At 60.1% G+C, this 49,200-nt stretch carries 83 protein-coding genes and 1 tRNA gene (1 of these 84 only partly in view); 55 read left to right on the forward strand and 29 right to left on the reverse strand.

From position 1 onward, the window contains the following. The first annotated feature begins 218 nt into the window (after positions 1–218). The 7 genes from ACF8MI_RS10860 to ACF8MI_RS10890 all read left to right on the forward strand — a co-directional run bounded on the left by ACF8MI_RS10860 (position 219) and on the right by ACF8MI_RS10890 (position 5,833). Complete coding sequence (locus tag ACF8MI_RS10860; protein WP_200928560.1) at positions 219–506, forward strand: hypothetical protein; 288 nt, start codon at positions 219–221, stop codon at positions 504–506. A gap of 198 nt (positions 507–704) precedes the next feature. After that, positions 705–1,106 (forward strand): hypothetical protein, encoded by a 402-nt coding sequence (locus tag ACF8MI_RS10865; RefSeq protein WP_200928559.1) that lies wholly within the window; start codon positions 705–707, stop codon positions 1,104–1,106. Positions 1,107–1,156: 50 nt separating this feature from the next. After that, positions 1,157–2,158: a hypothetical protein gene (locus tag ACF8MI_RS10870; RefSeq protein ID WP_200928558.1), complete on the forward strand. Its 1,002-nt coding sequence runs from the start codon at positions 1,157–1,159 to the stop codon at positions 2,156–2,158. Positions 2,159–2,362: 204 nt separating this feature from the next. After that, on the forward strand, positions 2,363–2,836 hold the full coding sequence (locus tag ACF8MI_RS10875) for a Rha family transcriptional regulator (protein WP_197896615.1): 474 nt from the start codon (positions 2,363–2,365) through the stop codon (positions 2,834–2,836). 633 nt (positions 2,837–3,469) lie between these two features. Next, the gene (gene sohB, locus ACF8MI_RS10880) at positions 3,470–4,489 is read left to right on the forward strand and encodes a protease SohB (RefSeq protein ID WP_060497629.1); all 1,020 of its coding nucleotides are present in this window, start codon (positions 3,470–3,472) and stop codon (positions 4,487–4,489) included. A gap of 154 nt (positions 4,490–4,643) precedes the next feature. Beyond that, positions 4,644–4,717: transfer RNA gene (locus ACF8MI_RS10885), tRNA-Cys, on the forward strand. Between the two features lie 138 nt (positions 4,718–4,855). Then, the gene (locus ACF8MI_RS10890; protein ID WP_392517492.1) at positions 4,856–5,833 is read left to right on the forward strand and encodes a tyrosine-type recombinase/integrase; all 978 of its coding nucleotides are present in this window, start codon (positions 4,856–4,858) and stop codon (positions 5,831–5,833) included. On the opposite strand, the gene ACF8MI_RS10895 is transcribed toward ACF8MI_RS10890, so the two are convergent. The 10 genes from ACF8MI_RS10895 to ACF8MI_RS10940 all read right to left on the reverse strand — a co-directional run bounded on the left by ACF8MI_RS10895 (position 5,830) and on the right by ACF8MI_RS10940 (position 9,809). Then, positions 5,830–6,075: an AlpA family transcriptional regulator gene (locus tag ACF8MI_RS10895; protein WP_064590544.1), complete on the reverse strand. Its 246-nt coding sequence runs from the start codon at positions 6,073–6,075 to the stop codon at positions 5,830–5,832. The two genes, ACF8MI_RS10890 and ACF8MI_RS10895, sit on opposite strands and share 4 nt — an antisense overlap. Positions 6,076–6,102: 27 nt before the next feature. Further along, complete coding sequence (locus tag ACF8MI_RS10900) at positions 6,103–6,345, reverse strand: hypothetical protein (RefSeq protein ID WP_392517494.1); 243 nt, start codon at positions 6,343–6,345, stop codon at positions 6,103–6,105. 9 nt (positions 6,346–6,354) lie between these two features. Beyond that, on the reverse strand, positions 6,355–6,531 hold the full coding sequence (locus tag ACF8MI_RS10905) for a hypothetical protein (RefSeq protein ID WP_195903738.1): 177 nt from the start codon (positions 6,529–6,531) through the stop codon (positions 6,355–6,357). Between the two features lie 14 nt (positions 6,532–6,545). Next, positions 6,546–7,280: a metallophosphoesterase gene (locus ACF8MI_RS10910; RefSeq protein WP_392517495.1), complete on the reverse strand. Its 735-nt coding sequence runs from the start codon at positions 7,278–7,280 to the stop codon at positions 6,546–6,548. A 133-nt stretch (positions 7,281–7,413) separates the two neighbouring features. Further along, positions 7,414–7,896, reverse strand: coding sequence for a hypothetical protein (locus ACF8MI_RS10915; protein ID WP_392517496.1), 483 nt, complete (start codon positions 7,894–7,896; stop codon positions 7,414–7,416). Positions 7,897–7,954: 58 nt separating this feature from the next. After that, the gene (locus ACF8MI_RS10920) at positions 7,955–8,278 is read right to left on the reverse strand and encodes a hypothetical protein (RefSeq protein WP_392517497.1); all 324 of its coding nucleotides are present in this window, start codon (positions 8,276–8,278) and stop codon (positions 7,955–7,957) included. Between the two features lie 56 nt (positions 8,279–8,334). Next, positions 8,335–8,535: a hypothetical protein gene (locus tag ACF8MI_RS10925; protein WP_392517498.1), complete on the reverse strand. Its 201-nt coding sequence runs from the start codon at positions 8,533–8,535 to the stop codon at positions 8,335–8,337. After that, positions 8,532–8,933, reverse strand: coding sequence for a phage protein NinX family protein (locus ACF8MI_RS10930; RefSeq protein ID WP_392517499.1), 402 nt, complete (start codon positions 8,931–8,933; stop codon positions 8,532–8,534). Before ACF8MI_RS10930 ends, ACF8MI_RS10925 begins: the two co-directional genes overlap by 4 nt. 250 nt (positions 8,934–9,183) lie before the next feature. Beyond that, positions 9,184–9,435 carry a hypothetical protein gene (locus ACF8MI_RS10935; RefSeq protein ID WP_392517500.1) on the reverse strand — a complete coding sequence of 84 codons (252 nt, stop codon included), beginning with the start codon at positions 9,433–9,435 and terminating at the stop codon, positions 9,184–9,186. Continuing rightward, the gene (locus ACF8MI_RS10940) at positions 9,432–9,809 is read right to left on the reverse strand and encodes an HNH endonuclease (RefSeq protein WP_038409477.1); all 378 of its coding nucleotides are present in this window, start codon (positions 9,807–9,809) and stop codon (positions 9,432–9,434) included. Before ACF8MI_RS10940 ends, ACF8MI_RS10935 begins: the two co-directional genes overlap by 4 nt. A gap of 181 nt (positions 9,810–9,990) precedes the next feature. Between ACF8MI_RS10940 and ACF8MI_RS10945 the strand changes: the two genes are divergently transcribed. Further along, entirely contained in the window at positions 9,991–10,290 is a 300-nt protein-coding gene (locus ACF8MI_RS10945) for a hypothetical protein (RefSeq protein ID WP_024086940.1), read from the forward strand. Between the two features lie 47 nt (positions 10,291–10,337). On the opposite strand, the gene ACF8MI_RS10950 is transcribed toward ACF8MI_RS10945, so the two are convergent. Further along, entirely contained in the window at positions 10,338–11,321 is a 984-nt protein-coding gene (locus tag ACF8MI_RS10950) for a hypothetical protein (protein WP_392517501.1), read from the reverse strand. 8 nt (positions 11,322–11,329) lie between these two features. Further along, positions 11,330–12,820, reverse strand: a complete 1,491-nt coding sequence (locus tag ACF8MI_RS10955; RefSeq protein WP_392517502.1) for a DNA cytosine methyltransferase — start codon at positions 12,818–12,820, stop codon at positions 11,330–11,332. Positions 12,821–12,941: 121 nt separating this feature from the next. Here ACF8MI_RS10955 and ACF8MI_RS10960 point away from each other — a divergent pair, with 121 nt between their 5' ends. Continuing rightward, complete coding sequence (locus ACF8MI_RS10960) at positions 12,942–13,331, forward strand: hypothetical protein (protein WP_392517503.1); 390 nt, start codon at positions 12,942–12,944, stop codon at positions 13,329–13,331. A gap of 83 nt (positions 13,332–13,414) precedes the next feature. Here the strand turns inward: ACF8MI_RS10960 and ACF8MI_RS10965 are convergent, their stop codons facing one another. Next, on the reverse strand, positions 13,415–13,675 hold the full coding sequence (locus ACF8MI_RS10965) for a hypothetical protein (RefSeq protein WP_253080863.1): 261 nt from the start codon (positions 13,673–13,675) through the stop codon (positions 13,415–13,417). On the opposite strand from ACF8MI_RS10965, the gene ACF8MI_RS10970 reads away from it, so the two are divergent. Continuing rightward, on the forward strand, positions 13,674–14,168 hold the full coding sequence (locus tag ACF8MI_RS10970) for a hypothetical protein (protein WP_256806458.1): 495 nt from the start codon (positions 13,674–13,676) through the stop codon (positions 14,166–14,168). The two genes, ACF8MI_RS10965 and ACF8MI_RS10970, sit on opposite strands and share 2 nt — an antisense overlap. Here ACF8MI_RS10970 and ACF8MI_RS10975 read toward each other — a convergent pair. The 12 genes from ACF8MI_RS10975 to ACF8MI_RS11030 all read right to left on the reverse strand — a co-directional run bounded on the left by ACF8MI_RS10975 (position 14,104) and on the right by ACF8MI_RS11030 (position 20,656). Further along, the gene (locus ACF8MI_RS10975) at positions 14,104–14,667 is read right to left on the reverse strand and encodes a hypothetical protein (RefSeq protein WP_392517504.1); all 564 of its coding nucleotides are present in this window, start codon (positions 14,665–14,667) and stop codon (positions 14,104–14,106) included. The two genes, ACF8MI_RS10970 and ACF8MI_RS10975, sit on opposite strands and share 65 nt — an antisense overlap. Before the next feature lie 41 nt (positions 14,668–14,708). Beyond that, positions 14,709–14,918 (reverse strand): hypothetical protein, encoded by a 210-nt coding sequence (locus tag ACF8MI_RS10980; protein WP_392517505.1) that lies wholly within the window; start codon positions 14,916–14,918, stop codon positions 14,709–14,711. A 25-nt stretch (positions 14,919–14,943) separates the two neighbouring features. Further along, positions 14,944–15,402, reverse strand: a complete 459-nt coding sequence (locus ACF8MI_RS10985) for a hypothetical protein (protein ID WP_392517506.1) — start codon at positions 15,400–15,402, stop codon at positions 14,944–14,946. Next, a complete protein-coding gene (locus tag ACF8MI_RS10990) occupies positions 15,399–15,911 on the reverse strand; it encodes a hypothetical protein (protein ID WP_392517507.1) in 513 nt (170 codons plus the stop codon). Before ACF8MI_RS10990 ends, ACF8MI_RS10985 begins: the two co-directional genes overlap by 4 nt. Beyond that, entirely contained in the window at positions 15,908–17,539 is a 1,632-nt protein-coding gene (locus ACF8MI_RS10995) for a lambda-exonuclease family protein (protein ID WP_392517508.1), read from the reverse strand. The genes ACF8MI_RS10990 and ACF8MI_RS10995 overlap by 4 nt, the downstream gene beginning before the upstream one ends. Continuing rightward, positions 17,536–18,348 (reverse strand): phage recombination protein Bet, encoded by an 813-nt coding sequence (gene bet, locus ACF8MI_RS11000; protein ID WP_103462667.1) that lies wholly within the window; start codon positions 18,346–18,348, stop codon positions 17,536–17,538. Before bet ends, ACF8MI_RS10995 begins: the two co-directional genes overlap by 4 nt. A 299-nt stretch (positions 18,349–18,647) precedes the next feature. Continuing rightward, positions 18,648–18,848, reverse strand: coding sequence for a hypothetical protein (locus ACF8MI_RS11005; RefSeq protein WP_392517509.1), 201 nt, complete (start codon positions 18,846–18,848; stop codon positions 18,648–18,650). Then, complete coding sequence (locus ACF8MI_RS11010; RefSeq protein ID WP_392517510.1) at positions 18,845–19,339, reverse strand: hypothetical protein; 495 nt, start codon at positions 19,337–19,339, stop codon at positions 18,845–18,847. Before ACF8MI_RS11010 ends, ACF8MI_RS11005 begins: the two co-directional genes overlap by 4 nt. After that, on the reverse strand, positions 19,336–19,530 hold the full coding sequence (locus ACF8MI_RS11015; RefSeq protein WP_392517511.1) for a hypothetical protein: 195 nt from the start codon (positions 19,528–19,530) through the stop codon (positions 19,336–19,338). Before ACF8MI_RS11015 ends, ACF8MI_RS11010 begins: the two co-directional genes overlap by 4 nt. Next, positions 19,527–19,943, reverse strand: coding sequence for a hypothetical protein (locus ACF8MI_RS11020; protein ID WP_017147760.1), 417 nt, complete (start codon positions 19,941–19,943; stop codon positions 19,527–19,529). The genes ACF8MI_RS11015 and ACF8MI_RS11020 overlap by 4 nt, the downstream gene beginning before the upstream one ends. Before the next feature lie 210 nt (positions 19,944–20,153). Continuing rightward, a complete protein-coding gene (locus ACF8MI_RS11025) occupies positions 20,154–20,339 on the reverse strand; it encodes a DUF551 domain-containing protein (protein WP_263155416.1) in 186 nt (61 codons plus the stop codon). Continuing rightward, entirely contained in the window at positions 20,336–20,656 is a 321-nt protein-coding gene (locus tag ACF8MI_RS11030) for a hypothetical protein (protein WP_392517549.1), read from the reverse strand. Before ACF8MI_RS11030 ends, ACF8MI_RS11025 begins: the two co-directional genes overlap by 4 nt. Between ACF8MI_RS11030 and ACF8MI_RS11035 the strand changes: the two genes are divergently transcribed. Then, positions 20,655–20,711 (forward strand): hypothetical protein, encoded by a 57-nt coding sequence (locus ACF8MI_RS11035; protein ID WP_186699312.1) that lies wholly within the window; start codon positions 20,655–20,657, stop codon positions 20,709–20,711. The two genes, ACF8MI_RS11030 and ACF8MI_RS11035, sit on opposite strands and share 2 nt — an antisense overlap. Positions 20,712–21,209: 498 nt before the next feature. On the opposite strand, the gene ACF8MI_RS11040 is transcribed toward ACF8MI_RS11035, so the two are convergent. Both ACF8MI_RS11040 and ACF8MI_RS11045 read right to left on the reverse strand, forming a co-directional pair. Further along, positions 21,210–21,674: a hypothetical protein gene (locus tag ACF8MI_RS11040; protein ID WP_274119417.1), complete on the reverse strand. Its 465-nt coding sequence runs from the start codon at positions 21,672–21,674 to the stop codon at positions 21,210–21,212. A 480-nt stretch (positions 21,675–22,154) separates the two neighbouring features. Beyond that, positions 22,155–22,997 carry a S24 family peptidase gene (locus tag ACF8MI_RS11045; protein ID WP_392517512.1) on the reverse strand — a complete coding sequence of 281 codons (843 nt, stop codon included), beginning with the start codon at positions 22,995–22,997 and terminating at the stop codon, positions 22,155–22,157. A 102-nt stretch (positions 22,998–23,099) separates the two neighbouring features. On the opposite strand from ACF8MI_RS11045, the gene ACF8MI_RS11050 reads away from it, so the two are divergent. From ACF8MI_RS11050 to ACF8MI_RS11140, 19 genes are all read left to right on the forward strand, one after another. Further along, entirely contained in the window at positions 23,100–23,321 is a 222-nt protein-coding gene (locus ACF8MI_RS11050) for a hypothetical protein (RefSeq protein WP_028699428.1), read from the forward strand. 29 nt (positions 23,322–23,350) lie between these two features. Next, complete coding sequence (locus ACF8MI_RS11055; protein WP_014859732.1) at positions 23,351–23,560, forward strand: hypothetical protein; 210 nt, start codon at positions 23,351–23,353, stop codon at positions 23,558–23,560. Positions 23,561–23,578: 18 nt separating this feature from the next. Then, positions 23,579–23,791 (forward strand): hypothetical protein, encoded by a 213-nt coding sequence (locus ACF8MI_RS11060; protein ID WP_151325620.1) that lies wholly within the window; start codon positions 23,579–23,581, stop codon positions 23,789–23,791. A 101-nt stretch (positions 23,792–23,892) separates the two neighbouring features. Then, on the forward strand, positions 23,893–24,756 hold the full coding sequence (locus tag ACF8MI_RS11065; protein ID WP_392517513.1) for a Bro-N domain-containing protein: 864 nt from the start codon (positions 23,893–23,895) through the stop codon (positions 24,754–24,756). Further along, positions 24,753–25,163: a hypothetical protein gene (locus tag ACF8MI_RS11070; RefSeq protein ID WP_054883255.1), complete on the forward strand. Its 411-nt coding sequence runs from the start codon at positions 24,753–24,755 to the stop codon at positions 25,161–25,163. Before ACF8MI_RS11065 ends, ACF8MI_RS11070 begins: the two co-directional genes overlap by 4 nt. Next, complete coding sequence (locus ACF8MI_RS11075) at positions 25,160–25,915, forward strand: hypothetical protein (protein ID WP_392517514.1); 756 nt, start codon at positions 25,160–25,162, stop codon at positions 25,913–25,915. The genes ACF8MI_RS11070 and ACF8MI_RS11075 overlap by 4 nt, the downstream gene beginning before the upstream one ends. Further along, on the forward strand, positions 25,912–26,673 hold the full coding sequence (locus ACF8MI_RS11080; RefSeq protein WP_392517515.1) for a replication protein P: 762 nt from the start codon (positions 25,912–25,914) through the stop codon (positions 26,671–26,673). Before ACF8MI_RS11075 ends, ACF8MI_RS11080 begins: the two co-directional genes overlap by 4 nt. Then, complete coding sequence (locus ACF8MI_RS11085; RefSeq protein ID WP_182337185.1) at positions 26,673–26,876, forward strand: hypothetical protein; 204 nt, start codon at positions 26,673–26,675, stop codon at positions 26,874–26,876. The genes ACF8MI_RS11080 and ACF8MI_RS11085 overlap by 1 nt, the downstream gene beginning before the upstream one ends. Further along, positions 26,876–27,151 (forward strand): hypothetical protein, encoded by a 276-nt coding sequence (locus ACF8MI_RS11090; RefSeq protein ID WP_392517516.1) that lies wholly within the window; start codon positions 26,876–26,878, stop codon positions 27,149–27,151. The genes ACF8MI_RS11085 and ACF8MI_RS11090 overlap by 1 nt, the downstream gene beginning before the upstream one ends. After that, positions 27,148–27,432, forward strand: a complete 285-nt coding sequence (locus ACF8MI_RS11095) for a hypothetical protein (protein ID WP_392517517.1) — start codon at positions 27,148–27,150, stop codon at positions 27,430–27,432. The genes ACF8MI_RS11090 and ACF8MI_RS11095 overlap by 4 nt, the downstream gene beginning before the upstream one ends. Further along, on the forward strand, positions 27,429–27,896 hold the full coding sequence (locus tag ACF8MI_RS11100) for a recombination protein NinB (RefSeq protein WP_392517518.1): 468 nt from the start codon (positions 27,429–27,431) through the stop codon (positions 27,894–27,896). The genes ACF8MI_RS11095 and ACF8MI_RS11100 overlap by 4 nt, the downstream gene beginning before the upstream one ends. Then, positions 27,893–28,204, forward strand: a complete 312-nt coding sequence (locus tag ACF8MI_RS11105) for a hypothetical protein (protein WP_392517519.1) — start codon at positions 27,893–27,895, stop codon at positions 28,202–28,204. Before ACF8MI_RS11100 ends, ACF8MI_RS11105 begins: the two co-directional genes overlap by 4 nt. Continuing rightward, positions 28,195–28,497, forward strand: a complete 303-nt coding sequence (locus tag ACF8MI_RS11110; RefSeq protein WP_060709503.1) for a nuclease domain-containing protein — start codon at positions 28,195–28,197, stop codon at positions 28,495–28,497. Before ACF8MI_RS11105 ends, ACF8MI_RS11110 begins: the two co-directional genes overlap by 10 nt. A gap of 79 nt (positions 28,498–28,576) precedes the next feature. Further along, entirely contained in the window at positions 28,577–28,936 is a 360-nt protein-coding gene (locus tag ACF8MI_RS11115; protein ID WP_392517520.1) for an endodeoxyribonuclease RusA, read from the forward strand. After that, positions 28,933–29,055 (forward strand): hypothetical protein, encoded by a 123-nt coding sequence (locus tag ACF8MI_RS11120; RefSeq protein WP_259369842.1) that lies wholly within the window; start codon positions 28,933–28,935, stop codon positions 29,053–29,055. The genes ACF8MI_RS11115 and ACF8MI_RS11120 overlap by 4 nt, the downstream gene beginning before the upstream one ends. After that, a complete protein-coding gene (locus ACF8MI_RS11125) occupies positions 29,052–29,597 on the forward strand; it encodes a hypothetical protein (RefSeq protein WP_182408887.1) in 546 nt (181 codons plus the stop codon). The genes ACF8MI_RS11120 and ACF8MI_RS11125 overlap by 4 nt, the downstream gene beginning before the upstream one ends. Continuing rightward, on the forward strand, positions 29,594–30,130 hold the full coding sequence (locus ACF8MI_RS11130) for an HNH endonuclease (RefSeq protein WP_182337179.1): 537 nt from the start codon (positions 29,594–29,596) through the stop codon (positions 30,128–30,130). The genes ACF8MI_RS11125 and ACF8MI_RS11130 overlap by 4 nt, the downstream gene beginning before the upstream one ends. Positions 30,131–30,342: 212 nt before the next feature. Beyond that, complete coding sequence (locus ACF8MI_RS11135) at positions 30,343–30,852, forward strand: acyloxyacyl hydrolase (RefSeq protein ID WP_023661594.1); 510 nt, start codon at positions 30,343–30,345, stop codon at positions 30,850–30,852. 243 nt (positions 30,853–31,095) lie between these two features. Next, on the forward strand, positions 31,096–31,335 hold the full coding sequence (locus ACF8MI_RS11140; protein WP_023661593.1) for a hypothetical protein: 240 nt from the start codon (positions 31,096–31,098) through the stop codon (positions 31,333–31,335). A 1-nt stretch (position 31,336) separates the two neighbouring features. On the opposite strand, the gene ACF8MI_RS11145 is transcribed toward ACF8MI_RS11140, so the two are convergent. Beyond that, positions 31,337–31,519 carry a hypothetical protein gene (locus tag ACF8MI_RS11145; protein WP_023661592.1) on the reverse strand — a complete coding sequence of 61 codons (183 nt, stop codon included), beginning with the start codon at positions 31,517–31,519 and terminating at the stop codon, positions 31,337–31,339. A 104-nt stretch (positions 31,520–31,623) separates the two neighbouring features. Between ACF8MI_RS11145 and ACF8MI_RS11150 the strand changes: the two genes are divergently transcribed. The 3 genes from ACF8MI_RS11150 to ACF8MI_RS11160 are packed head-to-tail and all read left to right on the forward strand — an operon-like array spanning position 31,624 to position 32,590. Beyond that, positions 31,624–31,947, forward strand: coding sequence for a phage holin, lambda family (locus ACF8MI_RS11150; protein ID WP_023661591.1), 324 nt, complete (start codon positions 31,624–31,626; stop codon positions 31,945–31,947). 50 nt (positions 31,948–31,997) lie between these two features. After that, positions 31,998–32,162, forward strand: coding sequence for a hypothetical protein (locus ACF8MI_RS11155; protein WP_023661590.1), 165 nt, complete (start codon positions 31,998–32,000; stop codon positions 32,160–32,162). Beyond that, entirely contained in the window at positions 32,159–32,590 is a 432-nt protein-coding gene (locus tag ACF8MI_RS11160) for a hypothetical protein (protein WP_060709500.1), read from the forward strand. Before ACF8MI_RS11155 ends, ACF8MI_RS11160 begins: the two co-directional genes overlap by 4 nt. A 17-nt stretch (positions 32,591–32,607) precedes the next feature. Here ACF8MI_RS11160 and ACF8MI_RS11165 read toward each other — a convergent pair whose 3' ends face one another. Continuing rightward, complete coding sequence (locus ACF8MI_RS11165; protein WP_060709499.1) at positions 32,608–32,937, reverse strand: hypothetical protein; 330 nt, start codon at positions 32,935–32,937, stop codon at positions 32,608–32,610. Between the two features lie 86 nt (positions 32,938–33,023). On the opposite strand from ACF8MI_RS11165, the gene ACF8MI_RS11170 reads away from it, so the two are divergent. The 22 genes from ACF8MI_RS11170 to ACF8MI_RS11275 all read left to right on the forward strand — a co-directional run. Continuing rightward, a complete protein-coding gene (locus tag ACF8MI_RS11170; RefSeq protein ID WP_070086168.1) occupies positions 33,024–33,620 on the forward strand; it encodes a putative metallopeptidase in 597 nt (198 codons plus the stop codon). A gap of 30 nt (positions 33,621–33,650) precedes the next feature. Further along, positions 33,651–34,127 (forward strand): DUF2280 domain-containing protein, encoded by a 477-nt coding sequence (locus ACF8MI_RS11175; protein ID WP_060709497.1) that lies wholly within the window; start codon positions 33,651–33,653, stop codon positions 34,125–34,127. Continuing rightward, entirely contained in the window at positions 34,102–35,421 is a 1,320-nt protein-coding gene (locus ACF8MI_RS11180) for a terminase (RefSeq protein WP_392517521.1), read from the forward strand. Before ACF8MI_RS11175 ends, ACF8MI_RS11180 begins: the two co-directional genes overlap by 26 nt. A gap of 2 nt (positions 35,422–35,423) precedes the next feature. Further along, the gene (locus ACF8MI_RS11185; protein WP_054882198.1) at positions 35,424–36,830 is read left to right on the forward strand and encodes a DUF4055 domain-containing protein; all 1,407 of its coding nucleotides are present in this window, start codon (positions 35,424–35,426) and stop codon (positions 36,828–36,830) included. Beyond that, on the forward strand, positions 36,830–37,906 hold the full coding sequence (locus tag ACF8MI_RS11190; RefSeq protein ID WP_392517522.1) for a hypothetical protein: 1,077 nt from the start codon (positions 36,830–36,832) through the stop codon (positions 37,904–37,906). The genes ACF8MI_RS11185 and ACF8MI_RS11190 overlap by 1 nt, the downstream gene beginning before the upstream one ends. 151 nt (positions 37,907–38,057) lie before the next feature. Next, the gene (locus ACF8MI_RS11195) at positions 38,058–38,804 is read left to right on the forward strand and encodes a DUF6651 domain-containing protein (RefSeq protein ID WP_060709493.1); all 747 of its coding nucleotides are present in this window, start codon (positions 38,058–38,060) and stop codon (positions 38,802–38,804) included. A 9-nt stretch (positions 38,805–38,813) separates the two neighbouring features. Next, positions 38,814–39,782, forward strand: coding sequence for a major capsid protein (locus tag ACF8MI_RS11200; protein ID WP_392517523.1), 969 nt, complete (start codon positions 38,814–38,816; stop codon positions 39,780–39,782). A 42-nt stretch (positions 39,783–39,824) separates the two neighbouring features. Next, positions 39,825–40,121 (forward strand): hypothetical protein, encoded by a 297-nt coding sequence (locus tag ACF8MI_RS11205; RefSeq protein WP_054882230.1) that lies wholly within the window; start codon positions 39,825–39,827, stop codon positions 40,119–40,121. Further along, positions 40,121–40,492, forward strand: a complete 372-nt coding sequence (locus ACF8MI_RS11210; protein WP_054882229.1) for a hypothetical protein — start codon at positions 40,121–40,123, stop codon at positions 40,490–40,492. The genes ACF8MI_RS11205 and ACF8MI_RS11210 overlap by 1 nt, the downstream gene beginning before the upstream one ends. A gap of 1 nt (position 40,493) precedes the next feature. Further along, positions 40,494–40,877 (forward strand): glutamate 5-kinase, encoded by a 384-nt coding sequence (locus tag ACF8MI_RS11215; protein ID WP_392517524.1) that lies wholly within the window; start codon positions 40,494–40,496, stop codon positions 40,875–40,877. Positions 40,878–40,879: 2 nt separating this feature from the next. Continuing rightward, positions 40,880–41,269 (forward strand): HK97 gp10 family phage protein, encoded by a 390-nt coding sequence (locus ACF8MI_RS11220; protein WP_235767839.1) that lies wholly within the window; start codon positions 40,880–40,882, stop codon positions 41,267–41,269. After that, positions 41,266–41,673: a phage tail terminator-like protein gene (locus ACF8MI_RS11225; RefSeq protein WP_075044596.1), complete on the forward strand. Its 408-nt coding sequence runs from the start codon at positions 41,266–41,268 to the stop codon at positions 41,671–41,673. Before ACF8MI_RS11220 ends, ACF8MI_RS11225 begins: the two co-directional genes overlap by 4 nt. Positions 41,674–41,798: 125 nt before the next feature. After that, a complete protein-coding gene (locus ACF8MI_RS11230) occupies positions 41,799–42,320 on the forward strand; it encodes a KilA-N domain-containing protein (RefSeq protein ID WP_102084414.1) in 522 nt (173 codons plus the stop codon). A 64-nt stretch (positions 42,321–42,384) separates the two neighbouring features. Next, positions 42,385–43,554, forward strand: coding sequence for a phage tail tube protein (locus ACF8MI_RS11235; RefSeq protein ID WP_392517525.1), 1,170 nt, complete (start codon positions 42,385–42,387; stop codon positions 43,552–43,554). A gap of 57 nt (positions 43,555–43,611) precedes the next feature. Beyond that, positions 43,612–44,097 (forward strand): hypothetical protein, encoded by a 486-nt coding sequence (locus ACF8MI_RS11240; protein ID WP_392517526.1) that lies wholly within the window; start codon positions 43,612–43,614, stop codon positions 44,095–44,097. A 167-nt stretch (positions 44,098–44,264) separates the two neighbouring features. Further along, positions 44,265–44,444 (forward strand): hypothetical protein, encoded by a 180-nt coding sequence (locus tag ACF8MI_RS11245; protein ID WP_220466517.1) that lies wholly within the window; start codon positions 44,265–44,267, stop codon positions 44,442–44,444. Positions 44,445–44,525: 81 nt separating this feature from the next. After that, positions 44,526–44,945, forward strand: a complete 420-nt coding sequence (locus ACF8MI_RS11250) for a superinfection immunity protein (protein WP_220466516.1) — start codon at positions 44,526–44,528, stop codon at positions 44,943–44,945. Between the two features lie 55 nt (positions 44,946–45,000). Then, positions 45,001–47,916 (forward strand): phage tail length tape measure family protein, encoded by a 2,916-nt coding sequence (locus ACF8MI_RS11255; protein ID WP_392517527.1) that lies wholly within the window; start codon positions 45,001–45,003, stop codon positions 47,914–47,916. Between the two features lie 9 nt (positions 47,917–47,925). Further along, positions 47,926–48,069, forward strand: a complete 144-nt coding sequence (locus ACF8MI_RS11260; protein WP_178095712.1) for a hypothetical protein — start codon at positions 47,926–47,928, stop codon at positions 48,067–48,069. A gap of 26 nt (positions 48,070–48,095) precedes the next feature. Beyond that, on the forward strand, positions 48,096–48,548 hold the full coding sequence (locus ACF8MI_RS11265; protein ID WP_392517528.1) for a transposase: 453 nt from the start codon (positions 48,096–48,098) through the stop codon (positions 48,546–48,548). After that, entirely contained in the window at positions 48,545–49,024 is a 480-nt protein-coding gene (locus ACF8MI_RS11270) for a DUF1833 family protein (RefSeq protein WP_060709479.1), read from the forward strand. Before ACF8MI_RS11265 ends, ACF8MI_RS11270 begins: the two co-directional genes overlap by 4 nt. A 2-nt stretch (positions 49,025–49,026) precedes the next feature. After that, positions 49,027–49,200 carry the start of a hypothetical protein gene (locus ACF8MI_RS11275; protein ID WP_392517529.1) on the forward strand. Its footprint extends 234 nt past the window's final position, so the window shows 174 of its 408 coding nt (coding positions 1–174); the start codon lies at positions 49,027–49,029; its stop codon lies off the right edge, out of view.

The following is a 49,200-nucleotide window of genomic DNA, read 5'->3' on the forward strand; positions in this document are numbered from 1 at the left end:
CCGTTGGGTAGACCGTGCATGGAATTGGGGCCGCCATGCATCGCTCAAGTTGTACGGGGGCCTTAACTTAAAGATTACTCTTAGAGCAACTCTATTATTATAATCTTTAAATCAATCTTTAAATAAGACTAAAAGATTTCTAATAGACCCCTCTAAGTTAGGGATTGGTCTTGCGACCATAATATCCCTATTCGATAAGTCATCTCAAAGGAGACCATATGAAATTTCACTTTGTACTTGACGGCATCCCACAAGGACGCCAAGAGACCCTGTTGTCTATTGAGGCAGCCATGCCCACTGGTCGCCACCGTCTCGCTGTCTTCAATCTCAAGAACCTGAACCTTCGGACCAGCAATGGCCCTGGGCGATGTTTTGAGTATGTGTCAGGCAAGCTGGGAGCGTTCCTGCTGGGTCCCCTTGAGGAAACCTTGAAGGCCACCGGCCTCGACCTGATCCGCCTCTACCATGCAATCAATGCCGTGCCTGTGGTCCTCACAGCTCGCTAACAGCCGTCGCCACGGTTGATCCCTTCGATGCCCTTCAGGCTTGCCATGTCCTGAATCAGCGTCATCAAAACCATTTGAAACCCAGAACCTTTTGATCGTCCTTGAAGATGCCCGCGAAGGCTTTCTCCTTGGCCGTCTGGTCGTGCGCGTCTATGGCGCAAGGACGAATCAAAGGGTCCCCAATAGGAGAACCCAACCATGAAAATCACTATCACCAAAGTCCTGAAGAACGAAGTCACCGTGTCGGGCCAGACCCTTAACCGTGAGTACGTCGAGAACATCATGCTGCCCATGCTGGTCGCCCAATGCGGGACCGTTAAGGGCCAGCAATTCGAGATCGTTAAGGCGTTCGATGAGGCCGGTCTGTCGCTCCAAGCGATTCCCGTAGTTGCCCGAGAGTACCGTCAAGACCAGTACCAGAAGGCCCAAGAGAAGTCTCAGAGAGAGGCTGAGGCCCGTTGGCATCAAGAGCGCTGCCGTGAGTACACACCTCGTGAGATCGCCCAAGCGAAGGCCGATAAGGAAGCCCGAGCCGCTGCCATTCGTGAGCATGGTGCCCGTATCCGTGCTGCCTCCCGTGCCAATAGCGCTGGCTGGTAACAGCACCTCGACACACAACCACTTCATTCATCTATTCAGGAGAAACAACCATGACTAAGCCCTTCCAGTACACCAAACCTTCGACCTACACCACCGCCATCACCGATGAGCACACTGGGTCGATTCGATTCAACACTGCTGATGTCCGCTCAGAGACCCAAGCGGCCACCGATGTGTCCGTCTATGTGGAGGCCCTTGTCGAGGCCGCTGAGGACTACTTGAACGGCGATGAGTGGCGAGAGGCTGCCATGGAGGCAACCCCTTGTGAGTTCCGTCCGGCTGGCTCTGAAGCCACTGGGCAACAAATCATCACCATGGCCGACCGCTCTGTAGCCTTCGACCCTCGCAAGAACTGGGATAACGAGACCATCAGCAAGGGTGAAGTCTTGACCGGTTCTGTGATCTTCACCGAGGCCACCGACACGGCATTGGTCATCAGCCATCGTGCCACCATCCTCGACCACAATCTGATGGCAGGCTTCACCGTCCAGTCTATGGAGCAGACCGCCGACAAGATGCTCCGTGACATCGAGCACAGCGCAGCCGGTAAGGTCGCTGCCATCTTGGCAACCGCCCCAAGCACCGAGAGCGTCTCTGAGGCCAAGCCAACGGGCAAACCTGCCGAGATCGCTGAGGACCTCATCGACATCCTCACTACCCACGTTAACCAGACTGTAGGGACCTCGCTGAGCGACTTCGTGATCCTGCTGCCCGTGTCACTGGTGGCCGTCCTTGAGCGTGCTGCTCAACGTGCTGGTCAGGACTCTATTGAGGACCTCATTGGCGCAGGCGTACAGCCGTACACCGGGACCGACCACGGTATCTTCATGTTGCCCAAGCTGTTCACCTCGCTGAGCTACCGTGAGCGCCAAGACGGCAGCGTGTGGCGCATCGAAGCGACCCGCAATCCGAACGCCCAAGGCTGGGACCTTGAGATCATGGCTGTGGTGGACATCATCGCCAGTGGCATGGTCAAGGTGAAGCTCACCACCGATGGTCTTCAGACTGTCCAAGTGCCGTTCCCGCTGGTCACTCGCATTGCCCTGAGCTGATCTAAAAGCGCCCCGTAAGGCCGGACCTACAGAGGGACCGGCAGGGGCACGGCTTCACCTATCCGCATCATCGCCCGTCGCTGGGCATCCATCTAATCGAAAGTCTTTCTGTTTGCTCTCTGTGCCACCCGCAGAACCCTTGTCTGGGGTCTTTCGGCTGCCCGTGGGAGCGAACTCAGAGAGCAAACATAAGGAAAACAGACTATGACCATGACCACCAATACAGCAACCATCTTCGAGAACATCTCCAAGGCCGGAGCGGTATCCTCAACGACTCTCAACGGCTTACCCGGTATGTCGTCCTTGGAGATCGCTGAGATCACCGGTAAGCGCCATGACCATGTACTCAGAGACATCCGAAAGATGCTCAACGAGCTGGAAAGGGAGACCCCAAATCTGGGGGCACCTCAATGGGTCGAGGCCAGCTACCAGTCCAGTCAAAGCAAGTTATTACCGCTGACCATTCTCGACAAAGAGCTGACCTTTACGCTGCTCTCCCGGTATTCCTTCAAGCTGTCCAACATGATCGTCAAGCGCTGGCTTGAACTGGAAGGCTCAGGGTTTGAACGTGTGTCGATACAGGCTGCTGTGGTTCACCTGCTCGAACGAGAGAAGGACAACTATCGAATCGCAATGAGGGACATCAAGGCCGCTGCAAGGCGTCTCAAGGCCCTGTAAGCGCCAAACGACACTTCCATAAACGAAGCGTGACGCGCTAAGCTCTTGGACTAAGTTGCCTACACTAAGGCCCGTCTATGAGTGTCACGCTGTGCTACACATACAAGGGCAAGCGGGTAGTTACTAAAGTGCCTGTCGAGTCTCTGACCCCGCATGCTGCGCTGTGCTTTGCCCTGCTGCAATCAGGCGCTTCTAATGACCAATCTCAAGGGAGTTGGCCGCATACCTATGAGCGCCTCCTTGAGGTAGCCCTGCAATACGAACTCACAGACGTTCGCTTTCACAAGTCACTCTAACCCTTCAAGGAGAACCCCATGGACCACCTACAGGCCCTCTACTGGGTCTGTCTGGCCGTTCAACTGGGGTTCTGGTTGTGGTCGCATAGACCCTCTTGAGAATCTGACAGAAAAATCTGAAAGGTCACCATTACAAGACTTCCCGCGCAGGCTCCCCCGTAGGCCCTCGCATGGGTGCCCGTGGTTAGCTGCTCGCCAGCTCACAGCGGCGCGTTAAGGACCCCGGAAAGGTGCGCCCTTGGGCCTGCCTCAAGTGCTTTGGAATGTCACAAGACCGTACCAAACTGTCACAAGCCATGGTAGCGTAGCCCTTTAATTCCGGGCATTGAGGACTACTGTGGAGTTTCTTGCCGAATACGCAAGCTTTCTCGCCAAAACCGCCACCCTGGTCATCGCCATCCTGGTGGTGCTGTCAGCCATCGCCGGGCTGCGCGGCAAGGGGCGGCGCAAAACGGGTGGGCAATTGCAGGTCACCCGCCTGAACGAGTTCTACAAGGACCTGCGCGAGCGCCTGGAGTCTGGCCTGCTGGACAAGGCCCAGCTCAAGGCCTTGCGCAAGCAGCAGGCCAAGGCGGAAAAACAGCAGAAGAAGGGCAAGGCCGAGGAAAAGGGCCGGGTCTTCGTGCTGGATTTCGATGGCGACATCAAGGCCTCGGCCACTGAAAGCCTGCGTAACGAAATCACCGCGCTACTGACCCTCGCCACCCCGCGTGACGAAGTGGTGCTGCGCCTGGAGAGTGGCGGTGGCCTGGTGCACAGCTACGGCCTGGCAGCGTCGCAGCTGGCGCGCATTCGTCAGGCTGGCATCCCGCTGACCGTGTGCATCGACAAGGTGGCCGCCAGCGGTGGTTACATGATGGCCTGCATCGGCGAGAAGATTGTCAGTGCGCCGTTTGCCGTGCTGGGTTCGATCGGCGTGGTGGCGCAGCTGCCCAACGTCAACCGCCTGTTGAAGAAGCATGACATCGACTTCGAAGTGCTGACGGCTGGCGAGTACAAACGTACCCTCACCGTGTTTGGCGAAAACACCGAGAAGGGCCGGGAAAAGTTCCAGGAAGACCTGGACATCACCCACCAGCTGTTCAAGGACTTCGTTGCACGCTACCGCCCACAGTTGCACATTGATGAAGTGGCCACCGGCGAAGTCTGGCTCGGGGTTGCGGCCCTCAACCGAAAGCTGGTGGACGAACTGCAGACCAGCGACGAATACCTCAGCGAGCGTGCGCGCACTGCCAACCTGTTCCACCTGCACTATGCCGAACGCAAGAGCCTGCAGGAACGCATCGGCATGGCGGCCAGCGGCACGGTGGAGAACACGGTGGTAGGTTTGTGGAGTAAACTCGGGCGTCTTCGCTAACACCTTGAACCCGTTGAAATTTTTTTTCGTTCAGGGGGTTGCAAGGTTAAAGGAATGAAGACATAATGGCGCCCATCGAAACGCAGCAAACTTTGAAAAAGGTTCAGCGTTTCAAGGAGATAGCAAAGCGCAAGCAGCTAGATCCGACCTTTGAGGCCGAGTAGCAAAGTGGTTATGCTCCGGATTGCAAATCCGTCTACGCCGGTTCGATTCCGACCTCGGCCTCCACCATTCGAAAGCCCCGCAGCCATTGAGGTTGCGGGGCTTTTTTAATGCCTGCGGATTTTGTCCCGCGCTCGGTTTGGGACAAATTTGGGACACCGAAGAAAATTGCGTGTCCCAGTTGTCTTCGGCAAAATCCGGTGCATGGCCACTTACGAGCAGCGCCCAGGCGGCGCATGGCGGGCAAAGATCCGCCGGAAAGGATATCCCTCCCTATCTGCGACCTTCGACACCAAGGCCGAAGCCCAGCGCTGGGCGGCCGAGATCGAAGGCGATATGTCGCGCGCCCGATTCGTCGACATGCGAGAAGCGGAGCGCACAACCCTGGCCGAAGCTTTGGACCGGTACTCCCGGGAAGTCAGCTCGACCAAGAAAGGCGCCAAGCAAGAGCAGACCCGGATCAACAAGTGGAAGAAGCACGCATTTGCCGAGAAGGGCATGGCTGCTTTGCGATCAAGCGATTTTGCATCGTACAGGGATGAAGAGCTCAAGGCGGGCAAGTCCACGGCCACGGTCCGTCTCGACCTGGCGATCATCAGCCACCTGTTCACGGTAGCCATCAAGGACTGGGGTATTGAGGGGCTGAGCAACCCGGTGATGAAACTGCGGATGCCAAAGGGGGCAAAGGAGAGGGATCGCCGGCCGAAGAGCTTCGAGCTGGCCGGCGTCATCGAAAAGGCGGGGGCGATTCACGCCGAGATGCCGGCGATCATTCAGATCGCGGTAGAGACGGCGATGCGGCGCAGCGAGTTGCTGGGCCTGCGGCGGGAGAATGTGAAGCCCAAGCATGTGCTGCTGGAGGACACCAAAAACGGGACGCGCCGACTGGTCCCGCTTTCCTCCCGTGCCAGGGCACTGCTCGACGGCCTGCCGGCGCGCCTGGATGGCAAGGTGTTCTCGCTTGCACCTCACTCGGTGAGCCAGTACTTCAACCGGGCCTGCAAAGCGGCCAAGGTGGAAGACCTGCACTTCCACGACCTCCGTCATGAGGGCACGTCCAGGCTGTTCGAGAAAGGCCTGTCCATCATGGAGGTCGCGTCTATCACCGGCCACAAAACCATGAGCATGCTCAAGCGATACACCCACCTTTGCCCGGACGCGCTCGCGGACAAGCTGGGTTAGCGGACACTTGCCAGCGTCGGCGGCGCCTGGCGCTTCCTGCCGGGCTTGGCCGGCGTGTGCAGGCCCTGCTCGAACTCCTGCAGGAACTCGCGCACCGTGCTGACACGCCAGCACACGCGTGCACCCTGCTTGAAAAAAGGTGGTAGCCACGCTGCTCCGGCCTGCCGGGCGCTGCGGATGGCGGATTCGGACCGGCCCAGCAGCTTGGCCAGTTCGGGGATGTGGATGATTTCTGGTTCCATATAGGCTCCTGCCGTACCCGGCGGTCATCAGTAGGATGCGACGATCTTCTTCCGCTGCTCGTGCAACGCGTTCTCTTTGGCCAGCTGCGCTTCGCGGTCAGCCAGCCACTTTCTGGCTTTGTCCTGTGCAGCCCTGGCGCTGGCGAACAGCTTCGGCTTCGGGTGCTTCACGCCTTTGCTGTCCACGCAGAACAGTCCCTTGCGCACGATGGTGACCTCTCTGACGGCGAAGTCTTCGCCCAGGGTGTAGGCCTTGAATGGGGTGGTCATGGGTGAGCCTCAGGCCGTGAAGTGGTATCCGACCTGCGCCGCCCGGGCGGCTTCCTCGGTGCGGAACATGATTTCTTTGGTGCCCGGCCAGCCCTCGGCCGTGTATTCCACCGATACCCACCAGTGGCCGAACTTGCGGTACGGCTCGCCGAGGATCTTCGTGACGTAGCAGTCGATCAGGTTCATGGATGCCTCCTCGGTCAGTCCCAGTCGTGGCTGACGCCTGGCTTGATTGGTGGTGTGCACTGGAGGGAGCCAAGCTCCAGCAGGGTGAAGTGGCCATCCATCCAGCCGGCGGTGTCGATGTGGAAAACATTGCCTAGAACGGCCGGTTGCCGCAGGGGCGTGTGGCCCACAACTACGGCGCGGATTCCTGTCACAGGCTCGGTGTCGCCGGAGTTGATCCTGCTGCGCGACCATTGAGCGACAGCCTGCACATGCTCGGCTTCGGCCGGCGAGCCAGTCTCCATGCTCAGCTTGAAATCAGGCCATCGGCCGTATGGAACGTCCGCGTGAACGATTCCAACAATCCCGCGCGCGGTTTCAACCTCTATGGCCAAAGGAAGGGCTTCAAGCACCACAACGACATCGGCCCGCTCATCCTGCGATAGCGCGTGAAACCAGGCGCCGCCGTTGCAGAAGTGCAGGTCTGTATTGCCTTCGCGGAAGGCCGACACGGTCATTTCCTCGTGGTTGCCGCGCACCGCGTGAAACCATGGACGCTCAAGCCATTCAAGGGCGGCGAGGCTGTCTGGCCCTCGGTCTACCAGATCGCCAACGCTGAACAGCCGGTCAACTGCCGGGTTAAATCCGGCTGCGTCCAAGGCAGCCTGCAGCCGGGTGAAGTGCCCGTGAATGTCGCCGACCGCGAAATCGCGGCCAGCCGTGTTTGCGGCGAAGCGCTTGATGCGCACCACCTCGATGTTTTCGAGCATCGGTGTCTCCACGCCGCCGGTGGCGGCAGGTTGGTGGTCAGACCTAAAGCTGCGCACCCAGGTCGTCGAGTGCATGCTGTAAGGCGTGAGCCAGATTTGCTCATTGCGATGTGAGGGCGCTTGGAATGCCAGGCTACTCAACTGGGATGCTTAAGACTGGGCGGACCGTTCGCTTGGAGCCCTTATGGTTAAGGTCTTCGATAATCCATGCGCGTCCAAACCCCATGCTGGATGCGAATCTGGAAGAAAACTCAGAGCTGAGCCAGTAGTAGGATTTTTCGTTTAGCTTCACTAAGCCTGCCTTGTGGGCGTCAATCAGTAGTTGACCTTCCAGGCAAGATGGGATGAAGGCGCCAATCTCCAGGGCCTTGATGGCGATCTCGCTGCCGGCTTCGGCCATGGCGCGGGTGTTCGCATAGCCATCGCTGGAGCTGCTCGCTCCATTAATTCTCACATCGACTTCGCCCCAAACCCCTTCGTATTCGTTATTGAGCACAACAAGAGCTTTCTCTTGACTGTTGAGCCAGTAGCGGGCGATGAAGACTCCTCCTGCCAGAGGTTGGCCGAGCTCTGGCAGATTGGAGGCGGCGATAGGTTGCGGTAAAGAATTGATCATGGACGTTCTCCATAGGTTTTATAGGCGCATCACGCCGCCGGTGGCGGCAGGTTGGTGGTCAGTCGACCTGGTAGTAGACGTAGCAGTCGATGCCCTGGTCCTTGAGCGACCGGTACATGGCCTGCACGCCGGCGTACCGACGGTTGCCAATGCCTGCGAACGGAACTGATAGGTGCAGGCCGCGCGGGTGATAGGTGCTGGCCGGGTAGACCTCGCCAGGCAGGCCGTTGATTTGGCTGGCGCGCAGGCCGCGCAATGGGATAACAACCCGGTCCAGGTTGGCGCTGCCGCCGTCGTCCTGGCATTCGTTGGCAGCAGCCGTGCCGGCCTCGGTGGCGACTCGCACCTTCTCGGGCAGGCTGGCCAGTTCTTCTTTCGTCATGGCAATAGCTCTCCATGCCCGCGCATGTCGGCGGGCTTGAGTAGTAGGGGGAGGGGTTAGGCGAGCTCGGCGGCGAATGCGTCGACCAGGGCTTGGCTGGTGAAATTGATCGGGAGCGCGTCGGTGCTCCTGCCGTCGCTGATCAGAACCCAGCCGTTCCTGTAGAGGGTGCAGGTGTTGCGGCCATGTTGGACCCGAGCGATCGGCAGCCCGCCGAACGGAAGCCAGCGCTTGATGCGATAGATCAGCCTCCTCATGGCATCAGCTCCTTTGGCACCTGAACGATGAGGCCAAGCTTGTTCAAGACGATGCACCTGCAGGCCGCGATAAGGTGTGTCTCGCCGTACATGCCGTCTCGGAATTCGGTGGGCACGCCATCGTCGTTGCACAGGTAGCAGTGGATTCGGCCTCGCCGCTCGACTGAAAGGTCGACGTTGTGCTTGTGAAGAAGCGATCCGCCCACAGCCCAGTTCTCGTGCGGGTCATACCGAACATCGCGGATGGTGACCTCGCCGGTATAGCGGACGAATACTCGCCACGGGTTGCCGTAAATGGGTGGAGCGAGGAGCACGTCGAGGCCTTCAGCTTTGCCGACGGCCCAGGCCAACTGCTCGCCGACCAAGTCAGCAGTCTTCACTTCGATCAGGTCGGTCATGGCTTCACCTTGCGGGCCTGCTGGGAGCGATACCGTTCGGCGCTGCTGGAGCACCCGCCGTCCTGGCAGCCATGCTCGTGGCATGCGGTTGAATTGCACACTGAGCGATACCCAGTGCCGCCACACATGCTGCAGTTCGCGCCGGAATGCGATGGGCACGGGTAGGACTCCCCTGGCACTCCCCATTTCTGCCGGCGCGGGAGCAGCATCCCAACGCCCGCATCCGGCACTTTCGTGTTGAGCCTGTCAATCACAGCTGATACCTCTCATCAATCCAGCGCCCAGGCGCCAGAGCGGGTGTAGGTTCGGGTTGGGTTTCGTGCGGGGAGAGCTGGCGCTGGTTGCCGGCCTGCAGCTGGCTGTCGGGGATGCAGCTGATGCCCACCCCATTCAGCAGGTAGCAGGTGACGCCGCGCTGGCTGTCGTGCTGCACGTCGATGACGCTCTCGGTTGCGCTGGCGCCGGTGGCCAGCAGCAGGAGGCAGAGGGCGAGACGGGTCATGGCTGCTGCACCTTTTCGAAGTGGAAGACGACCTCGGCCCCTGTCTCGGCGATCAAGCCGTAGGCCTTGGCCAGGCGGTAGATGGGGTGGTACTGGTTGAGGCTGTTGACGTGTCCTGCCAGCCAGCGGCGCCAGTCCTCAAGCTGCATGCGGTGCTTGCTCAGGTTGCAGGGCACGCAGGCGGGCATCATGTTGGCCAGGTTGTGGTTGGCTGGCCGGAGGGCCGGGACCGTCTTCGCCGCTTCGCCAGTGTTGCGGACGACTGGCTCGAAATGGTCGGCGTGCCAGCGCTCGCCCAAGGCGTTGCCGCAGTAGGCGCAGCGGCCGCCGTATTTCAGGCGGATCTGCTCACGCTCAGCTTTCTTCAGGCGCACGGGTGCTCCTTGGCCGCCATATCGCGGCAGTGAGTTGTACAAGTGGTTGGGTTCGGTACAAGAAAATCGGCCGATGGTCCGATTCAGTTCTCAAGCTGCGATACCGAGATTGCGTCTCGCCTCGCTTTGGCTATGGTGAGAGTTCACCCGTGGCATACAACTAAAATCGTAGGAGGCCGACATGAGGATTCGCGGTGAAGTTTTCTGGGAGTGGGCTGATCCAACGCTTCACCACCGAACTCATGACGAAGAACTCGAGGATGGAACGGTCATTGATGTTCAGGTGCGATTGTCGCGGACGGGTACGACGCAGATGTTCATCGGCGTGTATTCGCCAAACGGGTTGGCGATCCACGAAGAAGCTTTCGATTCCCGACCTGGCGAGTCAATGACCAGGGCGCTGGCCTGGGGAGTGGGGCGGGCTCGCCGGATCGCCACCGATACCCAGCCGAAATTCGATAAAGTCGCCTGCTCGAAATAGAGGGGGCAGGGGCTACAGCTGAGTGGAGTACTTTTGTACTCCAGTGGTCAGGAGGGCTTGCGATCCAGGGCGGCGCGAACCAAGAACCCGTGGACGAATCCGTCTTGATTTTCGTTGATGCCACCTGGCAGTACGTGTTTGCCCGTGGCCTTGCCATACTCGCTAAGGGCCAGCTCAATCAAAGCCCGCTCATCTCGATCAACCGGCGCGCCACGGTCGCAATCCTCACACGGCTCCAGGATAGGCGCGTTGCCGTCGTTGGCATCACCGCTGCGTCCAACCATGATTTTCCCAGTGTCGCCGCAATACTTGCACTCTGGCGCGCTCGGCTCTGCGTTGGCTGATAAAGTCTCATCAAGACGCAAGATAAAGTCGCCAGAGAATAGGCCTGGCTTACGCCGAATTTCTCGCAGCAGCGCATCCCGCTCGACCAGCTGGGCGCGTATGGCGTCAATCTTTCCTTCTTGCATATCAAAGATTCTGTTCCACTCTTCGATTTCAGCGCGCAGCCGCTCAACCTCGCGAGGGTCGGCGTGGGCATAGACCTTCATATCGTCAATTATGTGAGGGTCGCCGATTGGGGTAAAAACGATGCGCTCGTTGTAGTCTCGTACCAGTGTGCCGATGGCATCGCCCTGGTGCTGCTCGGCTGGCGCGCTGCCCGTCATCGGTCCCAGGCCAACCACAGGCAGCCCCATCGCCGCCGCATCCCTCTCTGCCTCTTCTTTGGTCCACCAGAAGGCAGTACCAACCATCCAGGCTATAGGAGCGGGGTGGGGCGCAGCTGCTGCGCGCTTGTTCCACTCTTTCACTGCCTGGTCATGGCCTGGTTGGTCTTCGCATTTGTGCTGCTGAACTCCGACTGGGCCGCGAGCAAGGCAGGCTGAGTGCTCGTCAATTCGGCCCTGGCAGATGACGACTGAGGCATCGCTGTCGAGTTGCTCAACGAAGGCGTCTTGCTGGCCGCAGTACGGGCACGGACTCAGCTTCGCGGCCATCTCTGTGTTGCTGGATCGGTTTTCTGTGGGCATGGGATACCTCAAGCGAGACGTTCAAGTTGTTGTTGGATTCGCAGGCCGATCCAGCGGACGACGAACACGGCCTTGCTGTTGCCGATCGCCTTGTAGCGCGGGCCATCAGGGCATTCGTCGGCTGGCTTGCCGCGATAGGTGATGCGGGTGTGGTCGCCCGGGAAGCCCTGGAGCCATTCACACTCGCGCGGGGTGAGACGCCGAACCTGCGAATTGGCCTGCACTGCTTGGACTTCAGCCCGTGCTTCCAAGGTGTACGCGTGATCGGCCTGGACTCCCACGCCATCTGGTCCACTGGCCGGGTTTTCACGAAGCGCTCCTGCTTGCATGGCGTGAGCAACGATTGGCTGCCCGTGTCCTGTGCCGTCTTCACTGGCGTCAAAGCCCTCGGCCTTAAGCGTGTGCGTGATCTCGCCTGTGATGCACACGGCGACTTGGCCGCCGGCATTGGGATGGCTGGAGCCGTGGTTCATGGCCCGAAGGGTTGGCGCCAGGTCGCCTGCATCGGCGCCGTGATCCTTGCAGGAGAACGCCAAAACCGCATTTTCCTGGCCATGATTTCGGCCCAATGGATGGGCCTGATCGTTTAGCACATCTGGATCTTGCGTTCCGTGTACAGAAACAGGAATGCAGAAGCCGTTTTCCCACTCCTGCTGACCCCAACCAAATCCGTGCTTTTTCTCGGTCCCACCACAGGCAGTAACAGGTCCAGTAACATCAAATCCGAGCGGCCACGCAGGAGGCGCTACTACATGTCCGCCAGTTGCTCCATCTGTCCCTGGGAAGCCGCCGCCTTCAGTGCGTGCATCAAGGGTGCAGGCAACGTCTTGCCCCTCGCCTCGGCGCGGCGGAGTATCCCGGCGCACGCCTTCGCGCTCAAAAAGTACTTCGAGTGGATCGAACCCTGTTCGAGCACTTGCGACAACGAACACACGGCGGCGTCGTTGGGCCAGGCCGAAATATTGGGCATCCAGAACCCGCCATGCGGCTGTTCGCGTGGGTCCATACACACAACCAGCGTCCTTCCACTTGCCCCCTGGCGGCTGGAGTTCTTCGGATTCGCCCACCAGGGCGCCGAGGAAGCAGCCAAACGCGTTGCCTTTGTCGGAGAGGACGCCGGGGACGTTTTCCCAGAGGCAGACGGCTTCGGGCTGACCGTGCATGGTTCGAACATGGTCAATTGCATCGAGCAGCTCCACGTATTTGATGGTGAGGGCGCCGCGGGGATCGGCGAGGCCTTCGCGCATACCTGCCACGCTGAAGGCCTGGCAGGGCGTGCCGCCAACCAGCACCTCAGGCGCCTTGATCTTGCCGGACAGCACCATGGCTGCCAGTCGGGTCATGTCGCCGTGGTTCGGTGTGTCGGGGTAGTGGTGAGCCAGCACCGCGCAGGGAAATGGCTCAATCTCGGCGTACCACTCGGCACGCCAGCCTAGCGGGTGCCAGGCTACGGTCGCAGCTTCAATGCCGCTGCAGACGCTACCGTAGGTGATGGGCATGGGTGATCCTCGCCGGGGAGGCGTTATCGTTGAATAGGGGAAGGCGCTGGCGGCCAGCGCCGGGGTGGCGTGATTCGTTGAAGTGATGTATTGATGACGCGCTTTTTTAGAGGAGAGCGTTGTGGAGTGGTACGAATCTTTGTTTTTGCAGGCTTGCGCCCATGTGATCAACCAGTCTCGTGTCGCAAGCAATCGCCGCTCAGACGGTGTACTGAACCTTGACATCGCTTCTACACGGGACTTGGTTTCGTCCTATCAGCGAGGGGGCGGGCTTGCGTTCAGCACCTCAGAGATGAAGCAGCAGTTCTCTGCTGGAGCTGACTGCGTTCTGCTGCTGTTGGTCCATGAGCACCAGTTCACTAATGCCCTGGGGGCTGTAAAGAAGAGTCAAGACGTAGTCTTGAGCGCAACTTTGCGAACCGATGCCCGAGCAAGCGATTTTTCCATGTACCACGTTGATGTGGCCCTGGTTCGCCGCACCGAGTCAGGTGCTATGGATATCGCCCACTGAGGGCGCTTAATGCGGCCCCGTAGCCTACCTATAAAGGCTCTATAGTCGGCTATAAACCAGACCTTGCGGGCAGCGCCGGAGGGTCAGGCTCGATTCAGGAATTCCTGGCACCTGCAGTTGAGGTCCTGGCAGTGGCTTTGACCAACCCAGTCAGGCATCTTGTCGCCTTCATATCGAACCTGCGTGGAGTGGATGAATCCGCTTCGATGCACATCCCTGATGAATCTCTGGCGGTCAGCCTCGTTATCCGACCGCTCAGGCTGATCCCAGCGGCTCATGACGATACGTCCGCACGCAGTCTTTCCGTGGTCCATGCGGCCCATAGACATCTGGTTGTCGCTCATGGCTGAACTCCATGCATGCGCCGCCCTCCGTGCTGGTGGCGGCATGGTGGCAATTTGGTTTGGGATGGGGTATTACGAGGCCGGGGAAAATTTCGGTGAACGGACTGGTGAAGCAATGAGCGATTCAGAGCAGTGCCATTATGAGGTTGAAATCCTCAAGCATCGGCGCTTCTATATCTTCTACGCAGTGGTGGCAGTGGCGATTCCCGTTGTAGCTCTTGGCATGGTCTGGGCTACCAACAGTCAACCCTTGTGGATAGCCAGGTCTGGCGCACTCATGGCATGCGTGGCATTCCTTGCTCATTTGAGCGCGGGATCTATGACCAAGGTTTTGTCTCCCGGCGGAATGGTCAGCATGACCTACAGCACTACACGAGCCAAATACATCGGCGCGATAAAGCGATATGACAAAATCGCCATAGCAATAGTCATCTTAGGTACGGTGGTGTGGGGATTTGGAGACCTGATTCCTGTTGGCGCCGTACAGGCATAATTACTTCGTCGCCCGGGTCCTGCTGAATCATCAACATGCTCTTCCGGTCAAAGGCCAGGGCCAGGCGCGGCGATATGCTGATCTCGTGCCGCGGAGGAGTGAGAAACTTCGCAGCGTGCAGCCGGCCCAAGGCGTGGATGCCGTGGATCAGTGCCTCGATCATCTGGCTGTAGGTGGCGTCAGCCCAGCCGCAGATGGAGCGCAGGTGCTGGCCGGTTCGCTTCCTGGCTGACAGCCGCAGCGCCTCGGTCCGCGCCACAGACCGGTTAGCTTCGATTTCGTGGCGCGCGATCCGGAACAAGGCGTGATGCCCGAGCGCCTCGACGTGATGAATCATCAGCGTCATCGCCTCGCCCTGTTCCTCGATACCTGCCCACTCCATCAGTTCCAGAAGGGCCTGTCTAGTCCCTGGTCGAACCTTCAAGCGCAGGTCTTCTTCCTGCAGCCGTGCGGCTTTGGCGCGTCGTTTCTCGTCGCGCTCCTTGGGTGACATCGCCATACGGCACCTCCTTCAATCCGCTGGGCGGTAGGTTGAACTGCTCACGCCGCCTGTGTTGCTGAATTGATCGGCGGATCTTTCTTTTCAAGTTCTAGCTCCATGTCTCTGTCATTCCAGCCAGCGAACCACCAGCCGGCTCCAACTGTTGGGTATCCGAACGGCTGAGCCAGGCGACTTTTGCCGGATGCGCGGTCGTTTCGACCCTGATAGTAGGCGGGCGGGAATTCCGAGCGAAGGTTTGTGTTTCGCATGGATTGGCACCTGTCGGGTTATGGGTTAGGCAGCTTTCGGATTGCTCCAGGCGCCCATGGCTGTGAATACGCGATTGGCCTGTTCCTCGGTGAGGTCGACCTTGTCTGGAATTGCGATCCAGCCTGAACCGATGGTGTGGTTCGGGTTCGAGCCCGCGCACAGGTCGGCGTGGTGTTGCTCGATCACGCTTTCAAGGTTCGCCACCAGGTGCATGTCGGCGGTCGTGAACTGTATCGATTCGCTGTAGAGCTGGCCGTCCTCGCGCCTGCAGAAAACGCTGAGGTAGATCGTCCAGTGGTGGGCGAAGTCGCATAAGGCATTGGCCACTTCGACGCTGCGGATCTGCGTGCAGTGCTTCCAGTGCAGCATGACCTGCTGGTCTGGCGGCTCTACGTTGGCCACGCAGGCGTAGTTGGTCTTGAGCAGGGCGCGGCAGACGCGGGCCATGCGGGCTTTGAAGTTGTGCGGTTTGCGCTTGCTCACTTCTTCGGCCCTCGCTTTGCCGGCGGGAACTCGATCCCGAACTTCTTGATGATCCGGCTCATGGTCGTATGGCCGATCTGCAAATGCAGGATCGCCTGGTTGCGAGAAACGCCCACGTCGCGCATTGCCTTGATCCGCTCGGCCAGCTTTGCGTCCTTCTCGTCGTCGTACTCCTTGACGACTACACGGCCTTTCGAGGCTGGGACAAAGCTGAAGCCGTATCGCTTGGCCATGCTCCACAGCATGTCCGGGGCAACTTGCAAGATCTCTGCGGCCTCTCGGCAGGTCATGGTCTTGGCCATTTCAGCAACCTCATCGGCGCGGGCTTGGGCGCGCTCCTTCTTGGTGCCCTGGGCCGACTGCTCGGTCTTTACCTTTTCCCGTGGCTTCGGATCAGGATGCTTGCGCGGTGGAAACGGCCGGTAGGTGAAACCCTTCAGCACGACGAGCTGGCCGCCAGACGCGAAGAAGGCCGCTTTTGCGGCCTCCAGGTCGATTGATTGGTTCATGCTGCCACCTGAATCAGGGTTACCCCCGGAGCGCTGAAATCTGAGCCTTTGGCCGACACGATTGCGTCGAGAGCCTGCCAGTTGACCGTCAGAACGCTGATATGAACCTCGCCGCGAGCGACAGCCTGGACGAGCGCCTCGAAGTCCCTGACTTCCGCCTGGAAGACCTGAGGCTTCGTAGTAGAATCGGTAGCCACTCGCGGCGCTACCTTCGAGGGAGCTTGCGACGGCTCAGCTGCTGCAGGAGCAGCGCTTGTCGTCTGCGGTGCATTCAGCTTGGCGGCAGCCTCTCGATCGGCTCGCTCGCGTTCTTCTTGGCGGATCTGCTCACGCTGCTGCTCGGCCTTTACTTCTTCGGCCTTTTGGTGATCGCTGATGCGGGCCTTGATTGTGGCTACCAGGTCATCATTGTCCTTGAGCACCAACTGCTGCGCATCGTTGAACAGGAAGGCGTGATCTTTTGCCAGCGTACGGAGACTTTCGAGGTTCGCTCGGATGCCATCGCCGATTTGACTGGCTTCGATTTTGGCTCGGGCCAGTTCAGTGTCCGCGGAGTCGCGCAGGCTGGTGATAGTCTTCTTGCCCTTGATGGCGCCCGCGAAGTCGGCTGTTACATGCGGCATGCGCACCTTGCCGCCGAACGACTCGTTGATTTTGTCGATGTGTGTCTGCAGAGCCTTTGCGGCGCCGATTACGATCTCATCCCGAATTGCTACCTTTCTCGCCTTGACCAGCTTATCCAGCTCCAATCGTTTAGCCCTGGCCTGTGCGCTGATTTCGTCGATTGCGCGGAAGAGGGCATCGATTGTTTCGGTCTGGCTGAGAGCGTGCTGTTTTGCGGCAGCCAGCCGCTCTTCAACCTCGCCGCACCATTTAACCGTCTTCTCGGCATCGGCGAAGTGCTTGTCCGTCTGCAGATCGGTGTTGATGCTGCTGAACACCGCGAGCGAGTGCGCTTTGAACTGCTCCAGGTTGCTGGCAGTGACCAGGCCAGTTACTTCGATACGGAGGGCGGGAAGCGCCTCTGGGCTCTGGCCGACTACCTCTACTGCTGGTGCTGTTGGCTCGAAGTTGCTGAGGTCATGTTCAAACTGGGTCCAGCCTTCAACAAGTTGAGCGGCGCGACCAGGTACCGGGAAATATTCGAGAGAAACGAAGTTCTGCTCGGTGCCGTCAGAGCACACGAAGATCACCTTCTCGGCGCCGGTCACCAGCAACTGCTGCTCAAGCTGCCAGTAGTAATGAGGCTCAAGCTCGCCCGATCGCACCTGAGCAATCAGCGACTCATTCCAGAGCTTGTGCTCGAACAGCGTATCGCCAAGCGAGGTCATGCCATCCATGGAGGCCAGCAGATTGTCTTCGGTGCCCACGACCGGGAAGAGATCCTCGCCGATCATTCGCTCGACGATAGGGCGGGCAAGCTCCTCAGTTGCGTGACCGCGGTCGAAGATAACCTGCTGGGCCGCTGTTACCTCCTGAGCGATACCCGTCTTCTTCTGGTGCAACAGCTCAGTGCGGGTTTGATACTTCGAGACGCCCATCATTGCCGGCGCTTCGGATGCGGTGAAGTACTTGGCCCGGAGGGCGTGCCACTCAGCGCTGCCCTGAGCTACATTGTGGATCTTCATTCGGATACTCCTTCGATGGGCGCAAGGTTTTTGATCTGTTCGATCTGCTGCTCGCTCAGGGTGTATTTGCTGCTGACAGTGGCGATCAGGTGGTCCGGTGAAGACCGGCCAGCCTCGACGGCTGCGCGCCACTTGGGGAGGTTTTCCTGAAGCTTTTCGTCTGGGTAATCGTCCAGAACAGTGGGCTGTGGCTGATGATCTGGCTGCCGCTGCGTGTTCACCTCGCGCGGGACATCTTCGAACACCTTGCCCTCCATCTCGTCAGCCGTAGGGGCTGATCCGACCTCAGGGAAGGCCTTGCGCAGGGCTTGCGCCTCGGCGCACTTGGCAAGCTGTGCATACGCACGTTTGAGCCACATCGCGTTAGGCGCCAGGGTGTCCTTCTTCGCGGTGGCGTAGTTTTCTAACCATCGCTCGCTGGCGGTGAATTCGGCGACATGGCCGCCAGTCATCTGCCGCTTTACGGTGATGCGGCACCATTCTGGAAACGTGACTTCCACACCGCCGAGTTTCATGGTTACAGCTGGCCCATACTCAGGCTCGCTTATCCCGGCGTACTGCCCAGTTCGCGCTGCCTGGATGCGGTACAAGCCGACACCTGGCATAACCGTGTCCACCATCTTTCCGGCTGTCTTGCTCCAGATCGGAACGATGTGCACCGGCTTGAGCATCGGATCAAGCTGTGCAGCTTTGCAGTAGGCTAGGACCATCACTACCGAATTGCGTTGGGCGCCTGGATACAGGCTGCCGCTTAGGACTTCTACGAGCGCATCTTCGCTCATGGCCGGATGCTGATCGGCCTGTTTCATGACTGCGGACATTAGAAAACCTCGCGCCAGGCCGGCGCCGTCAGTTGGAATAGGGAAATGCCAGGTCACGCCCGTGATGTAGGCCGAACGCCCTGGCTGCCGGTGATGGTTGCGCGCTCTTGCCGGCTTACGCTCCCTTGCGGGCACGGTTATCCCCGAAGGGCCCGCCGCACTCGGGTGCTTGCGTCAGGAGGTAATGCAGCCAGCGAGAGCGCTGGCGAGCATGAAGAAGGTGCAGGCGAAGAGCATGGAGAAGGAGCCGCGCAGGATGTAGAGGCGCTTGGCTTTCTGGTAGCTGGTCATAACTCCACCAGACGGCCGCGAGGATCAACTCCCCAGTCGCCTTCCATGAACGCGCTCGTGTCACGCGGAGGTTGTCGCCAGCTGCCTTTGACGGGGCATTCCAGCTCGCACACGAGGGTTTCGCGCGGCAGCTTGAGTACGCCGCCCAGGTCTTCGATCTGCTCATCGATGAGCGTCTTAACGATTGGCGTAGTCATGATGCCTCCTGCTTGCGGTAGCCAAGCTCGTCATAGGCTCGCTCCGCCCATTTGCGCAGAATCTCAGTATGCGGCGCGTATCCTGCTGTAAGTTCGTTGATCGCCTTCTCGCGCTCTTCTGCCGCTATCTGCTCGGGAGTTCGCAGTGGCCTAAATCCGAGATCAGGGTCATCGATCTTGAGTAGGTGGTAGCCGTGAAGAAGAACTACCTGAGAGTCAAGGAACAGAAGACGGCCCTTTTGCCAGTTGTAACCGGCGTTCGTTGTGTACTCGAATTCGATTCCAATTGGCGGAACGCCTTCTCCATCCCACTGAGTTACTTGCGTGGAGTAATCGGGGTGATCGGCAACGGGGGTTAGATCCCCCATCTTCCAGTCAACCACACGCCAGAACCCCTCAAAGAACCACCACTGGCCTTTCTCGTATTTCCGGAACCCTTTGTTGCCGCAACCCGACTCGATGAACTGGGTGCCTTCTGGGATATTGATCACGCGACCTCCTTGCGCCCATCAACGATCTTGTTGAGGCGCCCGCAGTAGTGGTTGAACTCTTCGATGGTGATGCGCTGGTCGTCCAGCATTTTGGTGAGGAGCTTGAGGACCATGGCCTGCCAGGACAGTGGCGTCTCAGGGTGAGCCATGACCTCAAGCTCTTCGTCGATCAGAACGTGGGGGCTTCTCATAGCCGAGCCTCGTCTGCCTCGTAGCTCAGGCCCTGGTCGACGTACCGCTCAAGCATTGCCTCGGCGATCTCGTACAGCTTGCCGCTTGCGTGATTGCTCTGGCCGACGATGTCCTCGACCATGCTTTTCACCGGGCCGCCGGTCAGGGCCTGTAGAAGAAGCTGGGCAAGGGCGGTGATGTCGTCCTGCCCGGCTTCCTGCAGCGACCGAAGGTGCTCGGCGACCTTGGCCACGAACTGCTCTTGACGCACGCCCACCGGGCCGCCAAAACGCTGCGGGATCAGGACATCGCAGCCGCCGACCAGCTCCTCGGCCTTGCTTGCGATCCAGTTCTGCGCCGCTTCCTGATACGCCGAGTCGTCTTCCGGCTCAGCGTGGTCATACCGCCATTGTGCTGCTCGAAGTGCGCCCATGGTCGCCTCCTACGGTTCGAACTTGATGATTTTCGAGGTCAATCCAGAGGTAGCGAACATGCTGGCCAGGGCCGCGCCGGTGAGATACCTGCTCGCTGTGTCGTCGGTTGACGTGTTTCTTGGCGCGATCCCGGGTCTTCCAGGCGCTGCCGCAGATCTTGCAGATGTGCGCAATGCACTGTTCGCCCATGGTCGCCTCCAGGTGGTGGGTTACTCGGTGGGTGGGGAAGGTGGCTCAGGAAGCTCAATCCAATGCGTGACCCAGAGCAGGTCATGGAACTCGCCGGTGAAGAAGCTGTTGTGGTGTGATGCGATGAAGACATCGCACCCATCAGAGCAGAGGACCTGCTTGTCTTCAGGCGGGAGCTGATCTTCAACCTTGATCCAGCCGCTCATGGCTTCACCCGGGCGGCGAGCATTGCATCCGCTTCGATGTAGCGACTGATCGCACGGTAATCTGCCCAAAAAGCGATGTTGTCCAGCGGGGCCGATGCGAAATCAGGCATTGCGCGACCGACAATTGCTTCTGCGTAGCGGACGCCGACCTCGTCCGAAACATCGACCCGAGCCGCGAAGTAGTCGCGCAGGGTCATGCCTGGGTAAGCGCTGAAGGTTTGCGGCTTGATTTCTTCGCCGTTGAAACCCTTGATCGGCGTGATTCCGCTGTTGTTGATCTGCGTTGGAAAGGCAGGCCCGCCTGTGTCTTTTCTCATGCTGCCTCCGGGTGCTTCTCACCGCAGAACATGCAGTAGTTGCCAAGCACGTTGATGGTAGCCTTGGCCTTAACTTCTTTGCCTTTGGCTGTGGTGCGGGTTCCGACGACCTCGCATTCCGCGTACTGGCGGCCGGCTGGAATGAGCATGTAACCCTGCAAGGTAGCCTTGGCACCGGTGATTTCAGGGTGCCGCTCTGCTGCAGCCTTTTCGAATTTCTGCCTGCAATCGCACATATGGAAAATCCTCTGGACCGCATTGGCCAGGCGCCATGCGCGGGTGACCAAACCCACCGTGAAAGGTGGCCTGGCGCCTGCCAATGCGGTCGTATGTGAAGGGAAGGGGATGCGGGGTGTATCGGTGATGCGACTTGGCGGGGATTCGAACCCCAAAGACTTACGCCAGCTTCGGCAGCGCTACCTGACTGGCCGCACCAGCTTGGTGTGGCGCCCCTGATCCACCGAGGCAAACTACAAGTCGCATCCCGATCACACCCTGCGATGGGGAGCAGGGCATCGGGCAGTTAACGACAGGCTGTCGTGGCGCTGGTTGTTCAGTTGAAGTAACGCCGCTCCAGCGTGAGCTTCTCCGTTTGCGGAACCGGCGAGACGTTGTACCGATAGGCGTCGGTGGTCTCGTCGATCACGAAGTTGAAGCGGTGGGCAAGCTCGCGAAGTGCCTCAAGCGAGATTGAGATGACCAGCCCGTTGAAGCTGGTCGAAACCGTGTCAATGCCAGAGGCCTTGAGCACGTGCCCGGGATTGCTGCTCCAGGCGCCGGTTACTTCCTCAATGCTGCCGTCGCGCATCTTGAACTTGCCGCCGCAAGCGCCTCCGCTGCCCGCAGAGCAGTAGTCAACAAGGCCTTCGCTCTGGGCCAGGTACAGCGAGCCGAAGCGGTCGTAGACCAACCCGGCATAAATCTCGTCGCGGACCTTCTGATCACCGCGAAGCCGCATGTTCCAGCGGCGGTTGTACCAACTCAGCTCGACGTTGGTGACTGCATCTACGATTTTCATGCGCCTATCTCCAGTGGATTCCCAAAGCACCCGGTCGCCCAGGTGCTTCAGTGAATACGTGGTCTTGCTTGCTGCAGCCTCCACCGGTTCCCCGGCGTGGCCCGCTGTACCAGTGCATCAGCCCGTTCTTAGGGCTACCCGGCAGGGAGCGTTTGCAGCTCAACCCTTGGCCCGCTTGACGCTTTCAGTGAGGGAGCGCGCCGCATGGCTTTGAGCTGGCCAGTTCCAGAGCTGGCATGGGGATCGAATTTATTGCTCGCGCTGTGCCGTTGCCGGGATCGATCCGCGAGGTTCCCATCAATGTGAAAGAGCGGTGAGGCTTGAGGGCCTCGGCAGTCCCTGGTGAGTGACTGCGAAGGACAAAATATGCACCAGTGCAATTTGAGTGTCAATGCACCAGTGCATAAATTTTTCGATAGGCAACAAAAAGCCCGCGATAGGCGGGCCTCAGGGTCTTGGTCTATTTGCTGTGTGAGCGCTCTAGACCGGCTGTCCGTTCCACACATACAGCACGCGAGCCAGGATGTGCGTGTCATCCACGCGAATGTCCTCGGGATCGTGGTGCTTATTGTCCGAGATCATCTTGAACCGATCCTTACCCTTCTTCTGGAGGCGCTTCACGTAAAGCATCTCGTCATGGGAGAAGAGGTAGATGCCGTCACCGGTGAATTCTCGGATCGTGATATCAACCAGCAACGGATCGCGATCCTTGATCGTGGGCGCCATAGACTGCCCCCAGCCGGTGATCATCTTCAGGTGATAGTGCTCCTTGAACGTCACACCCATTTCGCGCAGGTGCCGAGGGCTAACCCGGATGTCTTGCAGCATTTCCGGGTAATCATGGGGTATCTGTCCGCCACCCATCGCTGCCCGAACGTCGTAGTGCGCAATCCAAACCTCGTCACCAACTTGACCAGGCCGCGAGAAATCAAATGTGACGACCTTGGATGCTTCCTGCTCGGCAGATTTCTCCTCAATCGCGTCAGCGATCTTCTGCCGAGCATCCACTGAAAGCCCTTTTCCGTGCTTCGCCAGCATCTGCTTGACTATATCGGCAGTGGAAAGGGTGGCTCGCTCTTCCGGCTGAGGCTCGACTTCGCCCAAGGGTTCATAGCCACGCAGCTGATCGGTGGTGATACCGAAGAAATCGGCTAAAGGCCTGACCTGCTTGTCAGTCGGCTCTTTGATGCCTTTTGGGCCTTGAGGCTTGAGAATCCTGGAAATGGTCGACTGGCCGACACTTGTCCGGCTCGACAGCTCAACCTGAGTTATGCCATTTGCGGCCATCAGTTGAGCGAGAATTTTATCTATCGATTTATGCATGAGTGCAATGCTGCCTCCCGGCGGTGCATACAGCAATACAGCGGAGCGTTGACAGATATGCACCAGTGCATGATGATGTGCATATCTACAAAGGAGGCAGCCATGAGCGCTACCGATCTTCCGAAAAAACTGGATGAGCTGCTGGGCTCAGGCATGACCTACAAGGCCATTGCTGAACGCGCCAAGTGCGACGTCTCGACCGTTTTCCGTATTCGCAACGGCCAGATCAGCAACCCGAGCTATGTCGCCGGAACCGCTATCGACCAAATGCATGCCGAACTGGCCAAGAGCGGTAAGCAAAGCATCAAGAAATCCGCCGCTTAAACACTTTTCAATCACAAGGAAATCCCTGAATGCATCTGGACCCCGCCAACAAACGTAGCGAAGTAATCAAGTCGCGCTGGAAGCCCGAGGAGGTCAGAAAGTTACGCATGGAAGCCCGTATGGCTGGCATGCAGCTGGCCACCTACGTGCATGAACTGGCCAACCTCGGCCGCCGCCTGGGCGCTGCTGATCTGCTCCGCGAAATGAACGGCGCCGGTGAGCAGGATAAGACGGCCTGAAGCCCCTATGGAGGGCCTATGCCTGAAACCACCTTCGAATTGCTGCCAATCGAGGTGAAGGCTGAGGTTCGACAGCTGGCTGCCGACCTTGGCTGGAGCCTGGATAGAGCGACGGATGAGTACTTGGAGATGAGTCGCTCACTCGCGGTCCAGGAGCAATTGAGACAAATGCGACACAAGGCCCCGGTGTTGGGGCTGGTAGGGCACAAAAAGGGCCTCGATGTTCCCTGATTGTGAAAAGACAGAGGCCCTCTTTCGGGCTTCTTACAGGCACAAAAAAGCCGGGATTGCGCCCCGGCTCTCTGCTTCACATAAAACTCTTGAGGTGAATTATGCATCCGCAGGACATCAGTATACAAGCCCCATCGAATCTCGCGCCACAAAACGCGAACTACGATTCTGTGGCGCGCACAGTGAACCTGTTCAGTTTCGAAGGCTTCGACGTCCGTGTCGTGCTAGTTGATGGTGAGCCTTGGTTCTCTGCTAGGGACGTTGCCGAACGTCTTGGCTACACCAATCCACAGAAAGCAGTGCGCGACCACTGCAAAAGCCCGCGCCCGGTGGGGGTGAACGATTCGTTCACCCTGGGTCCTTCGGCAAACATCATCCCAGAACGTGACGTCTACCGCCTGGTGATGCGCTCGAAGATGCCTCAAGCCGAACGCTTCGAGGAGTGGGTGGTGAGCGAAGTACTGCCCAGCATTCGCAAAACTGGCGGTTACACCGCCCCGGCCCAGCCTGCCGACCTGAGCAAGCTGGAAATCCTCCAGATGGCCCTGGAGTCGGAGAAAGCCCGCGTCCTGCTCACCGTCCAAGTCGAGGCCCAGGCCAAGAAGATCGACCACCTGGAAAACCTGTTCAAGGAAGGCATGAGCCACGTTCAGTTCTGCAAGGGCCTCAATGGGGTCAACGTGATGCAGGTCGGCCATTTCCTCGAAGGCCGCAACTGGCTCTACAACGAGAGCAAGTCCGGAACCCGGTACCGCGTCGCCGCCTATGCTCGCGACAAGTACATGACCGAGCACCAGCAGGAGATCACCCCGCACGGGAAAGAGGCGTTCATCAGCTACACGCCGATCCTGCTGCGCAAGGGCGCAGTGCGCCTGTACGAGCTGTACCTGGCCGGCGAGCTGCCCATGAAGAAGAACTGGGACGGCCTGCACACCCATGACAAGGCAGTGCGGGGTGCAGCATGAGCGAAGTCCATCGCTACAAGGTCGTCGCCATGCTCTCAGAGGACGGAAATCGTATCGGCTACGACCCGCACGGTCCCGATGTCGTGATGGCAGAGGCCTATGACCGGCTCACGACCGAGAACCAAGATCTGCGCATGCTGGTGAAGGAAATGGACCTGCTGTTCGGGCGCTACTTGCTCGGCATGCGTGCCTCTGTGGTCGAGTGGCGGCACGGGAAGGGCTCCGACGCGGCAATGCAATGGATCTGGAACGGTTTGGTCGGCCCGGGCGAGCTCCCGCCAGAAGAGGAAACCCAGGCCCAGGCCTACTTCGACCGCGAGGTGGTCAAGATCGAGGAAGGCCTGGAAGAGGTGTATGCCCACCGGGAGAAGCGTCGCGCTGAGAAGGAAAAGGAGCGCGGCCAATGAGCATCATCCGCGCGCCTCGCCCCGAGGCCAATTTCTACATGCTCAACAAGTCGATCAGCGAGGACGGCCGCCTGAGCTGGGCTGCCCGTGGCCTGCTGGTCTTCCTGCTGGGCAAGCCAGACCACTGGGCCGTATCCGTCACCCACCTGCGCAACGAGACCGCCAAGTCGTCGAAGCCGACGGGTCGTGACGGCGTGTACGGCCTTCTGCAGGAACTGATCACCGCCGGCTACGTCCAGCGCCGTCAGGACCGTGGCGAGTCCGGTTTGCTGGGCGAAACCCACTACGTCGTGTCGGAAACACCGCTTCCGGCTTTGCCGTATCCGGTTGAACCGCTTCCGGCTAAGCCGTATCCGGCAAATCCGACACTAGTAAGTATTGAAGGTAAGCAAGGACTGAAGGGAGTAAGGACTGACTCTCGCGAAAGCGAGCTGGTCGACTTCGAACGGTTCTGGTCGCTCTACCCGCGCAAGGTGAGCAAGGCCGACGCCAAGAAGGCCTGGGCGAAGATCAAGGTCACCGCTGACCTGTTCGACCTGATGGCCAAGGCGCTGGCTGCCTGGACCGTGTCGACCGACTGGACCAAGGACGGCGGCCAGTTCATCCCGCACGCCTCGACCTGGCTGAACGGCAAGCGCTGGGAAGACGAACTGCCCCAGCCGGCAGTCGCCGCCCCGTTCGCATCCCGCCGCCCGGCCAGCGGCCCCGACTTCAACGACACCAGCTGGGCTGATGACCTGGGGGGCTTATGAGCGCACAACCGAAACTGCGCAGCGTGACGCAGATCATGGCCTCGGCCCGCAACCTGCCAGCCGATGTCCAGGCCCCGGCCAAGCAGCTCGACCCGGGCACCACCGAAGTGGTCAACGCCCTGTTCAAGGAACTGCAGGCCATCTTCCCAGCGTGGAAGCAGGCCTGGCCGGATGACGAAGCCCTGAAGGCTGCCAAGCGCAGCTGGATCAAGTCCTTCGTCGCCGCAGGTATCAATACGCTCGAGCAGATCCGCTTCGGCATCCAGAAGTGCCGGGTGCTGGGTACCGACTTCGCCCCGAGCAGCGGCAAGTTCATCAAGCTGTGCCAGCCGACCCCGGAGGAGATGGGCATTCCGCCGCTTGCTCGGGCCCTGGCAGAGGCGCTGGAGAACTTCCACCCCAGCAGGGCAGGGTCGCGCGTTTGGACTCACGCAGCGGTGCGCCACGCGGCCCTGCAGTGCGAGGCGCAGAACCTGGGATCGATGGAGGTGGAGCGGGCCGAGAAGGTATTCGCCCGGGCCTATGACATCACGATCCGCATGCTGGTCGCCGGCGAGCCACTGGGCGACATCGCCACCGGCATCGGCCACGACAGCCAGAAGAGCATGGTCGAGCTGGCCGACGAGTACGCCAGCCAGAAGCAGGCCCGCCTGCTGGAGATCCAGCAGATCCCAACCAGCGCCGCCGCGTGCCGTGCACACCTGCTGGCCAAGTTGAACATCAAGCGCGCCGGGCAGCCGGCCGGGGAGGCTTTGTGATGGCCAAGGTTCTTGTAATTGCGTGGCTGGTGGGATGTGCGGCCTTTGTGATCGGGAAGTGGTGCATGTGGGTGACCGACCTGGTTGCTGACTGGCCAGTGAGTGGGTTTTGGTTCCTCGCTATCGGCCCCGGGCCTTTCATTTTGCTGATGGCGGTACTGATGGTCCGCTTCATTTCGCGCATCGAGAAGGAGAAGCACTGATGGACACCAACAAGATGCGCGACATCAGCCGCGAGCAGTTCGAACAGCGCTATCCAGTCCCTGAGGGGGCCTGTTGGAATGCCGAGCAGGCCCGCTACGTGCTGTTCCACCTCAAGCTCTGCACCGTCGCCATGTACGAGCGCTTTGTTGAGCACTGGGTCTGCTGGCAGGCCAGCCGCGAGGCTGTGCTGGTGGAGCTCCAGGCAGAGATCGATGGTTACGTTCGGGAGCGTCGTGAGGCGATCGAGGCCCAGGGCCTGAAGGTGGCGCCATGAGCAAGAGACAACCCATGCAGCCTGTTGTGGTAGCGGCCGACGGCGTTATCCGCTTCAAGGCAAATCAGATCATCAGCGACATGCTCGATCTCTGCCAGAAGCATGGCTTCGGCCTGAATGAGATCGCCATGCGCGATTACGAAAAGGATGACCGTTCCCAGCTCATGCAGCTGATCGGGTACAGCGTCAGCGGTTACGGCAATCTGGACTGTTCACGCGCTAAGCACGTGATGCGCGCTGACCAGAAGGCTGAATCGTTGGTGGGCGAGGTGAGGCCATGACCGAGGCAATCGCAAAACCTCGGCACTACTGGTCATCGGGCCCGAGTCGTGTCCGTGACGTGTGCCGGCTGGCGTACTTGTTTGCAACCGAGCTTGCCGTGGCCGGGGCCATCGAAATCATTGTCCGTCCGGTGAAGTCCCGTCGCACCCTGGAGCAGAACGCGAAGCTCTGGGCCATGTTGGCCGATATCGCGCGCCAAGTTGAATGGCCGGTGAATGGTGTCATGCAGAAGCTCGATAGCGAGGACTGGAAGGCACTGATGACCGCTGCGGCGCGCCAGGAGGTGCGAATGGCATCGGGCATCAACGGCGGCGTTGTGATGCTTGGTGTCAGTACCCGGCGCATGTCCGTGGCTGAGCTGGGCGACGTGATCGAGTGCATGTACGTGTTCGGCTCCGAGCGCGGTGTGCGCTGGAGCGAGCCGAAAGGGCAGATGCCCGAGCAGTGGGAGGCGGCGGCATGAGCCATCAATTCAAGCCGGGCGACCTGGCGCTGGTAATCGCGTCTCCCCGTAAAGACAACCCTAATGTAGGCCGATGCGTCGAGCTTCTGCGCCTTGTCATGCCTGGCGAAACAGTTCCAATGCCATGTGGTCGCGGGCTCCATAACGTCAGCGATCGGTCTGCGTGGATGTGTTACGCCCAAGGTTTATTGATGGGCGACGTGGATGTCGGAGGAATCGACCTGATATTGCCTGAGCGGCTATCACCTCTGCGCGGCGACTTCGCCCCCGAGCAGCAGAAAGCCAAGGAGGCTGAACCGTGCGCGTAGTCAGCAAGAAGGTGCGTGAGAGCGCCCGCGGCCAGGACTGCACCGTCCGCATCCCCGGCACCTGCAACTTCAACCCGGAGACCACCGTGCTGGCTCACCTGCCTTGCGGGCAGAAGGGCATGGGCATGAAGGGCTTCGACACCGTGGCGGTATACGCCTGCAGCGCTTGTCATGACGTGCTCGACGGCCGCGGGAAAGGAGAAGTTGACTGGTCCGATATGCCCAGGGCAATCGCTGAGACACATGAGGCCCTGATTCGGGCCGGCATTCTGACTGTGAAGGGGGCTGCATGAAGGACGCCATGATCATCACTGCCGTGTTCGCAGTTTGTGCCTTGCTCGGGTTCGCCTTATGGGCCATGGAGGCGCACCCGTGATGGAGCTGACACTACCGTGGCCGCCGGCCGCATGCAGCCCTAACGCCCGGGTGCACTGGACCAGGAAGAGCAAGGCGGCGAAGACCTATCGCTACGCCTGCTTTCTCCTGGCCAGGCAAGCGGGCATCCAGGCGCCTGAAGGTGACGCGCTGCTAATGCTCGAGTTCGTGCCGCCCGATCGGCGCCGGCGCGACGACGACAACCTGCTGGCGATGTTTAAGGCGGGTCGTGACGGCCTGGCGGATGCCTTGGGCATCGACGACAACGTGTTTGCCACCCAGATCAGGGTGAGCAAGGAAACGATCAAGGGCGGCGCTGTGCGCGTCCACATCAAGCCAATGGGGGCAGCAGCATGATCTGGACCATCACAGACACGGCCGGCGTGCTTCTCCTCGCTATGGCCATCATTTCGGCCTGGTGCGCTATGCGCGCCAACAGCATCCAATCCCGCCGCAAGAAGGAGAACGCACAGTGAGCTATCAGAACGTGGTATCGGCAGTCGTTCGCGCCCTGGCGGCCGAGACGATCAAAAGCGCCGGCGGTTGCGATTTCGAGCCAAAGGTTCAGGCGGCAAAGCAGAAGGGCGAGATCATCGGCAAGGAGGCGGCATTCCTCATGGACTGTTGGGTGTTCGGCCGGCTGCATAAGAACCTCAGCGAGGAGCACTGGCGTCACCTGGTGGCGAAGTACTCGACTCACATCGACCGCAAGCACGCGGCCATCGAGGAGATCACCCGACTGCACAGGTCGCCGGCGCCCAAGCGCTTCCGGCACTGTGCCATCCTGACCTGGGCCATGCCCAAGTTGCCAGGCGTGGATGGGAAGCGCAGCACCAGCGTGCTACCAGCCGCGTGGTACGACATGTCGAACTGGGACAACGATGGCCGTCCTGAGTCGACTCTTCGTCGGTGGCGGAACGAGATCCGGAAAGCCCTGGAGAAGGAAGTAAACGATGCCCTGGTTGAGGCTCAGCGCATTCTGGAGGTGGAAGGGCTGCTGATTGGAGACGCCGCATGACAATCACGCACGAAAAGCTCAAGGAGCGATACCACTACAGCCGTATGGCTGGCGTTTTTGAGAAGCGGGTCGGATCAAAGCGTAAGGGCTATAAGTGGGTCTTGGTGGGCTATGTCGTTGATGATTCTGGATATCAGGTAGTGAGCGTCGGCGGGAAAAGATATCTCGCTCACCGACTTGCATGGTTCTACGTGCATGGAGAATGGCCTGCTGGCCTGATTGACCACAAGGACGGGGATAGGCTGAACAATGCAATCTCCAACCTACGCATAGCTACATCCGCACAGAACGCCCACAACTCGCAGACGCCTGCTAGCAATAAGTCAGGAGTCAAAGGGGTTAGTTTCTCCGGAGGGAGCTGGACTGCGCAGGTGGCGGTAAATCGCAAGCCTGTCTTTATGAAGCGGTTCAAGACCAAGGAAGAGGCAGAAAAAGCCGTACGCATAGCCAGGATCGAAGCGCATGGTGAGTTCGCAAATCATGGTGTTCATGGATATATCGCAGAAGAGGCTTGCAATTTAATGATCAAATGATCAGTATTGCTTCCATCCTGTCATTCCTGCGTGTTTGAGGATGACAAATAGAACCCGGCCACCGCGCCGGGTTTTTTATTGCCCGAAGAGGCCCTCAAGAGGCCCGACGCCACCTCTGGCGAGGTCAGATTTTTTTTGTGTAGCACGGAACGTTTTGATGGCGCTATGATTCTGATAGGTTGCTAACTAAACAAACATGGAAGACCGTGATTATGAAAACAGTTCTAGCTGCTGCAGCACTGTCCCTTTTTGCTGCGTCTGCCGGAGCAGCTGAGCTTTCCGGTGCGCTGGGTGCGACAAGTCAAGGCGGCATTACGGCGCGTGCAGGCGTTGGCTTTAACTGGGACAAAAGCTGGTTTGAATCCAGTACTGGCCGTCTAACCGGTTACTGGGATGCTGGGTATACCTATTGGGAAGCAGGAGATGCTTCCGGTGGCGCTCACTCGCTGTCCTTTGCGCCAGTTTTCGTTTACGAGTTCGGCAGCGGTAACGTGAAGCCATTCGTTGAGGCTGGCATCGGCCTGGCGGTCTTCTCTGGTACGTCCGCAGGTGACCAGGACTTTGGTTCGGCCTTCAACTTCGAAGACCGCATCGGTGCGGGCTTGAAGATCGGCGAGACGCAGAAGGTTGGCATCCGAGCGATTCACTACTCCAACGCTGGCATTAAGCAGCCCAACGACGGTATCGAGTCGTACTCGCTGTTCTACAGCCACCAGATTTAAAAAAGCACGATCCCTCTTTGCCCGCCCTGTGCGGGCTTTTTTATGCGGATGACACGCTCAGGCAGCTGGGCTAAGTCGGTAGTGGCGTCGATCAAAGCCGTGCGCTCCCTGATCGGCTACGCGGTGAGAGTCTGGGGTATGTGGCCCAGCGATCCAGGCCACCAAGCCGGGTAAGCACCGGCCCTCCGCACCCATTCCAAGCCTCGGTATCTGCCGGGGCTTTTTCGTATCTGGAGTTAGCAAATGTCCGAAACCAACGAAGCCATCGCGTCATTGCGCTCTAGTGTTGATGTGGTACACGCCATGCTGGCCCGACTTCAAGCCCAGGCGGCCGACCTAGCCTCTCGGGTAGAGTCACTCACCGCGCTGATCCAATCGGAAGTTGCCGCTAGGGTCGCGGCCGATTCTGCGCTTGGCGGTAAGGTTGATGCCCTGCAAGCGCAAATCGACAACTTGCAGAGCAAAGTCTACAGCGGAAGCTGACTCAGTCTCGATGTTGGTTTTTAGCGTGCTGAATCGCCGCGTCACGGACTTGAGCGACTGTCATGTTTTCGTACTGAATTGGCGGTATTGGCAAGGTCACATTGATGTTCAAAGTGTCGTTGACCTTGACTGATACCCGCATACAGGCCTGATCAAAGCCAATTGATTGGATTTCCGGTTTCATGCTGTGTGACTCCATGGTGTGAGAACCCTGAAACATAGCACGAAGCCACTACCCGCCCTGTGCGGGTTTTTTATTCATAGCTCCCCGCAACGGGAGGAATCGAGATGGCCCATATGCCAGAGAAAGACCCATCCTTCTGGGTGCTTGTACTGACAGCCCTGAGAGAGAACGGCCTGGCGATGGGCCTGACATTCGCCCTGACCTGGTTGCGTATTCAGTACGACGGCAAGGAAACCCGCCCAGTCCGCCAACTAATCGAGGCAACGCTTGGCGCGCTGATCGTGATGGTGGTCGGACTGACTGTGAAGGAATTCGGCCTCAGCATAGCCTGGTCGTTCGCCACCGCTGGCTTTGTCGGCGTGCTTGGCGTTGAGCAGGCTCGCCAGCTTGGCAAACGCTGGGCTGAACGAAAGGTCGATGGGCCCTAACCCGCGCCACAAATTGGAGATGCGCCGTTTCGTGGCGCGAGGAATGGCCAATGGCTTCGGTAACTGCTCATGTCGTCTGCCGCCAGCGGTGGTGGCTGACATACTACTTGGCCGGTGTTCTGGCCCTGGCACAGCTGACCCGTCGTGAGCCATGCCTGGAGCGTGTCAGCTACTGGGTGGGCCGCGGCATCGAGATCGAGGTTCACCCTGAATGACCACCATCGCCTACAAGGATGGCGTGATCGCCTACGACTCCCGCGTGACCCGAGGCGACTTGATCACCGACGATGATTGCGACAAGTGCATTGAGCGCGATGGGGTGAAGTTCTTCCTGTCCGGCGCCCTCTGTGACTATGACGCGCTGGTGGGGGCCTACTTCGGGACTGCGCCGGCTGGAAAGGTCGACGCCTCGGCAATCGTCCTGGATAGCGGCAACCTGATGATGGTTGCCGTGGATGACGACACCGGGCTTTGGAAGTCGCCTATCAAGCCTGATCGGCCGTATGCCATCGGCAGCGGAACGCCATACGCATTCGCTGCGATGGATATGGGGGCTTCCGCTGAGAAGGCCGTCGAGATGGCTGCCAAGCGCGATACCAGCACAGGCGGCAAGATCAGGGTAATGACCATCAAGGGCTTCTGATCCTGCCGCTCAGCGACTCAGCCGCGGTATGGCTCGACCGTGTGACGCGAAGCAGGGAACCACAGCCACTCGCCATCTTGCAGCGGAGTGTTGAAGTTCCGCTTCACCTCGAACACAAAGTCGGAGCCTCTGTTGCCAGTCAGCGAAATGGTGTGAGCGAAGAGCCAGCCATTGAAAGGCTCCGTCTTCAGGCCCAGCCAGCCGGCACGCTGAACAACTCCGCCGGACCCATCAGCGCCGGTGTAGAGAGAGCGCTCGCCTGGGTTGAAGTGGAAAGGCACTGAAGAGAGCCTTACGTGGCTTTCTGATCCTTGGTTGATATCGATATCAGCTGTTTCGAAATCCATGCTCAGGCTCCCTGGTTGAGTTTGTTCGCTACCAATACCGGCAACGCGCCATCATTTCAAGTTGCAGGTGACTCATGAGCAGGCCAATGCCACCAGCCGAACTACTCGAGTCGCCATTCCTGATACTTGCACCAGGACATGAGGTATGGGAGTGGATAAAGCGCGAGGTCCTGGCCGAAACCGGCAGCATTCACAACCCCGAGCACTCCCATCTCATCGACGCCAATGTCGGCGTACTGTGGGCGTCCTCTGCCTTCAACAAGAAGGGGCGCTCAGTGCTGGGCCAGGCCGAGCAGCTGATGATTCGTGCAGGCGGGTGGCAGAAGGCCCGACAAGAGCAGCAGATGCGTGATTGGTTCGGCGAAGAGCCGGAGTTCCTCATCACTCTGGCCGGCGACTACTGCGCCCAGTGTAGCGAGGCTGAATTCTGCGCCCTGGTAGAGCATGAGCTGTACCACATCGGGCACAAGCTCGATAAGTACGGTGCCCCGGCATTCACTCAAGACGGCATGCCCAAGCTTGAGATGCGTGGACACGACGTTGAAGAGTTCGTCGGGGTAGTTCGCCGGTATGGGCCAAGCCACGACGTACAGCAGCTGATCGAAGCTGCGAGCCGGCCGCCTGAGGTGGCCAAGATCAACATTTCGAGGGCCTGCGGAACCTGTCTACTCAAGTCGGCCTGATTTTGGACAGGTTTGGACGGATGAAAGCCTATGGCAGCCCTATCAAGTGAGGTGAAGGTCTTCGTGATTCAGGCCTTGGCCTGCTTCGATACGCCTTCCCAGGTGGCCGAGTCGGTCCAAAAGGAATTCGGCCTCACTATCACCAGGCAGCAGATCGAGTCGCACGACCCCACGAAGGTTTCGGGCAAAGGCCTGGCCGCCAAGTGGAAGCAATTGTTCGAGGACACTCGCCAGCGCTTCCGCGAGGACATCGCTGCAATACCGATCGCCAACAAGGCATATCGCTTGCGCGGACTGAACCGGATGGCTGACAAAGCTGAGGGAATGCGCAACCTGGCCCTGACCGCTCAGCTATACGAGCAGGCGGCCAAGGAATGCGGCGACATGTACGTCAACCGCAAGATTGAACCCGACAAGCCCCTGGGCTCCCAGGCGGACCAGCAGCACGCTGTTGCTGAGTACAAGCTGGAGCCTGATGAGAATGTCCCCGCTACCCCGTACCTATGAGGCGCCGGTCAAGCTGACGCCGAAGCAGGCGAACATCTACGTGTGGGGCTTCCAGCGTAATGCCCGCTTCCGCGATGCGGTCTGTGGTCGGCGGTTCGGCAAGACCTTCCTTGGCAAGGCCGAGATGCGTCGTGCGGCCCGGCTGGCTGCGGAGTGGGGCGTGAGCGTTGAGGATGAGATCTGGTACGCGGCCCCGACGCAGAAGCAGGCTCGCCGAGTGTTCTGGCGCCGACTGAAGCAGGCCATTCCGCGAGAGTGGCGTGAGTGCAAGCCGAACGAGTCGGATATGCTGATCACGCTCAAGAGCGGCCACCTGATCCGCTGCGTGGGCCTGGAGAATTACGACGACCTGCGCGGCTCAGGCCTGTTCTTCGTCCTGGTGGACGAATGGGCAGACTGTAAGTGGGCTGCCTGGGAAGAAGTCCTGCGACCGATGCTGTCCACCTGCGAGTACTTTGTGCCTGGTGTCGGTAAGTGCAAGGGCGGACATGCGCTGCGCATCGGCACCCCCAAGGGCTTCAACCACTGCTTCGACACATACCGCGACGGGCAGGCTGACGGCGAGCCTGACCACAAGAGCTGGCTCTACACATCGCTGCAGGGCGGAAACGTACCGGCTGAAGAGCTGGACGCGGCACGCCGCAAGATGGACCCGCGCACGTTCCGGCAAGAGTACGAAGCCAGCTTCGAGAACTATGCCGGCGTCGTCTACTACACGTTCAGTCGCAGCGAGAGCCGCACAAGCGAGCGCATCAAGCCAGGTGAGGCCCTGCACATCGGCATGGACTTCAACGTCATGAAAATGGCAGCGGTGGTCTACGTCGTTCGCGATGGACTGCCCCTGGCGCTGGATGAGTTCCATTCGGTGCGCGACACGCCGGAGATGATCGAGAAGATCAAGGCCAGGTTCCCCGGCCACGGCGTTGCGGTTTATCCCGACGCCAGCGGCCAGAACACAAGCAGCAAGAACGCCAGCGAGTCCGACCTGTCCCTGCTGCGCAAGGCTGGATTCACGGTGATCGTGGATACCCAGAACCCGAGTGTCAAAGACCGGGTGAACTCGGTCAACGCCATGCTGCTGAACACCTACGGCGAGCGCCGGCTGAAGGTCAACATGGACCAGTGCCCGCAGCTGACCCTGTGCCTCGAGCGGCAGACCTATGACAAGCATGGCGAACCCGACAAGGACCCGAAGAAGGGGCACGACCACATGAACGACGCCGCCGGCTACTTCATCGCCAAGCGCTACCCGATCAACGTGGCGACGACCACAAGCCAATCCCTGAGAATGTGACCATGAGCGATAACCCGAGCATCACGCTTCCCGCTGTCGACGCGATGCGCGCCTACTGGGCCGTGATCTCGCCGCTCATGGGTGGAACGATGGCGATGCGCGCGGCGGGCAAGACCCTGCTGCCGCAGTACCCAGCCGAAGACGACGAGGCCTACAAAGAGCGCCTGCGCCTCTCGACCCTGCTGCCGGCGTATTCCGAGACCGTGGGCAACATGACCTCCCGAGTGTTCGCCGAGCCGCTGCAGGTTGGTGACGATGTGCCAGAGGCCATTGTCCAGATGACCACGGACATCGATCACGCCGGCAACGACCTGAATTCCTGGGCTGTTGGCTTCTTCACCGAGGGGCTGAGCCACGGCCTGTGCCATGCTTTCGTCGATCATCCCCCGGCGGGCGAGCTGAAGACCCAGGCCGATGAGCAGGCCGCCGGTGTGCGCCCATACGTTGTGATGGTGAGGCCTGAGCAGGTTCTGGGCTGGCGCTCCAAGGGCGGCGTGCTGACCATGATCCGCTACATCGAGGTTGTCGAGGAGGAAGATGGCGAGTTCGGCGCCAAGTGCGTCGAGCAGATTCGCGTGCTGGAGCCTGGCGCCTGGCGAACCTATCGCAGGTCGGCCAAGGCCGTGCGCGGTAAGCAGGCCGCATATGGCGGTACCTGGGAGCAGCACGATGAGGGCACCAATAGCCTGGACGCGATCCCATGGGTCACCTTTTACACCGGCCGCACCGGCTTCATGACGGCCAAGCCGCCGCTGATTGAGTTGGCGCACCTGAACGTGAAGCACTGGCAGAGCCAGAGCGACCAGGACAACATCCTTCACGTGATCCGCGTCCCGATCCTGGTTCGCATCGGCATCCAGACCCAGTACGACAACCAGGGGAAGGTGATCCCGCCAGAATTCAAAGTGGGCACAGGCCAGCTGACCGATCTGCCCAAGGATGGCGACCTCAAGTACGTCGAGCACACCGGCCAGGCCGTTGAGTCGGGCCGCACCGCGCTGCAGGACCTGATCAACGAGATGCGCATGGCCGGGGCCAAGCTGCTGACTCCGGACAAATCGTCCACCAAGACCGCCACCCAGGCGGAAGAGGAGGCGGCACAAGAGCTGTCCCCGCTGGCGCGCATGGCGCACCACTTCGGCGATTGCCTGGCCCAGTTGCTCCAGTTCATGGCCGATTATCGCGGCCTGGGCGATGGCGGAACCGTCGAGATGCGCGGCAATTTCGATGTTGACTACATGCCAGAGGTGTCGCTGCCGACGCTTGTATCCATGGCCAATGCCGGGATGATCAGCAAGGAGACGCTATTCACCGAGATGCAGCGCCGCGGCGTGATCAGCGACGAATACGACTGGGAAGAGGAACTGGCGAAGATTGAGGCCCAGGGCCCGGCACTCGGTACGCTGTGATGAAGACGGCCAACGAGAAGCTGCTAGATGAGCTGATCGGCCATGAGGTTGACCTGTCCAGGCTGAGCAACAGCCAGGTCGTGGCGATCATCAGGATCCTGAACAGTTCTGACCCTGAGCTGCGGGCAGCGCTCATTGCTGCCATCGACAGCCTGGATGCCGGCGCGTCCGTTGCAGCGATCGATGCCGCTCTGGCGCCCGTGCTGCGGATCAATCAATCGACGCTCTTTAGCCTGCAGCAGGCGCTCACAGGCGTCATCGACGGCGTGGCCAGTTACGAGATTGCCTTTCAGGCCGCTGCGCTTACAGCGGCTGTTCCTGAGCTTGTGGAGGCGCGATTCCCGGTTGCCGTGGCACAGTTCAGTCAGGTACGCGCCATTGCGCTGGCAAGGCCCTTCCAGGGGCGGCTGCTCAGCGAGTGGATGGCCGGCATTGAGGCTGACCGTGCTGCCTCGATCCGCGATGCCGTGCGGTCTGGCGTGCTTGAAGGACGCACGACGCCGGAGATCGTCAGGCAGATCATGGGTACCAAGGCTGAGAAGTACGCTGATGGCATCCTGCAGAAGTCTCGCCGGGAGGTGGAGGCGGTTGTCCGGTCGGCAGTATCCAGCACAGCAGAGACGGCCAGCGACAAGGCGTTCGAGGCCAACAGCGACATAATCAGCCATGTTGAGTGGCTGAGCACGCTGGATAACCGGACATCGACGACCTGCCGAATCCGTGACCGCCTGCCGTACACGCTGGGCACCTACCGGCCCATCGGGCACAAGGTGCCGTGGCTCGCCGGCCCTGGCCGTATTCACTTCTGTTGCCGCTCGACCAAGCTGCCGATCCTCAAGAGCGCTCTGTCGCTGGGGATCAGCGACGCGGCGACCCGGGCGAGCATGGATGGCCAGGTGCCGCAGCAGACCACCTATGCGCAATGGCTTGCCCGCCAACCTGCCGCACGCCAGGACGAGATCCTTGGACCGGAGCGGGGGAAGCTGCTGCGCCAAGACAAGCTGAAGCTGCAGGACTTCTACAACGACAAGGGCAAGTTCCTGACGCTCGACGAGCTGCGGGAGCGACTGTTGTAGCCCGCGCCACAAAACACAAATGCGCCATTCCGTGGCGCGCAATTCCAGAGCCTCGCCAAGTGCGGGGCTTTTTCATGCCTGCGGTTCGGATGGACGGGGCGACCTGGGGCCGGATGGCTCACCAACAGGCCGGATGGCCCAGAGAGACGAGATGAAACTCAAAACCGTTGAAGTGGATGGCAAGCAGTACGCGGTGATCGAAGATGGCAAACCTGTCTACGTCGAAGACGATGGCAAGGAAGTCGCATTCGATGCCGTAGGCACCCGCAACACCATCACCCGGCTGAATGCCGAAGCCAAGTCGCACCGCGAGCGCGCGGACGGCTTCGAGAAGACTGCGAAGGCGTTCGAAGGCATCGAAGATGCTGCGGCCGCCAAGAAAGCCCTGGAGATCGTCGCCAACCTCGACGCCAAGAAGCTGGTGGATGCCGGCGAGATCGAGAAGGTTAAGGGCGAAATCAGCAAGGCCTTCCAAACCCAGCTGGATGAAGCCAACGGCAAGGCGCAGACCTTCGAGCAGCAGCTGTATGCCGAGAAGATCGGCGGCAGCTTCGCACGCTCCCAGTTCATCGCCGAGAAGATGGCTGTTCCCGCTGACATGGTCCAGGCCGCCTTCGGCAGCAACTTCAAGATCGAGGAAGGCAAGGTCGTCGCGTACGACACCCAAGGCCAGAAGATCTTCAGCCGCGCTCGCCCGGGTGAACTGGCCGACTTCAACGAAGCGCTCGAAACCCTCGTCTCGCAGTACCCCCATCGCGACCACATCCTGAAGAGCTCCGGCGCCAATGGCGGCGGCGCGCCGAACGGCGGTGGCCAGCACAAAACCACGAAGGGCAACTTTGGTGGCACCAAGGCTGAACGCCTGGAAGCCATCAAGGGCCTGACCGCAAGCGAATAAGGAGGCCCAATGGCCCTTTCGAACATGAAGGTATTCAACGAATACCTCAAGCGCACCACCATCGAGACCCTGGCTCAGGATGTCGAGAAGTTCAACGCGTCCTCTGCCGGCGCCATCCGCCTGACCACCCAGGGCATCGACGGCGACTTCCTGCAGGAATCGTTCTGGGCCGGCCTGCACGGCGCCCAGCGTCGTGTCGACCGCTACGCCGCCAACGGCGTCCAGGCGTCCACCCCGCTGGCCCAGAAGCAGTACGACTCGGTGAAGATCGCCGGCGGCTTCGGCCCGATCCTGTGGGAGCCTTCCCAGCTCTCCTGGATCCAGAAGAATCCGGAAGAAGCGCTGGAAGTGATCAGCCGCAACCTGTCCGAAGCCATCATGGCGGACCAGCTGAACACCGCCATCTCGGCCCTGGCTGGCGCCATCGGCAACCAGCCGAGCGCCACCAACGACGTTTCGGCTACCGCTGGTGTGACCTACGTCGCGATCAACAACGCCCATGCCCTGTTCGGTGACGCCTCGCAGCGCCTGGTGGCCCAGGTCATGACCGGCGCCATGTACCACAAGCTGGTCGGCCAGAACCTCGCCAACGCCGAGCGCCTGTTCCAGTTCTCCGGCGTGCAGGTGGTCGACATCCTCGGCAAGGCCGTGATCATCACCGACGCGCCGGCTCTGTACGAGGCCGGCACCCCGAACAAGCAGAAGGTGCTCAGTCTGGCTGACGGCGCCGCGGTGGTGATGGATGGTTCCGACCTGATCACCAACATCGAGACCTCCAACGGCAAGGAGCGTATCGAGACCACCATGCAGGCCGACTACACCTTCGGCCTGGGCCTCAAGGGCTACACCTGGGACACCGCCAACGGCGGCAAGTCGCCGACCAACGCCGAACTGTCCACCGGCACCAACTGGGACCTGGTGGCGAACAGCATCAAGGCCTCGGCTGGCGTGCTGACCATCGGCGACGCCACCAAGTAATCGGTACCGCGCCCTTCGGGGCGCATTTCCCAGGAGATCGCCATGAGCGAGAAAGTGATTTACGAGAAGCACCCGGTCAGCCCTGAGCGAAAAGCCGAGCTGCGGCAGAAGGGGTACAAGATCATCGATGCGCGCTTCGCGCCCGATGACTACGAACACCCGGATCCGCTGAAGGAGGCCAAAGGCTCGAAGGCTGGCAAGTCCGCGGCCGACAAGAAGGCTGCCGAAGAAGCCGAGCTGAAGGCAAAGCTGCATGCCTCCCTGAACGAAAAGGGCGTGCAATTCAGCCCTGACGCCAGCCTTGAAGACCTCCAGAAGCTGCTGGGCGAGGCCAAGTAATGACCATCTACATCACCGTCGAGCAGGTAGACGCCCTGCTTGGGCAAACCTGGGCGCCCGCCGACCAGAAGGCCCGGGCGGTGCTGATGGCCAACACCTGGCTCACCAATCTCGGCCTGCCTGAGTTAGATCCGGTACCGGATGACGTGATTCAGGCAGGCGCCGAGATCGCCCGAGAGGCTGCGGCGGGCAACATCTACGGCAGGAAGGAAACCGGTGTGCTGGCCAAGTCGGTCAACGCTGACGGGGCGTCCAGCAGCAAAACCTACGCGGAATCATCGCGCACCATCAGCGCGGGCGAGTCGTTTGCCCTGGCGCTGCTGGCGCATTACCTCAATAGCAGCGGCCAAACCAAGATCGTGAGGGGCTGATATGGGACTTCGCGATGAGCTGCAGGCTGATCTTGCCGAGGCCTTCAATACGGACTTGGCTGATGCGGTGCTGGCCTTCACTGGCGAGTACATGGGGCCTGGTGTCGTTGATCCGGTCACCGAGGAGAGCACCGCCCAGGCGGTGACCTACGCCGGGCGTGGCGTGCTGTCGCGCTACGAAGACAGCCGGATCGACAACGTGAACATCCTGGTTGGCGACCTGCGCCTCACCGCGCTTGCCAACGAGGTCACCGATACCCCGGATGTTGGGCACAAGATCACCGCTCCCGATCTGATGGACCGGTCCAAGCAGGTGGTCTACCTGGTCAAGTCGGTGCGCTCCGACCCAGCGTCGGCCACCTACCGACTGCAGCTGAGGAAGTAGCCATGGCCAAGAGCAGGGGATGGAGCACGCCGCCAAGCCTATTCGCCGGCGTGGTCGAGGAGCAGCTTGCTCTGAGGGTTCGCACAATCTCAATGGAGATTCTCCAGTTAGTTCTTCTGGCAGCTCCGGTCGATACTGGTCGATTCAAGGGAAACAACATCGTGAGCATCGGAGCTCCGGTATACACGACCTTAGATGTGGTTGACCCTTCTGGAGGCGAAACTCTTGCTCGCGGGCTTTCGGCCATGAGTGGCCTTGAGCCTTACACGCAAGTGTTTATCCAAAACAACCTGGTGTACGCCGTCCCGCTTGAAGATGGCCATTCGAAGCAGGCTCCTGCCGGTATCTACGGAGTTTCTTTCAACAGCGTCGTACAGAAGTACAGCTCATGACCTTCGAACAGATCCGGGCCATTGTCATTGGCCGCATGCAGCAGTGGGCGGGCATTCCCGCATCCGCTGTCGACTACCCGAACAACCCGCAAGGGCCGTTCGACCCGTCCGGCAAACCCATCTGGGCCAGGCTGGCGGACGTTCCAGGCCTGTCCAGCGCGCCAGAGGTCGGCATCGGCCCATGCGTTCGGCGGACCGGCATCATCATGGTTCAGCTGTTCGTGCCCAGTAACAAGGGCACCCTGGCCATCACCAAGGCCGCCGACACGCTGGTCCAGCACTTCGAGTTCTACAGCGACCCGACCTGGCCATTCGAGTGCTACGCGGCCTCGGCCAATACCATCGGCGATGACGGGCACGGCTGGTACCAGGTGAACGTGTCGATCCCATACCGGGCCTACTGAGCCCTCAATTTCTGCCGCAAGGCAACCCAACACGCAGCCTAGGCCCGTACAGCCGAACGGTGGATGTTCGTTCATCCGTCCGCCCCGGCTGCGTATCTATTCGCCTGATGAACGAGGTGTCACAGATGATCGAGAGCAACGTCATTCCGTTTCACTACCAAGGCCAGGCAGTACGCTTCAAGGGCGACGGCTGGATCAATGCAACCGATGTAGCCAAGCGGTTCGGCAAGCGGCCAGCGCACTGGTTGGAGCTACCAAGTACCAAGAGCTACATGAACGCACTCAGGAAGCACCTGGGTGCTGGGTTTGATGTCGGAAAATCCGACCTCAAGCTTGTTGAGTCCTCGAAAGTGCGTGGCAAGGCGGGCACCTGGCTCCACCCAAAGCTGGCTGTAGCGTTCGCTCGCTGGCTCGACGATGACTTTGCCGTCTGGTGCGACCTGCACATTGATGCCCTGCTGCGCGGTGAGCTGAACGAAAAGCAGCAGTTCGACCGAGCTTGCCGGGCGCTCGACGATGCAAAAGAAGTTGCAAGCCTGAGCGGCCGAGAGCTCGCCCGCTGGCGCAACAAGAAGCCTGGGCTTGAGCATGAGGTCGAGTACTGGCGTGACCAGCTGCAAATGACCCTGGGCCTCGACGCGGCCTGATCCAAGCCCAACCAATGCGCCGCCACATGGCGGTTTTTTTACGCCTATCGATAGGAGAAACCGCATGTCGAGCGGAGCCAAGGTCCAGCTGGCCTGGATCAAAGAAGAAACCCCCGGCGTGACACCGGCCGGCGACTGGAACGTGCTGACCCGCATCAGCAACGGCCTGATGCCGACGTTCAACTCGGAAGAGAACAACGAGATCGGCTTCACCCGTATGTCGCAGGGCACCGCCCAGACCACCGTGGATGTGGGCGGCGATATCGAAACCAAGTGGCGCTATGGCGCGCTGGACGAGTTCATGGCCTCCTGCTTCGGCAAGGACTGGGCCGGCAACGTCCTGACCATGGGCGACGACCGCATCACCTTCTCGATCGCATCCTACGCGACCGATATCGGTGTCTCGGCCATTGCTCGCGGCGTGCAAGTCGCCAACATGAACTTCGATTTCCCAGGCGACAACGAAGTCACGGTCACCATGACCATGGCGGCGCGCTCCTGGGATGACAAGGGCGACAACACGTCGTTCATCGTCAACGCCCAGCCCGAGGCCAGCCAGCGCCGCTTCAGCTTCAAGGACATCAGCGGCCTGAAGATCAACGGCGTCCAGGTGGGTGAGGACAACGCCTGCGTCGACAGCTTCAACCTGCAGTTCGACAACGCCGTGCAGACCCAGCGCTGCATCGGCAACGGCAACCCGTACCCGGGCAACATCATTGCCACCACGTTCACCCCATCCGGCGCGATCATCATCAGCTGGTCGAAAATGGGCTACGAGCTGTGGAAGGCGCAGAAGACCAACGACGCGATCAGCCTGGAGTTCACCATCGGCAACGCCGACGGCGGCTACAAGTTCCTGATCCCCGAGATGGAAGTGACCGCTGACTGGCCTGATGGCGGCTCGACCGACATCATCCAGGTGGAACTGAACTACACCGCCCGCCGCGTGGCTCCGACCATCACCCGCCTGCCGGCGCCGATTGTTGTGGCCGCCGTGGATGTCACCCCGGCCACCTTGAGCTTGGCAGTGGGCGACACCGGCGACCTCGAGGTCGTGGTAACCCCAGCCGGTGCAAGCCAGCAAGTCACCTGGACCAGTTCCGCCCCGGCCATCGCCAGCGTGAGCGAGACCGGCCTTGTCACCGGCCTGGCCGTGGGCACCGCCACCATCACCGCGACCAGCGCTGCAGACGGCACCAAGACCGACACCTGCGCTGTCACCGTCACCGCTTAAACCTTTGCCCGGCGCGCCCTGCGGTGTGCGCCGGGCCTTTTACCGCAGAGGAATACCATGGGCATCACCATTGCAAAGAAGCCTGAGCTGGACATCAACGGCGAGCGTTGGGTGCACTTCAAGGTTGGCCCGGACGGCCTGGCCGTGAAATGCGACAAGGGGCCGGACACTGCCGCGATCCTGGTCGCGTCCATCGCCAACCCGATCTACAAGTCGCACCAGGCCGTGATCCGCCGGCACCTCGCCGCGCTGAACCAGCAGGCCGGGGTTGGCACCGCTGGCTTCACCGTCGACTCCATCCCCGATGTCGAGCTCGAAACCGACTACGACCTTTTCATCGACCTCGCCGCCAAGCACCTGATCAAGGATTGGCAGGGCATCGATGTAGAAGAGCGCCCGGGCGAGCCAGCCAAGTACACCCCGCAGCTGTGCAAGGCGCTGATCGAGCAGCTGCCCAGCGTCTACTTCCTGGCCCTGCGCACTGCCCTGGACATCGCCAAGCGCATCGAGGAGCAGGCCCAGGCCACTGCGGAAAAGCAGTAGCGGCATATCGCTGGGGTAGGGACTGGGCCGGGCCTGAGAACGAAAAGAAGCTCTGGAAGCATGAGCGCCTCGGGCTCAAGGCCCAGGAGCCTCCAGAAATCGACGACGTGGTTGCCGAGATTCTTGAGGCCTACGGACATATCGGGCGATCCCGGCAGTATGTCGGCATGATGGGAGCCCCGGCACCGATTGCACCGGCAGCCATCGCCGAATACCTCGACCGCTACCCCTCAGTGATATGCCGCGAAGAGTTCGATGCCGCGATCTTCGCCCTGGACGACGAGTTTCGCCGGCGGTGGGATGAGCAGAATCAGAAAGAGGTCGAAAAGGCCAGGCCCAAGAAGTAGGCGTTGCCATCAGCCCCTTCATTGGTCGGCACCTCCGTGAAGTGCTAGCATCCAGCCATACGTTCATACAGGGATGAGTTTATGTTTGCATTGAGATTCGTGGTTTTGGCATTTCTGGCTGCTTACAGCCTGGGCATGGGGACCATACCAGCTAATGAACTGAATGCCTTCGGCAAGCTAGTAGTGTTCTCTGGGCTGATCAGCGTTCCGCTGCTTTACATGCTCCCCACAATCGAAGCCAAGTTTCGCGGGCATACGAATATCGCCTCAATCGGGCTCGTAAACTTCTTTCTAGGCTGGTCGCTTATTGGCTGGGTAGTCGCACTGGTATGGGCCTTCAAAAATCCAGAAACGGCACCTGCAGTGGCCGCTCCGAACAAAGAGGCGCCGGTAGTGGAACAGGCTGCCGCAGCCACAAAAACCTGCCCATTCTGCGCTGAAGATATCAAGGTAGAAGCCATCAAGTGCAAGCACTGTGGCAGCTCCCTAGTGGTGAGCTAACACCAAACACATACAAGACCCGCTTCGGCGGGTTTTTTTATGCCCGGAGAAAGGTATGACCCAGGAATCCCGCCTGGCGGTAACGATCGACTCGCGGGGCGCAAAGCGCAATGCGGATGACCTGACGACATCCCTCGAGCGGATGGAGAGAGCGGGCGACGCAGCAGCCTCGTCGGCCGATGGTGTGAGCAACAGTCTTGACGACCAGCGGAAAGAGCTTGCCCAACTGCTGGGCCAGATAAACCCAACGGTGGCCGCCCTTGGTCGCCTCGACGACATGCAGGAGAAGCTGGCCAAGCTGAAGAAAGCCGGGGTTGTCGAGAGTGACACGTTCGTCGAGTACACCCAACGCATCAATACGATGCGAGAGGCGCTCGGTGAAACGACCACCAGCATGAACAAGGCCGGCATGTCAGCCAAGGCATACCAAGCAGCCCTGCGCGGGGTTCCTGCCCAGTTTACCGATATCGCGGTCAGCCTTCAGGGCGGTCAGGCACCGCTTACGGTCTTCCTGCAGCAGGGCGGCCAGCTCAAGGATATGTTTGGCGGCGTTCTTCCAGCCGCAAAGGCTCTTGGTGGTTATGTCCTTGGCCTGGTGAATCCGTTCACAGTGGCGGCCGCAGCCGCCGGAACGCTGGCCCTGGCCTACTACAAGGGCTCCGAGGAGTCGGATCGGCTTACCGACGCGATCATCCGAAACGGAAACGCTGCTGGCACCAGCTACAGCGAACTGGCAGGGCTTGCAGAACAGGTCGCTGCTACGGGCACGACGGTTGGTGCGGCATCGAAGGTTCTCGAACAGCTTGCCGGGGCCGGTAACGCCCTCACCCCGATGTATGCGCAGATCACCAAGGCATCACTGGCCTGGTCGAAGCAGACCGGGGAAGACGTTACGAAGGTGGTCCAGTCCTTCAATGAGATCGCTAAAGGACCAGTTGAGGCGGTGAAGAAGCTCGACGCAGAGCTCAACTTCCTAACCGCCAGCCAGTACGCGAACATCATCTCTCTGGATAAGCAGGGCAAATCCATCGATGCGGCCAGGGCGGCTACCGACCTTTATGCAACCGCATTGAGCACCAGGTCGGCAGAGATGGAGAGCAATCTCGGCTCGCTCGAATCAGCCTGGCAATCCCTCGGCAGCTTCGCCAAGAAAGCCTGGGACGCGATGCTGGATGTCGGGAGGAAGACGACTCCAGAACAGGAGTTGGCAGACGTCTACAACCAGATCGCCGAAGCGCGCAAGTCCATCAGCAAATATGGGACTGCCGCGAGCAGCCTGATGGGCGTTAACCCTGACAGCCTCAAGGCGCTCGAAAAGCGAGCCACTGAACTACAGGGACGTATCGCAGACGAAGGCTGGAAAGCCTGGGAAGGAACAACCAATCGGATTGTTCAGGACGCCGGCAAAAAAGGCGTAGACCTGATCAATTCGACGTTCACTGCCGCGCAAACCCAAACCCAAAAGCTACAGAAGCAGCTGGTTGATCTGGACAAGGCGCGCGCGGATGCGATGGCCTCTGGCGGATTCACTGCCGAGCAAGAAACCAAGTACGCCACTGCCCGCAAGAACATCGAGCAGGAAATCGCGGACATCAAAGCCCGCGAGGCGAAGAAAAACGCGCCGAAGAACGTAAACCGCGGCGTGGCTGAGGCGGAGAACACCTTCGCCCGCCTGTACGGCCAGTACGACCCAGCTGCCCAGGCCGCCAGAGCACTCACCAAGGAGCAGGGCCAACTGGACCTGGCGCTGAGCAAGGGCAAAATCACCCAGGAGGAATACAGCAAGGCGCTGGCCCAAGCCTCGATCAACTACGCTGCTGCCATAAAAGGTGCCAAGGGCCTGACGGCTGCCGAGCAATATCGGGCGCAACTGGAGCGGCAACTGCAAACTGATCGTGAAGAAAATAGGGTCAATGCCGCAGCTGTCGGAACGGGCGACCTGCAAGCGGAGCGAGCAAGAAGTCAGATTCAGCTGGTCCGCGACACGAACACCACGATTCAGAATCTGATGACCGAGAGGGATCGGACTGAATCAGAAAGAGAAAAACAGGCCATCCAAAGGCAGATCGACCTACAGCGTGAGTACCTGCCTCAGCGCATAGCTGAGATGCAAAACGGTTGGGCGATGATGGACCAGGCCATGCTCAACCCGATCAACGGGTGGACGGCTGCCGTGCAGAACTTCGGTAACCAGGCGCGCGACATTGCCGGGCAAACGCAGTCGATCTTCTCCAACGCATTCAACACCATCTCGACCGATATCACCGACGCGATCATGAGCGGGCAGCTGTCCATGAGCACGCTTGGCGATATCGCTTCGAACGTGGTGCGCGAGATCATCGCCGGTTTCGTGAAGATGGGCGTGCAGATGGCGCTGAATGCTGCGCTGAACGCCACTCTCGGCACCGCTGCGGCCGGCCAGAGCATGATCCTGGCGGGTACCACGGCCACGGCCTGGGCACCGGCGGCGGCGATGGCATCCCTGGCAACGCTCGGTGCCAACTCCGTTCCTGCAGCGGCCGCACTGACCTCGACCACGGCCCTGGCCACCAGCCTGGCTGTGATCCCGGGCTTCGCCACCGGCGGCTATGTGTCCGGCGCTGGCACCGGCACCTCCGACAGCATCATGGCCCGTCTAAGTGATGGCGAATTCGTCGTGAATGCCGCTGCGACCAAGCGCAACAGGGCGCTGCTGGAGGCGATCAACTCGAATGAGCGGGTATCGGTGGCCGGCGGTGGCGGGTCGGTTGTATCGACTCAATCATCCGGCAGCGCACAGGCTCCAGTGGTCGCCCAGCCAAACGTCACCGTGAACCTGATCGAAGACCGTTCCCGCGCCGGCACAGTAGATCAGCGCCCCGGTGACAACGGCCAGCTTGAGATCGACGCCTTCGTTGCTGACATCTGGGGAGACGGCGAGCGAGCTCAGGCGCTTCAGGCGGCCTTTGGTCTTCAGCGCGTTCCAACGTAAGGAAATTACATGACCACCGAAACGGAAGAGGCCGATACCGGGCCGGGCTCAACTGTGCCCGAGCCTGTCGCGCCGCCTGACGAGAAAGAGCTCCTTCTGCAAAGGCGGCTAGCCCGCATCGAGGAAGCGCTGGGCCTCAGCCCGCTCACCTAAATAGAAACCTCAGCTGAGGAACGGCAATGATTCAATACCCGGCAGAATTGCCACTTCCTCTGCAGGAGGGGTATGGCCTGAGCACGGTTGATCCGATGCGTGCCACCCAGATGGTTACCGGGCGCACGCGATACCGGGTCCGGCACAGTTACGTTCCGACTGAGTTGAGGTTCAACTTCAACTTTAGCCAGGATGAGGCTGGCATCTTCGAAGCCTGGTATGCGCGGACGATCAATAACGGTCTGGAGTGGTTCGAGATCCAGTTGCAGACGCCGGCCGGCTTCACGCTGTACGAAGCGCACTTCAAGGCGATCTACCAAGGGCCTGACCTAACCCAAATCAATCGATGGCGTTATTCGGCGGTCCTGCAACTGAAGCAGCGACCGCTGATCCCGGCACCGTGGGAGCAATTCCCGCAGTACTGGCTGAACAAGAGCGTCATCGACGTGGCGATAAACAGGGAGTGGCCTGAAGCATGAGTCTGATCGAGGAGTGTTACGCCTCTGGCAGGGGCGAGCTTGTAGACACTATCGAAGCGCGGGAGGAAGGTGGAACCGTCTCCCATCTGTACTGTTCTGGCTGGGAAGACCGGGTGTGCACCACCGAAGACGGTCGGACGCTCACCTTCATCGCGATGGCCATGGATTTGGCCCTTCCGAAGAACGACAACAGCGCGTTCCAGAACCTTGTGCTGGGCCTGGACAACGTGACCGGCGAGGTGCAGGAGGTGGTGGAGGCGGCCAAGGCTGCCGACAAGCGCTTCATCATCACCTTCCGGCGCTACCTGGCCGAAGATCTCTCCTTCCCGAGCGAGCGGTACCGCATGACCCTGCTCAGCAGGGAGTATGAGGACGACGTGGCCAAGCTCACCGCTGGCTTCTTTGACCTGCTCAACACCAACGGTCTGCGCACCGTCCTGACCACCTCTCTGGCGCCTGGCCTGAAGTACATCTGACCATGATCGAGAAATTCATGCGCGCCCCGTATCGCGAGGGTGCACGGGGGCCCATTGCCTTCGATTGCTGGGGGTTGTGCCGGGCGATCCGCCACGAATTCTTTGGGCTGGATTTGCTGCCATCCCTGGGCGGCGTGGGCAAGGACAAGATCCTAGCGAACACGAAAGCCTACCGC

This window comes from Pseudomonas sp. yb_9 (genome assembly GCF_043103635.1).
GTDB classification, from domain to species: Bacteria; Pseudomonadota; Gammaproteobacteria; order Pseudomonadales; family Pseudomonadaceae; genus Aquipseudomonas; species Aquipseudomonas monteilii.

Excerpts from the sequence above, each read along its gene's own strand:
- ACF8MI_RS10860 (WP_200928560.1), top strand. The coding sequence starts at position 219 with ATGAAATTTCACTTTGTACTTGACGGCATCCCACAAGGACGCCAAGAG.
- ACF8MI_RS10865 (WP_200928559.1), top strand. The coding sequence starts at position 705 with ATGAAAATCACTATCACCAAAGTCCTGAAGAACGAAGTCACCGTGTCG.
- ACF8MI_RS10870 (WP_200928558.1), top strand. The coding sequence starts at position 1,157 with ATGACTAAGCCCTTCCAGTACACCAAACCTTCGACCTACACCACCGCC.
- ACF8MI_RS10875 (WP_197896615.1), top strand. The coding sequence starts at position 2,363 with ATGACCATGACCACCAATACAGCAACCATCTTCGAGAACATCTCCAAG.
- ACF8MI_RS10890 (WP_392517492.1), top strand. The coding sequence starts at position 4,856 with ATGGCCACTTACGAGCAGCGCCCAGGCGGCGCATGGCGGGCAAAGATC.
- ACF8MI_RS10895 (WP_064590544.1), bottom strand. The coding sequence starts at position 6,075 with ATGGAACCAGAAATCATCCACATCCCCGAACTGGCCAAGCTGCTGGGC.
- ACF8MI_RS10900 (WP_392517494.1), bottom strand. The coding sequence starts at position 6,345 with ATGACCACCCCATTCAAGGCCTACACCCTGGGCGAAGACTTCGCCGTC.
- ACF8MI_RS10905 (WP_195903738.1), bottom strand. The coding sequence starts at position 6,531 with ATGAACCTGATCGACTGCTACGTCACGAAGATCCTCGGCGAGCCGTAC.
- ACF8MI_RS10910 (WP_392517495.1), bottom strand. The coding sequence starts at position 7,280 with ATGCTCGAAAACATCGAGGTGGTGCGCATCAAGCGCTTCGCCGCAAAC.
- ACF8MI_RS10915 (WP_392517496.1), bottom strand. The coding sequence starts at position 7,896 with ATGATCAATTCTTTACCGCAACCTATCGCCGCCTCCAATCTGCCAGAG.
- ACF8MI_RS10920 (WP_392517497.1), bottom strand. The coding sequence starts at position 8,278 with ATGACGAAAGAAGAACTGGCCAGCCTGCCCGAGAAGGTGCGAGTCGCC.
- ACF8MI_RS10925 (WP_392517498.1), bottom strand. The coding sequence starts at position 8,535 with ATGAGGAGGCTGATCTATCGCATCAAGCGCTGGCTTCCGTTCGGCGGG.
- ACF8MI_RS10930 (WP_392517499.1), bottom strand. The coding sequence starts at position 8,933 with ATGACCGACCTGATCGAAGTGAAGACTGCTGACTTGGTCGGCGAGCAG.
- ACF8MI_RS10935 (WP_392517500.1), bottom strand. The coding sequence starts at position 9,435 with ATGACCCGTCTCGCCCTCTGCCTCCTGCTGCTGGCCACCGGCGCCAGC.
- ACF8MI_RS10945 (WP_024086940.1), top strand. The coding sequence starts at position 9,991 with ATGAGGATTCGCGGTGAAGTTTTCTGGGAGTGGGCTGATCCAACGCTT.
- ACF8MI_RS10950 (WP_392517501.1), bottom strand. The coding sequence starts at position 11,321 with ATGCCCACAGAAAACCGATCCAGCAACACAGAGATGGCCGCGAAGCTG.
- ACF8MI_RS10955 (WP_392517502.1), bottom strand. The coding sequence starts at position 12,820 with ATGCCCATCACCTACGGTAGCGTCTGCAGCGGCATTGAAGCTGCGACC.
- ACF8MI_RS10970 (WP_256806458.1), top strand. The coding sequence starts at position 13,674 with ATGGCTGAACTCCATGCATGCGCCGCCCTCCGTGCTGGTGGCGGCATG.
- ACF8MI_RS10965 (WP_253080863.1), bottom strand. The coding sequence starts at position 13,675 with ATGAGCGACAACCAGATGTCTATGGGCCGCATGGACCACGGAAAGACT.
- ACF8MI_RS10975 (WP_392517504.1), bottom strand. The coding sequence starts at position 14,667 with ATGGCGATGTCACCCAAGGAGCGCGACGAGAAACGACGCGCCAAAGCC.
- ACF8MI_RS10980 (WP_392517505.1), bottom strand. The coding sequence starts at position 14,918 with ATGCGAAACACAAACCTTCGCTCGGAATTCCCGCCCGCCTACTATCAG.
- ACF8MI_RS10990 (WP_392517507.1), bottom strand. The coding sequence starts at position 15,911 with ATGAACCAATCAATCGACCTGGAGGCCGCAAAAGCGGCCTTCTTCGCG.
- ACF8MI_RS10995 (WP_392517508.1), bottom strand. The coding sequence starts at position 17,539 with ATGAAGATCCACAATGTAGCTCAGGGCAGCGCTGAGTGGCACGCCCTC.
- bet (WP_103462667.1), bottom strand. The coding sequence starts at position 18,348 with ATGAAACAGGCCGATCAGCATCCGGCCATGAGCGAAGATGCGCTCGTA.
- ACF8MI_RS11005 (WP_392517509.1), bottom strand. The coding sequence starts at position 18,848 with ATGACTACGCCAATCGTTAAGACGCTCATCGATGAGCAGATCGAAGAC.
- ACF8MI_RS11015 (WP_392517511.1), bottom strand. The coding sequence starts at position 19,530 with ATGAGAAGCCCCCACGTTCTGATCGACGAAGAGCTTGAGGTCATGGCT.
- ACF8MI_RS11020 (WP_017147760.1), bottom strand. The coding sequence starts at position 19,943 with ATGGGCGCACTTCGAGCAGCACAATGGCGGTATGACCACGCTGAGCCG.
- ACF8MI_RS11025 (WP_263155416.1), bottom strand. The coding sequence starts at position 20,339 with ATGAGCGGCTGGATCAAGGTTGAAGATCAGCTCCCGCCTGAAGACAAG.
- ACF8MI_RS11030 (WP_392517549.1), bottom strand. The coding sequence starts at position 20,656 with ATGAGAAAAGACACAGGCGGGCCTGCCTTTCCAACGCAGATCAACAAC.
- ACF8MI_RS11040 (WP_274119417.1), bottom strand. The coding sequence starts at position 21,674 with ATGAAAATCGTAGATGCAGTCACCAACGTCGAGCTGAGTTGGTACAAC.
- ACF8MI_RS11045 (WP_392517512.1), bottom strand. The coding sequence starts at position 22,997 with ATGCATAAATCGATAGATAAAATTCTCGCTCAACTGATGGCCGCAAAT.
- ACF8MI_RS11050 (WP_028699428.1), top strand. The coding sequence starts at position 23,100 with ATGAGCGCTACCGATCTTCCGAAAAAACTGGATGAGCTGCTGGGCTCA.
- ACF8MI_RS11055 (WP_014859732.1), top strand. The coding sequence starts at position 23,351 with ATGCATCTGGACCCCGCCAACAAACGTAGCGAAGTAATCAAGTCGCGC.
- ACF8MI_RS11060 (WP_151325620.1), top strand. The coding sequence starts at position 23,579 with ATGCCTGAAACCACCTTCGAATTGCTGCCAATCGAGGTGAAGGCTGAG.
- ACF8MI_RS11065 (WP_392517513.1), top strand. The coding sequence starts at position 23,893 with ATGCATCCGCAGGACATCAGTATACAAGCCCCATCGAATCTCGCGCCA.
- ACF8MI_RS11070 (WP_054883255.1), top strand. The coding sequence starts at position 24,753 with ATGAGCGAAGTCCATCGCTACAAGGTCGTCGCCATGCTCTCAGAGGAC.
- ACF8MI_RS11075 (WP_392517514.1), top strand. The coding sequence starts at position 25,160 with ATGAGCATCATCCGCGCGCCTCGCCCCGAGGCCAATTTCTACATGCTC.
- ACF8MI_RS11080 (WP_392517515.1), top strand. The coding sequence starts at position 25,912 with ATGAGCGCACAACCGAAACTGCGCAGCGTGACGCAGATCATGGCCTCG.
- ACF8MI_RS11085 (WP_182337185.1), top strand. The coding sequence starts at position 26,673 with ATGGCCAAGGTTCTTGTAATTGCGTGGCTGGTGGGATGTGCGGCCTTT.
- ACF8MI_RS11090 (WP_392517516.1), top strand. The coding sequence starts at position 26,876 with ATGGACACCAACAAGATGCGCGACATCAGCCGCGAGCAGTTCGAACAG.
- ACF8MI_RS11095 (WP_392517517.1), top strand. The coding sequence starts at position 27,148 with ATGAGCAAGAGACAACCCATGCAGCCTGTTGTGGTAGCGGCCGACGGC.
- ACF8MI_RS11100 (WP_392517518.1), top strand. The coding sequence starts at position 27,429 with ATGACCGAGGCAATCGCAAAACCTCGGCACTACTGGTCATCGGGCCCG.
- ACF8MI_RS11105 (WP_392517519.1), top strand. The coding sequence starts at position 27,893 with ATGAGCCATCAATTCAAGCCGGGCGACCTGGCGCTGGTAATCGCGTCT.
- ACF8MI_RS11120 (WP_259369842.1), top strand. The coding sequence starts at position 28,933 with ATGATCTGGACCATCACAGACACGGCCGGCGTGCTTCTCCTCGCTATG.
- ACF8MI_RS11130 (WP_182337179.1), top strand. The coding sequence starts at position 29,594 with ATGACAATCACGCACGAAAAGCTCAAGGAGCGATACCACTACAGCCGT.
- ACF8MI_RS11135 (WP_023661594.1), top strand. The coding sequence starts at position 30,343 with ATGAAAACAGTTCTAGCTGCTGCAGCACTGTCCCTTTTTGCTGCGTCT.
- ACF8MI_RS11140 (WP_023661593.1), top strand. The coding sequence starts at position 31,096 with ATGTCCGAAACCAACGAAGCCATCGCGTCATTGCGCTCTAGTGTTGAT.
- ACF8MI_RS11145 (WP_023661592.1), bottom strand. The coding sequence starts at position 31,519 with ATGAAACCGGAAATCCAATCAATTGGCTTTGATCAGGCCTGTATGCGG.
- ACF8MI_RS11150 (WP_023661591.1), top strand. The coding sequence starts at position 31,624 with ATGGCCCATATGCCAGAGAAAGACCCATCCTTCTGGGTGCTTGTACTG.
- ACF8MI_RS11155 (WP_023661590.1), top strand. The coding sequence starts at position 31,998 with ATGGCTTCGGTAACTGCTCATGTCGTCTGCCGCCAGCGGTGGTGGCTG.
- ACF8MI_RS11160 (WP_060709500.1), top strand. The coding sequence starts at position 32,159 with ATGACCACCATCGCCTACAAGGATGGCGTGATCGCCTACGACTCCCGC.
- ACF8MI_RS11165 (WP_060709499.1), bottom strand. The coding sequence starts at position 32,937 with ATGGATTTCGAAACAGCTGATATCGATATCAACCAAGGATCAGAAAGC.
- ACF8MI_RS11170 (WP_070086168.1), top strand. The coding sequence starts at position 33,024 with ATGCCACCAGCCGAACTACTCGAGTCGCCATTCCTGATACTTGCACCA.
- ACF8MI_RS11175 (WP_060709497.1), top strand. The coding sequence starts at position 33,651 with ATGGCAGCCCTATCAAGTGAGGTGAAGGTCTTCGTGATTCAGGCCTTG.
- ACF8MI_RS11180 (WP_392517521.1), top strand. The coding sequence starts at position 34,102 with ATGTCCCCGCTACCCCGTACCTATGAGGCGCCGGTCAAGCTGACGCCG.
- ACF8MI_RS11185 (WP_054882198.1), top strand. The coding sequence starts at position 35,424 with ATGAGCGATAACCCGAGCATCACGCTTCCCGCTGTCGACGCGATGCGC.
- ACF8MI_RS11190 (WP_392517522.1), top strand. The coding sequence starts at position 36,830 with ATGAAGACGGCCAACGAGAAGCTGCTAGATGAGCTGATCGGCCATGAG.
- ACF8MI_RS11195 (WP_060709493.1), top strand. The coding sequence starts at position 38,058 with ATGAAACTCAAAACCGTTGAAGTGGATGGCAAGCAGTACGCGGTGATC.
- ACF8MI_RS11200 (WP_392517523.1), top strand. The coding sequence starts at position 38,814 with ATGGCCCTTTCGAACATGAAGGTATTCAACGAATACCTCAAGCGCACC.
- ACF8MI_RS11205 (WP_054882230.1), top strand. The coding sequence starts at position 39,825 with ATGAGCGAGAAAGTGATTTACGAGAAGCACCCGGTCAGCCCTGAGCGA.
- ACF8MI_RS11210 (WP_054882229.1), top strand. The coding sequence starts at position 40,121 with ATGACCATCTACATCACCGTCGAGCAGGTAGACGCCCTGCTTGGGCAA.
- ACF8MI_RS11215 (WP_392517524.1), top strand. The coding sequence starts at position 40,494 with ATGGGACTTCGCGATGAGCTGCAGGCTGATCTTGCCGAGGCCTTCAAT.
- ACF8MI_RS11220 (WP_235767839.1), top strand. The coding sequence starts at position 40,880 with ATGGCCAAGAGCAGGGGATGGAGCACGCCGCCAAGCCTATTCGCCGGC.
- ACF8MI_RS11225 (WP_075044596.1), top strand. The coding sequence starts at position 41,266 with ATGACCTTCGAACAGATCCGGGCCATTGTCATTGGCCGCATGCAGCAG.
- ACF8MI_RS11230 (WP_102084414.1), top strand. The coding sequence starts at position 41,799 with ATGATCGAGAGCAACGTCATTCCGTTTCACTACCAAGGCCAGGCAGTA.
- ACF8MI_RS11235 (WP_392517525.1), top strand. The coding sequence starts at position 42,385 with ATGTCGAGCGGAGCCAAGGTCCAGCTGGCCTGGATCAAAGAAGAAACC.
- ACF8MI_RS11240 (WP_392517526.1), top strand. The coding sequence starts at position 43,612 with ATGGGCATCACCATTGCAAAGAAGCCTGAGCTGGACATCAACGGCGAG.
- ACF8MI_RS11245 (WP_220466517.1), top strand. The coding sequence starts at position 44,265 with ATGATGGGAGCCCCGGCACCGATTGCACCGGCAGCCATCGCCGAATAC.
- ACF8MI_RS11250 (WP_220466516.1), top strand. The coding sequence starts at position 44,526 with ATGTTTGCATTGAGATTCGTGGTTTTGGCATTTCTGGCTGCTTACAGC.
- ACF8MI_RS11255 (WP_392517527.1), top strand. The coding sequence starts at position 45,001 with ATGACCCAGGAATCCCGCCTGGCGGTAACGATCGACTCGCGGGGCGCA.
- ACF8MI_RS11260 (WP_178095712.1), top strand. The coding sequence starts at position 47,926 with ATGACCACCGAAACGGAAGAGGCCGATACCGGGCCGGGCTCAACTGTG.
- ACF8MI_RS11265 (WP_392517528.1), top strand. The coding sequence starts at position 48,096 with ATGATTCAATACCCGGCAGAATTGCCACTTCCTCTGCAGGAGGGGTAT.
- ACF8MI_RS11270 (WP_060709479.1), top strand. The coding sequence starts at position 48,545 with ATGAGTCTGATCGAGGAGTGTTACGCCTCTGGCAGGGGCGAGCTTGTA.